Annotated in this window: 54 protein-coding genes, 1 tRNA gene and 2 pseudogenes (1 of these 57 cut by a window edge); 39 read left to right on the forward strand and 18 right to left on the reverse strand. The window is 71.0% G+C overall.

What is annotated here, in order from left to right:
- The 6 genes and pseudogenes from C5708_RS17095 to C5708_RS17120 all read left to right on the forward strand — a co-directional run.
- Positions 1-396: pseudogene (locus tag C5708_RS17095) on the forward strand (tRNA(Ile)-lysidine synthetase); the annotation flags it as partial.
- Between the two features lie 133 nt (positions 397-529).
- Positions 530-2,413 (forward strand): ATP-dependent zinc metalloprotease FtsH, encoded by a 1,884-nt coding sequence (gene ftsH / locus C5708_RS17100; protein ID WP_242922979.1) that lies wholly within the window; start codon positions 530-532, stop codon positions 2,411-2,413.
- 20 nt (positions 2,414-2,433) lie between these two features.
- A complete protein-coding gene (gene folP / locus C5708_RS17105) occupies positions 2,434-3,219 on the forward strand; it encodes a dihydropteroate synthase (protein WP_242923052.1) in 786 nt (261 codons plus the stop codon).
- A gap of 60 nt (positions 3,220-3,279) precedes the next feature.
- Positions 3,280-4,086 carry a bifunctional hydroxymethylpyrimidine kinase/phosphomethylpyrimidine kinase gene (gene thiD / locus C5708_RS17110; RefSeq protein WP_242922980.1) on the forward strand — a complete coding sequence of 269 codons (807 nt, stop codon included), beginning with the start codon at positions 3,280-3,282 and terminating at the stop codon, positions 4,084-4,086.
- 37 nt (positions 4,087-4,123) lie between these two features.
- The gene (locus tag C5708_RS17115; RefSeq protein ID WP_242922981.1) at positions 4,124-4,702 is read left to right on the forward strand and encodes a nucleotidyltransferase family protein; all 579 of its coding nucleotides are present in this window, start codon (positions 4,124-4,126) and stop codon (positions 4,700-4,702) included.
- Positions 4,703-4,720: 18 nt separating this feature from the next.
- Complete coding sequence (locus C5708_RS17120; RefSeq protein ID WP_242922982.1) at positions 4,721-5,542, forward strand: PhzF family phenazine biosynthesis protein; 822 nt, start codon at positions 4,721-4,723, stop codon at positions 5,540-5,542.
- Between the two features lie 50 nt (positions 5,543-5,592).
- On the opposite strand, the gene C5708_RS17125 is transcribed toward C5708_RS17120, so the two are convergent.
- Entirely contained in the window at positions 5,593-5,970 is a 378-nt protein-coding gene (locus C5708_RS17125) for a hypothetical protein (RefSeq protein WP_242922983.1), read from the reverse strand.
- Positions 5,971-5,998: 28 nt separating this feature from the next.
- Positions 5,999-6,343: a hypothetical protein gene (locus C5708_RS17130; RefSeq protein ID WP_242922984.1), complete on the reverse strand. Its 345-nt coding sequence runs from the start codon at positions 6,341-6,343 to the stop codon at positions 5,999-6,001.
- Between the two features lie 232 nt (positions 6,344-6,575).
- Here C5708_RS17130 and C5708_RS17135 point away from each other — a divergent pair, with 232 nt between their 5' ends.
- The 5 genes from C5708_RS17135 (at position 6,576) to C5708_RS17155 (ending at position 12,587) form a co-directional block, all read left to right on the forward strand.
- On the forward strand, positions 6,576-7,751 hold the full coding sequence (locus tag C5708_RS17135) for a phosphoserine transaminase (RefSeq protein ID WP_242922985.1): 1,176 nt from the start codon (positions 6,576-6,578) through the stop codon (positions 7,749-7,751).
- A gap of 112 nt (positions 7,752-7,863) precedes the next feature.
- Positions 7,864-9,441, forward strand: a complete 1,578-nt coding sequence (gene serA / locus C5708_RS17140) for a phosphoglycerate dehydrogenase (RefSeq protein WP_242922986.1) — start codon at positions 7,864-7,866, stop codon at positions 9,439-9,441.
- A 192-nt stretch (positions 9,442-9,633) separates the two neighbouring features.
- On the forward strand, positions 9,634-10,923 hold the full coding sequence (locus tag C5708_RS17145; protein ID WP_242922987.1) for an adenylosuccinate synthase: 1,290 nt from the start codon (positions 9,634-9,636) through the stop codon (positions 10,921-10,923).
- Positions 10,924-11,045: 122 nt separating this feature from the next.
- Positions 11,046-11,867 carry a response regulator gene (locus C5708_RS17150; protein WP_242922988.1) on the forward strand — a complete coding sequence of 274 codons (822 nt, stop codon included), beginning with the start codon at positions 11,046-11,048 and terminating at the stop codon, positions 11,865-11,867.
- Positions 11,868-11,984: 117 nt separating this feature from the next.
- A complete protein-coding gene (locus C5708_RS17155) occupies positions 11,985-12,587 on the forward strand; it encodes a hypothetical protein (protein ID WP_242922989.1) in 603 nt (200 codons plus the stop codon).
- Between the two features lie 113 nt (positions 12,588-12,700).
- Here C5708_RS17155 and rpoH read toward each other — a convergent pair whose 3' ends face one another.
- Positions 12,701-13,591, reverse strand: coding sequence for an RNA polymerase sigma factor RpoH (gene rpoH / locus C5708_RS17160; RefSeq protein ID WP_242922990.1), 891 nt, complete (start codon positions 13,589-13,591; stop codon positions 12,701-12,703).
- Positions 13,592-13,780: 189 nt separating this feature from the next.
- Positions 13,781-14,818 (reverse strand): RluA family pseudouridine synthase, encoded by a 1,038-nt coding sequence (locus C5708_RS17165; protein WP_242922991.1) that lies wholly within the window; start codon positions 14,816-14,818, stop codon positions 13,781-13,783.
- A 94-nt stretch (positions 14,819-14,912) separates the two neighbouring features.
- Between C5708_RS17165 and C5708_RS17170 the strand changes: the two genes are divergently transcribed.
- Positions 14,913-17,420, forward strand: a complete 2,508-nt coding sequence (locus C5708_RS17170) for a TonB-dependent receptor (RefSeq protein ID WP_242922993.1) — start codon at positions 14,913-14,915, stop codon at positions 17,418-17,420.
- 32 nt (positions 17,421-17,452) lie between these two features.
- Positions 17,453-19,237, forward strand: a complete 1,785-nt coding sequence (locus tag C5708_RS17175) for an alkaline phosphatase D family protein (RefSeq protein WP_242922995.1) — start codon at positions 17,453-17,455, stop codon at positions 19,235-19,237.
- On the opposite strand, the gene C5708_RS17180 is transcribed toward C5708_RS17175, so the two are convergent.
- The 3 genes from C5708_RS17180 to folE all read right to left on the reverse strand — a co-directional run bounded on the left by C5708_RS17180 (position 19,234) and on the right by folE (position 21,009).
- On the reverse strand, positions 19,234-19,869 hold the full coding sequence (locus C5708_RS17180) for a LysE family translocator (RefSeq protein WP_242922997.1): 636 nt from the start codon (positions 19,867-19,869) through the stop codon (positions 19,234-19,236). The genes C5708_RS17175 and C5708_RS17180 overlap by 4 nt on opposite strands.
- Entirely contained in the window at positions 19,866-20,264 is a 399-nt protein-coding gene (hisI, locus tag C5708_RS17185; protein WP_242922999.1) for a phosphoribosyl-AMP cyclohydrolase, read from the reverse strand. The genes C5708_RS17180 and hisI overlap by 4 nt, the downstream gene beginning before the upstream one ends.
- Positions 20,265-20,376: 112 nt before the next feature.
- The gene (gene folE, locus C5708_RS17190; protein ID WP_242923001.1) at positions 20,377-21,009 is read right to left on the reverse strand and encodes a GTP cyclohydrolase I FolE; all 633 of its coding nucleotides are present in this window, start codon (positions 21,007-21,009) and stop codon (positions 20,377-20,379) included.
- A 187-nt stretch (positions 21,010-21,196) separates the two neighbouring features.
- Between folE and cysS the strand changes: the two genes are divergently transcribed.
- The 7 genes from cysS (at position 21,197) to C5708_RS17225 (ending at position 27,372) form a co-directional block, all read left to right on the forward strand.
- Positions 21,197-22,633, forward strand: coding sequence for a cysteine--tRNA ligase (gene cysS, locus C5708_RS17195; protein ID WP_242923003.1), 1,437 nt, complete (start codon positions 21,197-21,199; stop codon positions 22,631-22,633).
- A gap of 9 nt (positions 22,634-22,642) precedes the next feature.
- Positions 22,643-23,155, forward strand: a complete 513-nt coding sequence (locus C5708_RS17200) for a DinB family protein (RefSeq protein WP_242923004.1) — start codon at positions 22,643-22,645, stop codon at positions 23,153-23,155.
- Between the two features lie 15 nt (positions 23,156-23,170).
- The gene (locus C5708_RS17205) at positions 23,171-23,632 is read left to right on the forward strand and encodes an SRPBCC domain-containing protein (protein ID WP_242923005.1); all 462 of its coding nucleotides are present in this window, start codon (positions 23,171-23,173) and stop codon (positions 23,630-23,632) included.
- Positions 23,633-23,638: 6 nt separating this feature from the next.
- Complete coding sequence (locus C5708_RS17210) at positions 23,639-24,076, forward strand: iron-sulfur cluster assembly scaffold protein (protein ID WP_242923006.1); 438 nt, start codon at positions 23,639-23,641, stop codon at positions 24,074-24,076.
- Positions 24,077-24,176: 100 nt separating this feature from the next.
- Positions 24,177-24,455: a membrane protein insertion efficiency factor YidD gene (gene yidD, locus C5708_RS17215; RefSeq protein WP_242923007.1), complete on the forward strand. Its 279-nt coding sequence runs from the start codon at positions 24,177-24,179 to the stop codon at positions 24,453-24,455.
- The gene (gene thrS, locus C5708_RS17220; protein ID WP_242923008.1) at positions 24,452-26,428 is read left to right on the forward strand and encodes a threonine--tRNA ligase; all 1,977 of its coding nucleotides are present in this window, start codon (positions 24,452-24,454) and stop codon (positions 26,426-26,428) included. The genes yidD and thrS overlap by 4 nt, the downstream gene beginning before the upstream one ends.
- Positions 26,429-26,475: 47 nt before the next feature.
- Positions 26,476-27,372 (forward strand): glycosyltransferase family 2 protein, encoded by an 897-nt coding sequence (locus C5708_RS17225; RefSeq protein ID WP_242923053.1) that lies wholly within the window; start codon positions 26,476-26,478, stop codon positions 27,370-27,372.
- 6 nt (positions 27,373-27,378) lie between these two features.
- On the opposite strand, the gene C5708_RS17230 is transcribed toward C5708_RS17225, so the two are convergent.
- Positions 27,379-28,284, reverse strand: coding sequence for a hydroxymethylglutaryl-CoA lyase (locus C5708_RS17230; RefSeq protein ID WP_242923010.1), 906 nt, complete (start codon positions 28,282-28,284; stop codon positions 27,379-27,381).
- Positions 28,281-30,005 carry a glycosyltransferase family 39 protein gene (locus C5708_RS17235; protein WP_242923012.1) on the reverse strand — a complete coding sequence of 575 codons (1,725 nt, stop codon included), beginning with the start codon at positions 30,003-30,005 and terminating at the stop codon, positions 28,281-28,283. Before C5708_RS17235 ends, C5708_RS17230 begins: the two co-directional genes overlap by 4 nt.
- 120 nt (positions 30,006-30,125) lie before the next feature.
- On the opposite strand from C5708_RS17235, the gene C5708_RS17240 reads away from it, so the two are divergent.
- The 3 genes from C5708_RS17240 (at position 30,126) to C5708_RS17250 (ending at position 31,737) form a co-directional block, all read left to right on the forward strand.
- Positions 30,126-30,845: a glycosyltransferase family 2 protein gene (locus C5708_RS17240; protein WP_242923014.1), complete on the forward strand. Its 720-nt coding sequence runs from the start codon at positions 30,126-30,128 to the stop codon at positions 30,843-30,845.
- Positions 30,846-30,857: 12 nt separating this feature from the next.
- Positions 30,858-31,262: a hypothetical protein gene (locus C5708_RS17245; protein ID WP_242923016.1), complete on the forward strand. Its 405-nt coding sequence runs from the start codon at positions 30,858-30,860 to the stop codon at positions 31,260-31,262.
- A 151-nt stretch (positions 31,263-31,413) separates the two neighbouring features.
- On the forward strand, positions 31,414-31,737 hold the full coding sequence (locus C5708_RS17250) for a helix-turn-helix transcriptional regulator (RefSeq protein ID WP_242923017.1): 324 nt from the start codon (positions 31,414-31,416) through the stop codon (positions 31,735-31,737).
- 22 nt (positions 31,738-31,759) lie between these two features.
- Here the strand turns inward: C5708_RS17250 and C5708_RS17255 are convergent, their stop codons facing one another.
- Both C5708_RS17255 and phaR read right to left on the reverse strand, forming a co-directional pair.
- Positions 31,760-32,116: a hypothetical protein gene (locus C5708_RS17255; RefSeq protein WP_242923019.1), complete on the reverse strand. Its 357-nt coding sequence runs from the start codon at positions 32,114-32,116 to the stop codon at positions 31,760-31,762.
- 73 nt (positions 32,117-32,189) lie between these two features.
- Positions 32,190-32,825 carry a polyhydroxyalkanoate synthesis repressor PhaR gene (phaR, locus tag C5708_RS17260; protein WP_242923021.1) on the reverse strand — a complete coding sequence of 212 codons (636 nt, stop codon included), beginning with the start codon at positions 32,823-32,825 and terminating at the stop codon, positions 32,190-32,192.
- 218 nt (positions 32,826-33,043) lie between these two features.
- Here phaR and C5708_RS17265 point away from each other — a divergent pair, with 218 nt between their 5' ends.
- The 3 genes from C5708_RS17265 (at position 33,044) to C5708_RS17275 (ending at position 36,147) form a co-directional block, all read left to right on the forward strand.
- Positions 33,044-34,219 carry an acetyl-CoA C-acetyltransferase gene (locus C5708_RS17265; protein ID WP_242923023.1) on the forward strand — a complete coding sequence of 392 codons (1,176 nt, stop codon included), beginning with the start codon at positions 33,044-33,046 and terminating at the stop codon, positions 34,217-34,219.
- A 66-nt stretch (positions 34,220-34,285) separates the two neighbouring features.
- The gene (phbB, locus tag C5708_RS17270; protein ID WP_242923025.1) at positions 34,286-35,011 is read left to right on the forward strand and encodes an acetoacetyl-CoA reductase; all 726 of its coding nucleotides are present in this window, start codon (positions 34,286-34,288) and stop codon (positions 35,009-35,011) included.
- 416 nt (positions 35,012-35,427) lie between these two features.
- Entirely contained in the window at positions 35,428-36,147 is a 720-nt protein-coding gene (locus C5708_RS17275; protein WP_242923056.1) for a DUF4908 domain-containing protein, read from the forward strand.
- Between the two features lie 18 nt (positions 36,148-36,165).
- Here C5708_RS17275 and gloB read toward each other — a convergent pair whose 3' ends face one another.
- Positions 36,166-36,927: a hydroxyacylglutathione hydrolase gene (gloB, locus tag C5708_RS17280; RefSeq protein ID WP_242923027.1), complete on the reverse strand. Its 762-nt coding sequence runs from the start codon at positions 36,925-36,927 to the stop codon at positions 36,166-36,168.
- Positions 36,928-37,019: 92 nt separating this feature from the next.
- Here gloB and C5708_RS17285 point away from each other — a divergent pair, with 92 nt between their 5' ends.
- The 3 genes from C5708_RS17285 to C5708_RS17295 all read left to right on the forward strand — a co-directional run bounded on the left by C5708_RS17285 (position 37,020) and on the right by C5708_RS17295 (position 41,576).
- Positions 37,020-37,865, forward strand: coding sequence for a class I SAM-dependent methyltransferase (locus C5708_RS17285; protein WP_242923029.1), 846 nt, complete (start codon positions 37,020-37,022; stop codon positions 37,863-37,865).
- A 71-nt stretch (positions 37,866-37,936) separates the two neighbouring features.
- Complete coding sequence (locus C5708_RS17290) at positions 37,937-38,281, forward strand: P-II family nitrogen regulator (RefSeq protein WP_242923031.1); 345 nt, start codon at positions 37,937-37,939, stop codon at positions 38,279-38,281.
- Between the two features lie 181 nt (positions 38,282-38,462).
- Positions 38,463-41,576 (forward strand): autotransporter outer membrane beta-barrel domain-containing protein, encoded by a 3,114-nt coding sequence (locus C5708_RS17295; RefSeq protein WP_242923033.1) that lies wholly within the window; start codon positions 38,463-38,465, stop codon positions 41,574-41,576.
- A 13-nt stretch (positions 41,577-41,589) separates the two neighbouring features.
- On the opposite strand, the gene metW is transcribed toward C5708_RS17295, so the two are convergent.
- Both metW and C5708_RS17305 read right to left on the reverse strand, forming a co-directional pair.
- Positions 41,590-42,267 (reverse strand): methionine biosynthesis protein MetW, encoded by a 678-nt coding sequence (gene metW / locus C5708_RS17300; protein WP_242923035.1) that lies wholly within the window; start codon positions 42,265-42,267, stop codon positions 41,590-41,592.
- A complete protein-coding gene (locus C5708_RS17305; RefSeq protein WP_242923036.1) occupies positions 42,264-43,436 on the reverse strand; it encodes a homoserine O-acetyltransferase in 1,173 nt (390 codons plus the stop codon). The genes metW and C5708_RS17305 overlap by 4 nt, the downstream gene beginning before the upstream one ends.
- Before the next feature lie 120 nt (positions 43,437-43,556).
- Between C5708_RS17305 and C5708_RS17310 the strand changes: the two genes are divergently transcribed.
- The 6 genes from C5708_RS17310 (at position 43,557) to C5708_RS17335 (ending at position 48,375) form a co-directional block, all read left to right on the forward strand.
- Complete coding sequence (locus tag C5708_RS17310) at positions 43,557-44,072, forward strand: histidine phosphatase family protein (RefSeq protein WP_242923037.1); 516 nt, start codon at positions 43,557-43,559, stop codon at positions 44,070-44,072.
- Positions 44,069-44,410, forward strand: coding sequence for a DUF952 domain-containing protein (locus C5708_RS17315; protein WP_242923038.1), 342 nt, complete (start codon positions 44,069-44,071; stop codon positions 44,408-44,410). The genes C5708_RS17310 and C5708_RS17315 overlap by 4 nt, the downstream gene beginning before the upstream one ends.
- 2 nt (positions 44,411-44,412) lie before the next feature.
- Positions 44,413-45,465: a quinone-dependent dihydroorotate dehydrogenase gene (locus C5708_RS17320; RefSeq protein WP_278254037.1), complete on the forward strand. Its 1,053-nt coding sequence runs from the start codon at positions 44,413-44,415 to the stop codon at positions 45,463-45,465.
- Between the two features lie 55 nt (positions 45,466-45,520).
- The gene (locus C5708_RS17325) at positions 45,521-46,234 is read left to right on the forward strand and encodes a VTT domain-containing protein (RefSeq protein WP_242923039.1); all 714 of its coding nucleotides are present in this window, start codon (positions 45,521-45,523) and stop codon (positions 46,232-46,234) included.
- A gap of 85 nt (positions 46,235-46,319) precedes the next feature.
- A complete protein-coding gene (locus C5708_RS17330; protein WP_242923040.1) occupies positions 46,320-47,834 on the forward strand; it encodes a HAMP domain-containing sensor histidine kinase in 1,515 nt (504 codons plus the stop codon).
- A 103-nt stretch (positions 47,835-47,937) separates the two neighbouring features.
- On the forward strand, positions 47,938-48,375 hold the full coding sequence (locus tag C5708_RS17335) for a hypothetical protein (protein WP_242923041.1): 438 nt from the start codon (positions 47,938-47,940) through the stop codon (positions 48,373-48,375).
- Positions 48,376-48,405: 30 nt separating this feature from the next.
- Here C5708_RS17335 and C5708_RS17340 read toward each other — a convergent pair whose 3' ends face one another.
- Positions 48,406-49,419 (reverse strand): NADP-dependent oxidoreductase, encoded by a 1,014-nt coding sequence (locus tag C5708_RS17340; protein WP_242923042.1) that lies wholly within the window; start codon positions 49,417-49,419, stop codon positions 48,406-48,408.
- Positions 49,420-49,499: 80 nt separating this feature from the next.
- Here C5708_RS17340 and C5708_RS17345 point away from each other — a divergent pair, with 80 nt between their 5' ends.
- Positions 49,500-50,162 carry a TetR/AcrR family transcriptional regulator gene (locus C5708_RS17345; RefSeq protein ID WP_242923044.1) on the forward strand — a complete coding sequence of 221 codons (663 nt, stop codon included), beginning with the start codon at positions 49,500-49,502 and terminating at the stop codon, positions 50,160-50,162.
- Between the two features lie 50 nt (positions 50,163-50,212).
- The gene (locus tag C5708_RS17350) at positions 50,213-50,470 is read left to right on the forward strand and encodes an alkylphosphonate utilization protein (protein WP_242923060.1); all 258 of its coding nucleotides are present in this window, start codon (positions 50,213-50,215) and stop codon (positions 50,468-50,470) included.
- 14 nt (positions 50,471-50,484) lie between these two features.
- Here the strand turns inward: C5708_RS17350 and ggt are convergent, their stop codons facing one another.
- Positions 50,485-52,224: a gamma-glutamyltransferase gene (gene ggt, locus C5708_RS17355; RefSeq protein WP_242923046.1), complete on the reverse strand. Its 1,740-nt coding sequence runs from the start codon at positions 52,222-52,224 to the stop codon at positions 50,485-50,487.
- Positions 52,225-52,491: 267 nt separating this feature from the next.
- Between ggt and C5708_RS17360 the strand changes: the two genes are divergently transcribed.
- Together C5708_RS17360 and C5708_RS17365 are read left to right on the forward strand one after the other, a co-directional pair.
- Positions 52,492-52,568 (forward strand) — tRNA-Arg (locus C5708_RS17360).
- Positions 52,569-52,817: 249 nt separating this feature from the next.
- Positions 52,818-53,087 (forward strand): hypothetical protein, encoded by a 270-nt coding sequence (locus C5708_RS17365; protein ID WP_241213342.1) that lies wholly within the window; start codon positions 52,818-52,820, stop codon positions 53,085-53,087.
- 9 nt (positions 53,088-53,096) lie between these two features.
- Here the strand turns inward: C5708_RS17365 and C5708_RS17370 are convergent.
- Together C5708_RS17370 and C5708_RS17375 are read right to left on the reverse strand one after the other, a co-directional pair.
- Positions 53,097-54,221: pseudogene (locus C5708_RS17370) on the reverse strand (recombinase family protein); the annotation flags it as partial.
- A gap of 394 nt (positions 54,222-54,615) precedes the next feature.
- Positions 54,616-54,661, reverse strand: the 3' portion of a protein-coding gene (locus C5708_RS17375; RefSeq protein ID WP_086129724.1) for a type II toxin-antitoxin system RelE/ParE family toxin. It continues 248 nt past the right edge of the window; 46 of the gene's 294 nt are visible here — the last part of the coding sequence; its start codon lies beyond the right edge, outside the window — the gene reads right to left on this strand; it ends in the stop codon at positions 54,616-54,618.

The raw sequence follows: 54,661 nt of genomic DNA on the forward strand, positions 1-54,661 counted from the left end.
TTCGCCGCCGCCCTGGCCGGCGCCCGCGTCATCGCCCGCGGCGAGACGGCGCTGTTCGTCCGCGACGCCGGCGAGACCGCGCGCGGCGGCCTGGCGCCCCTGTCGGCGGCGGCCGGCGAGACGGCGGTCTGGGACGGCCGCTTCGAGATCGCGGCGCCGGAGGCCGTGCGCGTCGCCCCGCTCAAGGGGCTCGCCGCCCGTCTGCCGCCGGCCGAGCGCGCGGCGCTGGCGGCTCTCCCGGCCGAGGCCCGTCCGGCCCTGCCGGCCTTCGCCGACCCCGCCGGCGGCGTCTCCTGTCCCTTGCTGCGCCCCGGCGGCGGCGCGACGGTCCGGGCCCTGGCGGGCGAGCGGCTGCGGGCGGCCTGCGGGGCGATCGACCGTGAAGCGGCGGCGTAACAACGCCGTGCGTGGCGAAAATTAACCCGGCGTCCTATGTTGTGTCGGAAAGATCTGTTGACGCGCCTTTCGGGCGGGGCTCTTCGCAGCCCGCTCCGCCGGGCGGCGCGGCGAGGCTCAAAAGGCGAATTCTATGAACCTGCGTAACCTGGCCATCTGGGGCGTCATCATCGTGGTGCTCATCGGGCTCTACAGCGTGATGAACCAGAGCGTCAAAGGCGGCTCCAGCAGCGAGATCACCTACTCGCAGCTGCTGAACAAGATCGACACCGGCCATGTGAAGAGCGCCGTGGTCAACGGCGACGTGGTCGAGGTGCGCGACGTCGACGGCAAGACCTACACCGCCGTCACCCCGCCGATCCAGGACGACCTGATCAAGCGGCTGGAGGCCAAGAACTCCGACATCCAGGTCAAGCGCCCGGCCGGCATCACCCCGCTCGGCCTGTTCCTGCAGGCCCTGCCGATCCTGCTGCTGATCGGCGTGTGGATATTTTTCATGCGCCAGATGCAGGGCGGCGCGCGGGGGGCCATGGGCTTCGGCAAGTCCAAGGCCCGGCTGCTGACCGAGAACAAGAACCGCGTCACCTTCGAGGACGTCGCCGGCGTCGATGAGGCCAAGGACGAGCTGCAGGAGATCGTCGATTTCCTGAAGGACCCGGGCAAGTTCCAGAAGCTGGGCGGCAAGATCCCCAAGGGCGCGCTGCTGATCGGCCCGCCCGGCACGGGTAAGACCCTGCTGGCTCGCGCCATCGCCGGCGAGGCGGGCGTGCCGTTCTTCACCATCTCCGGTTCGGACTTCGTCGAGATGTTCGTCGGCGTCGGCGCCAGCCGCGTACGCGACATGTTCGAGCAGGCCAAGAAGAACGCCCCCTGCATCATCTTCATCGACGAAATCGACGCCGTCGGCCGCCATCGCGGCGCCGGCCTCGGCGGCGGCAACGACGAGCGCGAGCAGACCCTGAACCAGCTGCTGGTCGAGATGGACGGCTTCGAGGCCAACGAGGGCATCATCCTGGTGGCCGCCACCAACCGGCCCGACGTGCTCGACCCGGCCCTGCTGCGTCCTGGCCGTTTCGACCGTCAGGTGGTGGTGCCGAACCCGGACGTCGGTGGCCGCGAAAAGATTCTGCGCGTGCACATGCGCAACGTGCCGCTGTCGGCCGACGTCAACGTCAAGACCCTGGCCCGCGGCACCCCCGGCTTCTCGGGCGCCGACCTCGCCAACCTGGTCAACGAGGCCGCCCTGATGGCCGCGCGCAAGAACAAGCGCATGGTCACCCACCGCGACTTCGAGGACGCCAAGGACAAGGTCATGATGGGCGCCGAGCGCAAGTCGATGGCCATGAACGACGAGGAAAAGCGCCTGACCGCCTATCACGAGGGCGGCCACGCCCTGGTGGCGCTGAACGTCCCTTCGGCCGACCCGGTGCACAAGGCGACGATCATCCCGCGCGGCCGCGCCCTGGGCATGGTCATGCAGTTGCCGGAAGGCGACCGCTACTCGATGAAGTTCCAGCAGATGACCTCGCGCCTGGCCATCATGATGGGCGGCCGGGTGGCCGAGGAGCTGATCTTCGGCAAGGACAACGTCACCTCGGGCGCCTCGTCCGACATCGAGCAGGCGACCAAGCTGGCCCGGATGATGGTCACCCGCTGGGGCTTCTCCGACGAGCTGGGCGTGGTGGCCTACGGCGAGAACCAGGACGAGGTGTTCCTCGGCCACTCGGTGTCGCGTCAGCAGAACGTCTCGGAAGAGACCGCCCGCAAGATCGATTCCGAGGTCAAGCGCATCGTCCAGACCGGCCATGACGAGGCCCGCCGCATCCTCACCGAGAAGCTCGAGGAGCTGCACATCCTGGCCAAGGGCCTGCTGGAGTACGAAACCCTGGGCGGCGACGAGATCGTCAACCTGCTCAAGGGCGTGCCGCCGACCCGCGAGGACGAGCAGGAGGTCAAGCCGACCGGCCCGTCCGTGGCCGTGCCTCTGACCCACGCCCCCGATCCCGAGCCGGCGTGAGTTCGAAGCGCCCCAAGGTCATGGGGGTGGTCAATGTCACCCCCGACAGCTTTTCGGACGGCGGCCGCTTCCTCGACGAGGCGGCCGCCGTTTCGCATGCGCGCCGCCTGATCGCCGAGGGGGCCGATCTGCTCGACCTCGGTGGGGAGTCGACGCGGCCGGGCTCCGACCCGGTTTCCGAGGCCGACGAGATCGCCCGGGTGGTCCCGGTGATCGCCGCCGTCCGCCGCGACAGCGCCATCCCCATCTCGGTCGACACCATGAAGCCGGCCGTGGCCCGCGCCGCCGTGGCGGCCGGCGCCGACATCTGGAACGACGTGACGGCGCTGCGCGGAGCGCCGGACGCCCTGGCGACCGCCGCCGAACTCGGCTGCGGCGTGGTGCTGATGCACATGCAGGGCGAGCCGCGCACCATGCAGGACGCGCCACGTTACGGCGACGTGGTCGCCGAGGTGGCGGATTTCCTGGCCGAACGCGCCGGGGCGGCGATGGCCGCTGGCGTGGCGCGGGACAGGATCACCCTCGATCCGGGGATCGGCTTCGGCAAGACCCTGGCCCACAACCTCGCCCTGCTGGCCGGCCTCGACCGCATCGTCGCCCTGGGTTTTCCAGTGCTGCTCGGCGTCAGCCGCAAGCGTTTCGTGCGCGAGCTCGACCCGACGGCGGTCGAGGCGGGCGACCGCCTCGGCGGCTCGCTGGCGGCGGCCCTGGCCGGCGCGCGGGCGGGCGTGGCCATGGTGAGGGTGCATGACGTGCGCGAGACGGTCCAGGCGCTGACGGTGTGGAGCGCCATCGATCGCAGCTGACGGTCACGGCGGCGCCGAAAGTGGCTCGGCAAGCCGCCCCGCACGCGCTATCGCCAGATGATGACTGCTGATCCCAAAGGCCGCGTCCTGATCATCGCCGGGTCCGATTCCGGCGGCGGGGCGGGCATCCAGGCCGACATCAAGACGGTGACCATGCTCGGCGGCCACGCCGCCACCGCGATCACGGCGGTGACCGTGCAGAACACCCTCGGCGTCCACGGCGTGCATCCCATCCCGCCCGCGATCATCGCCGCCCAAGCGCGGGCGGTGCTGGAGGATATCGGCGCCGACGCCATCAAGACCGGCATGCTGGGCGGGCTGGAGACGGTGGAGCTGGTCGCCGGCCTGCTCGACGAGGCGGCCGGGGTTCCGGCGGTGATCGATCCGGTGATGATCGCCAAGGGCGGCGCGCCGCTGCTGGACGAGGCGGCGATCTCGGCGGTCAAGACCCTGTTGATCCCGCGCGCGGCGCTGCTGACGCCGAACGCGCCCGAGGCCGAGGCGCTGACCGGCCTCGTCTGCGCCGCCACCGACGACCTGCGCCGCGCCGGCGAGGTCCTGCTCGGCCTGGGCGCCCGGGCGGTGCTGATGAAGGGCGGCCACGTGCCGGGCGAGACCGTGACCGACGTGCTGATGACGCCGGACGGCGAGACCACCTTCGAGGGGCCCAGGCTCGACACCCGCCACACCCACGGCACCGGCTGCACCCTGGCCAGCGCCTGCGCCGCGGGCCTCGCCCAGGGCCTGCCCCTGACGCAGGCGACGGCGCGCGCCTGGGCCTATGTCGCCGAGGCCATGCGCCGCGCGCCCGGCCTGGGCGGCGGGCATGGGCCGCTGGATCACGGCTGGCCGCTGCGGGAGCGATAGCCGGGCGACGTCATCAGCCTGTAGCGGAGAATGAAGGATGAGCGAGGATCTGGAGGCGCGGCTGGCCGGGATCTTGCGGGCCAGCCCGACCCTGATGACGGTGCTGACCACGGTGCGCGACCTCGACCCGCCGGACTGGCGGATCTTTTCCGGCGCCGTCTACCAGACCGCCTGGAACGCCCTTACCGGCCGCGATCCCGACTATGGCGTCAAGGACTACGACCTCGGCTATTTCGACGACGCCGACACCTCTTACGAGGCCGAGGACGTGGTCATCCGGCGGGTCGCGGCGGCCTTCCCGCCGGGGCTCGCCGAGAAGGTGGAGGTCCGCAACCAGGCGCGGGTGGCGATCTGGTTCGAGTCTAGGTTCGGCGAGCCCTACGCGCCGCTGGCCCATACCGACGAGGCGCTCGGCCGCTTCGTCGCGCCGTGCTTCGCGGTGGGCGTCCGCCTGGAGAAGGACGACGCGCTGTCCATCGCCGCCCCGTTCGGCCTCGCCGACGTGTTCGACCTGACGATCCGGCCCAATCCCAACCGGCCGCTGGCCAAGGGCTGGGACCGGGTGGTCGCCAGCGCCAGGGCGCGCTGGCCCGAACTGACCGTGGTCCAGGCCTGATCGCCAGGGAGACCCGCCATGCGGCAATGGACCGTCGACGCCTTCGCCTCCGTCCCGTTCAAGGGCAACCCCGCCTGCGTGGTCGCGCCGTTCGCCGCCTGGCCCGACGCGGCCTGGATGCAGGCCCTGGCCGCCGAGAACAACCAGGCCGAGACCGCCTTCCTGCTGACGACCGACGACCCGGCCCGCTTCGGCCTGCGCTGGTTCACCCCGGCCATCGAGGCGCCCCTGTGCGGCCACGCCACCCTGGCCGCCGCCCACGTGCTGTTCGCCGAGCTGGGGCTGGCGGCCGGCCGCGTGCGCTTCGACACCCTGGGCGGGGCGCTGAGCGTCGTCCGCGCCGGCGACGGCTACGAGATGGATTTCCCCGCCGACCCGCCGCGCCGGATCGCCGAGCCCGAGGGACTGGCCGCCGCCCTCGGGGCCCGGCCGGTCGAGGTCTGGGGCGCGGCCTATCTGGTCGCCCTGGTCGAGGACGAGGCCGCGGTGCGGGCCCTGCGCCCTGACCTCGGCGCCTTGGCCCGGATCGGGGAGGGCGCGGCCGAGCCCGGCAATGTCGTGGTCGCCGCGCCGGCGCGGCCGGGGGCGGCCTATGACGTGGTCAGCCGCTTCTTCGCGCCCGGCTCGGGCATTCCGGAGGACCCGACGACGGGGTCGGCCCACTGCATCCTGGCGCCGCTGTTCGCCGGGCGGCTCGGCCGGACCACGCTGCGGTTCCATCAGGCCTATCCCGGACGGGGCGGCGACCTGGAGTGCGAGGTTCGCGCCGACCGGACCCTGCTGCGCGGCCGCGCCGTCACCGTCGCCGAGACGACCCTGCGCCTCCAGCCTCGGGCATGACGAAGGGGCGGCCCGCCGGGGCCGCCCCTTCTTTCCGCGCCGCGGGCGGATCAGCGATAGTACGGACCCGGACGGTAGTCGCCGTCGCGCTTTTCCCAGCGGATGCGCTGGCTCAGCGCCTCGTAGCGGCGGTCGAGGTCGGCGCGCCGCCAGCCGTTCATCCAGCCGTCGCGCATGTAGCGGTATTGCAGGGAGCGGATGTCGTTCAGTTCGGAACGCAGACGGCGGGCCTCCCAGCGGTTCAGCGATCCGTCGCGCTCGCCGCGGTCGATGCGCCAGGCCAGGCGGTCGGCGCGGTCGTAGTCCCAGCGGCCGCGATCGCCATAGTCGGCGCGGACGGGGCCGGGGTCCCAGGCCTGGGCGGCGGCGGGCAAGGCGGCGCCGGCGACGGCGGCGACGGCCAGGGCGGAGAGCAGGATCTTTTTCATGGCTGGAATTCCCTTCTGCGGGTTCGGTTTAACGGTATCGGCTGGGGCGGCCGCGATCGGCGTCGCGCTTTTCCCAGTGGATGCGGGCGCTGAGCGCGTTGAAGCGGCGGTCGAGGTCGGCGCGTTCGGCCGGGGTCAGGCCCGGCCGGCTGGCGCGGTAACGGTCCTCCAGGCGGACCAGGCCGTGCAGGTCGATGCGCAGGGACCGGGCCTCGCGATGGGTCAGGCCGCCGTTGCGCTCGCCCATGTCGATACGGCGGTCGAGGTCGGCGACGCGCTGGCCGATCGGTCGCCACGGCTGGGCGTCGGCGATGGCGGGGACCGCGACGGCCAGGGTCGAGGCGGCGAGGATCGAGAGCGTCAGGCGCTTCATGGCGTGTCCTTTCTCTAGCGGCGTCGCGGTGGCGGGGCCGGCGGCGTCATGGCGCAAGGAAAGCGGAAACGGCCTGAAGCCAGTCTGAGGGGAGCGTTGTCTCTCATTCAGCTTGCTGAACGCCGCCGGACGCAAAAATTTTGCTCGCGCGGGCGAAGCGTTCGTGTATATCCGGCGGCGGGCCACACCCTCCCAACGGGGTGCTGCCCATCTGCAAGGATGGGATACATCGATGAACCAGACTCCCGCTAAGCCGGCCATGCGCCCGGCTCGTCCCGAATTCTCGTCCGGCCCGTGCGCCAAGCGCCCTGGATGGGACCCCGGAAACCTACAGGGAGCGGTCGTCGGCCGTTCCCACCGTTCCAAGCCCGGCAAGGCGCGCCTGAAAGAGGCGATCGACCGCACCCGCGAGGTCTTGGAAGTTCCCCCCGAATTCCTGATCGGCGTCGTGCCGGGTTCGGACACCGGCGCCGTCGAGATGGCGCTGTGGTCGCTGCTCGGCGCCCGGCCGGTGCAATTGCTCGCCTTCGAAAGCTTCGGCAAGGACTGGGTCACGGACGTGACCAAGCAGCTCAAGCTCAAGGACGTCGAGGTGCTCGACGCGGCCTACGGCCACCTGCCGGACCTGGCCAAGGTGCGCAAGGACGCCGACCTGGTGTTCACCTGGAACGGCACCACCTCGGGCGTGCGCGTGCCGAACGCCGACTTCATCGCCGCCGACCGCGAAGGCTTGACCATCTGCGACGCCACCTCGGCGGCGTTCGCCCAGAAGCTGGACTGGGCCAAGCTCGACGTCGTCACCTTCTCCTGGCAGAAGGCCCTGGGCGGCGAAGGCGCGCACGGCGTGCTGATCCTGGGCCCGCGCGCGGTCGAACGGCTGGAAAACTATACGCCGGCCTGGCCGATGCCCAAGCTGTTCCGCATGACCAAGGGCGGCAAGGTCACCCTCGACCTGTTCGAGGGCGCGACCATCAACACCCCGTCGATGCTCTGCGTCGAGGACTGCCTGGACGCGCTGAAGTGGGCCTCGAACATCGGCGGCCTGGCCGGGATGCAGGGCCGCGCCGACGCCAATCTCGGCGTGCTGGAAGCCTGGGTCGAGAAGACCGCCTGGGTGGATTTCCTGCCGGTCGATCCGGCCACCCGCTCCAACACCTCGGTCTGCCTCAAGGTGGTCGACCCGCGCGTGGCCGCCCTGCCGGCCGACGCCCAGGCCGACTTCGCCAAGAGGCTGGCCTCGCTGCTGGAGAAGGAGGGCGCGGCCCTCGACATCGGCGCCTATCGCGACGCCCCTCCGGGCTTGCGCATCTGGTGCGGCGCCACCGTCGAGACGGCTGACGTCGAGGCCCTGACGCCGTGGCTCGACTGGGCCTTCGCGTCGGTCGCCGCCGAGCTGCTCGCCGCCTGAATCAAAAGCCGGTTCCTCGGCTGACCGCGCTCGCCGCCTTCGCAGGACGACAGGCCGCGCAGCGCGCGAGGGGCCGCATCCGCCTTTCACGCCTTTCGCCAGGAGAAAACCCATGGCTCCCCGCGTTCTCATCGCCGACAAGCTTTCCCCCGCCGCCATCGAGATCTTCACCGCCCGCGGCGTCCAGGCCGACGTCAAGACCGGCCTGTCCAAGGACGAGTTGCTGAAGATCATCGGCGACTATGACGGCCTGGCCGTCCGCTCGGCCACCAAGGCCGACAAGGACGTCATCGCCGCCGCCAAGACCCTCAAGGTCATCGGCCGCGCCGGCATCGGCGTCGACAATGTCGACATCCCCGCCGCCACCGCCGCCGGCGTCGTGGTCATGAACACCCCGTTCGGCAATTCGATCACCACCGCCGAGCACGCCATCGCCATGATGTTCGCCCTGGCGCGCCAGCTGCCCGCCGCCGACGCCTCGACCCAGGCCGGCAAGTGGGAGAAGAACCGCTTCATGGGGGTCGAGCTGTTCGGCAAGACCCTCGGCCTGATCGGCGCCGGCAACATCGGCGGCATCGTCGCCGACCGCGCCAACGGCCTGAAGATGAAGGTCATCGCCTACGATCCGTTCCTGTCGCCGGAACGCGCCGTCGAGATCGGCGTCGAGAAGGTCGAGCTGGAGGACCTGCTGGCCCGCGCCGAGGTCATCACCCTGCACACGCCGCTGACCGACAAGACCCGCAACATCCTCAGCCGCGAGAACCTGGCCAAGACCCGGAAGGGCGTGCTGATCGTCAACTGCGCCCGCGGCGGGCTGGTCGACGAGGTCGCCCTGCGCGAGCTGCTCGATTCGGGCCATGTCGGCGGCGCCGGCTTCGACGTCTTCGTCGAGGAGCCGGCCAAGGCCAATCCGCTGTTCGGTTCGGACAAGGTGGTGGCCACGCCGCACCTGGGCGCCTCGACCGTCGAGGCCCAAGAGAACGTCGCCCTGCAGGTCGCCGAGCAGATGAGCGACTACTTGCTGACCGGCGCGGTCTCCAACGCCCTCAACAGCCCGTCGATCACCGCCGACGAGGCGCCGAAGCTGAAGCCCTTCGTCGCCCTGGCCGAAAAGCTGGGCGCCCTGGCCGGCCAGATGGTCGATGTCGGCCTCAAGAGCATCGACATCGCCTATGAGGGCGACGTCGCCGGCCTGAACGTCAAGCCGATGACCGCGGCCGCCCTGGCCGGCGTGCTGCGGCCGATGCTGGCCGAGATCAACATGGTCTCGGCGCCGGCGGTGGCCAAGGAGCGCGGCATCACCCTGTCGGAAAGCCGCCAGGAGCAGAGCCCGGTCTACGACAACCTGATGCGCATCACCGTCACCACCCAGCTCGGCAAGCGCGCCTTCGCCGGCACGCTGGTCGGCGGCTCGCCGCGGGTGGTCGAGGTCAAGGGCATGGAGCTGGATGCGCCGTTCGCCACGGCCATGCTCTACGTCAACAACCTCGACAAGCCCGGCTTCATCGGCGCGCTCGGCATCCTGCTGGCCGAGGCCGGGGTCAACATCGCCACCTTCAACCTCGGGCGCACCGCCGCCGGCGAGGACGCCATCGCCCTGGTCGGCGTCGACCAGGCCCCGGACGAGGCCCTGCTGGCCAAGGTGCAGGCCCTGCCGCACGTCAAGGAGGCGCGCAGCCTGACCTTCTGATCCGGCTCCGCCGCCGGCCGTTCGTGCGGCTGGCGGCGGCGTTCCGCGCGAAACACTACAAATCCCCGACGCGATCCTATAAAGGTCCTGCGCCGCCGCCTTCGTCGCGGCGCGATCGCATTGCACGTCCCGCCGCCGAGTCCTGTCGAAGGGCGAACGGGATCTACCTGGGCAGGCGAGGAGTGCTATCCAATGGCCAACGTGACCGTCGTCGGCGCCCAGTGGGGCGACGAGGGCAAGGGCAAGATCGTCGACTGGCTGTCCAACCGCGCCGACGTGGTGGTGCGGTTCCAGGGCGGCCACAACGCCGGCCACACCCTGGTGGTGGACGGCAAGGTCTACAAGCTCAGCCTGCTGCCCTCGGGCGTGGTGCAGGGCAAGCTGTCGGTGATCGGCAACGGCGTCGTCGTCGACCCGTGGGCGCTGCTCGACGAGATCGGCCGCATCGCCGCCCAGGGCGTGGCGATCACGCCCGAGCTGCTGGTCCTGGCCGACAACGCCTGCCTGATCCTGCCGCTGCACCGCGACCTCGACGCCGCGCGCGAAGCGGCCGCCGGGGCCAACCGCATCGGCACCACCGGCCGCGGCATCGGCCCGGCCTATGAGGACAAGGTCGGCCGCCGCGCCATCCGCGTCGCCGACCTGGCCGACGCCGAGGCGCTGAAGCCCAAGATCGACCGCCTGCTCGCCCACCACCAGGCCCTGCGCAAGGGCCTGGACCTGCCGGAGGCCGACGCCGGCGAGATCCTTCAGCAACTGCTGGACGTGGCGCCCAAGGTGCTGCCCTTCGCCCGCCCGGCGTGGCGGACCCTCGACCAGGTGGTCAAGGCCGGCCGCCGCGTGCTGTTCGAGGGCGCGCAAGGCGCATTGCTCGACGTCGACCACGGCACCTATCCGTTCGTGACCTCGTCCAACACCGTCGCCGGCCAGGCGGCGGCCGGTTCGGGCCTGGGGCCGCGCGCGCCCGGCTTCGTGCTCGGCATCGTCAAGGCCTACACCACCCGTGTCGGCGAGGGGCCGTTCCCGACCGAGCTGACCGACGAGGTCGGCCAGCGCCTGGGCGAGCGCGGCCACGAGTTCGGCACCGTCACCGGCCGGGCCCGCCGCTGCGGCTGGTTCGACGCGGTGCTGGTGCGCCAGTCGATCGCCATCAACGGCATCCACGGCATCGCCCTGACCAAGCTCGACGTGCTCGACGGTTTCGACAAGCTCAAGGTCTGCGTCGGCTACCGCATCGGCGACCGCGCGCTCGACTACCTGCCGGCGGGCCTCAAGGACCAGGCCGGCGTCGAGCCGATCTACGAGTATCTCGACGGCTGGAGCGAGAGCACGCAGGGCGCGCGCTCGACCAAGGACCTGCCGGCCAACGCGGTGAAGTACGTGCGCCGCATCGAGGAGCTGATCGAGGCTCCGGTGGCCCTGCTGTCGACCAGCCCCGAGCGGGACGACACCATCCTGATGCGCGACCCGTTCCAGGGCTGATCCCGGCGGCGATCCCGCGGGCCCGGCGCGCCGGGTCTGGCGGGATCGCGCGTCAAGGCGGTGTTTACCCGATCCGTGCCTAATTCGGGGGACATACCCGAAGCTCCCCCGAAGAGAAGGCCGTGCTCACCGCAAGCTCCAGCGACCAGCGAAAGATCGTCCGCGCGCTCGACCGCGTGCTGGTGGTCGACCCCGCGCCGGCCGCCAGCCGGCTGTTGAGCGACCTGCTCAACCATCTGGGCGCGCGCGCCATCACGGTCGAACCGAACATGCGCCGCGCGCTCGAGGCGGCGCGCGCCGAGAACCCCAGCATCATCTTCACCGAGTTCGCGGGCCAGGCGTTCGACGGCCTGGAGCTGACGCGGATGATCCGCCGCAGCGAGATGGCCTGCCGCCAGGCGCCGGTGATCATGGTCACCAGCGAGGCCACCGCCGTCGCCATCGTCGGCGCCCGCGACGCCGGCGTGCACGAATTCCTGCGCAAGCCCTACACCATCAAGGACCTGACCAAGCGCGTCGAGGCGGTGGCCCTGCGCTCGCGCGACTGGGTCGAGGCGGTGCAGTACATCGGCCCCGACCGGCGGCGGTTCAATTCGGCCGACTACAAGGGGCCGCGCAAGCGCAAGAGCGACGCCGAGGCCACGCCCGAGGCGGCCAAGATCAACCAGGCCCTGCGCATCCTCAAGTCGGCGATCCTGGCCATCGACAGCGACCCGCGTCAGGCGCTGCGGGCCATCCACGCCCAGTCGGTCGAACTGGCGCGGGCGTCGGCGGCGACCGGCGACATGAAGCTCGCCGTCGCGGCGGGCGCGTTGCAGCGCTGCCTGGCCAAGGCGGTGGAGACCGGCGCGGCCGTGCCTCGGGGCGACCTGGAGCTCTGCGTCCGCGACCTCGTCGCGTTCCTGCCGCCGGACGCCGAGGGCAAGGCCCGCACGGCGGCCTAGCCTGGCGCGTCGCCGGCCGGCCGCGCGTTGCATTCCGTTGAAAACGGCTCATTGTTTCTCGCCCGGCCGGCCAAGACCGTCGCCCCGACGCGGTCCCCGGCCCGGTGGAGGGAAACCATGAAGGCGTTGCAGACCATCGCGGCGGTCCTCGCCGTGGGCGGCGCAGTCGCAGCTGCGCCTGGACCCGGCGTGGCGCAGCCGCAGGCCGATCCGGCCAAGCCGGCCGCCCGGCGGGACGGACAGCACGATTTCGACTTCGAGATCGGTACATGGCGAACGCATATCCGCCGCCTCGTCCATCCCCTGACGGGGTCGACGACCTGGGCCGAATACGACGGCACGTCGGTGGTGCGGAAGATCTGGGACGGCCGCGCCAACATGGTCGAGCTGGAGGTCGACGGCCCGGCCGGACACATCGAGGGGCTGTCGCTGCGGCTCTACAACCCGGTCTCGCACCAGTGGAGCCTGAACTTCGCCAACAGCGCCGTCGGGACGATGAGCACGCCGACCGTCGGCGAGTTCCGGAACGGCCGCGGCGAGTTCTACGACCAGGAAGAGCTGAACGGCCGCATGATCCTGGTGCGGGGCGTCTGGTCGGACATCACCCCGACCTCGGGCCGGTTCGAGCAGGCCTTCTCGGACGACGGCGGCCGGACCTGGGAAGTGAACTGGATCGCGATCGACACCCGCATCGGCGCCGCGCCGTCCGGGCTGGGCTAAACGCCCCGCGCGAGGAGGCCGGCCGAGCTCAAGACACAAAACCCCTCCCTCGCGCAGCGAAGGAGGGGCCTGGCGGTTCGGCGATCAGGCGATCTCGTTGGACCGCATGGTCTCTAGGCGTCGATCAGGTTGCGTTCCTCGGCGGCCGAGCGCATCGCCTTCTGCAGCTTTTCGAAGGCGCGAACCTCGATCTGGCGGACGCGTTCGCGGCTGACGCCGTACTGGGCGGCCAGCTCCTCCAGCGTGGTCGGGTCGTCCTTGAGCCGGCGCTCGGTCAGGATGTGCCGCTCGCGGTCGGTCAGCTCGGTCATGGCCTCTTCGAGCAGGCTCATGCGGATCGAGCGTTCCTCGTCCTCGGCGACCTGGGTCTCCTGCGAGACCTGGGCGTCGTCGGACAGCCAGTCCTGCCATTCGCTTTCGCTGTCCGAGCGCAGGGGCGCGTTCAGCGAGGCGTCCGGGCCGGACAGGCGCCGGTTCATCGAGATCACTTCCTCGTCGAGCACGCCGAGCTTGGTGGCGATGTGGCTGACCTGTTCGGGGCGCAGGTCGCCGTCCTCGATGGCGGAGATCTCGCTCTTGGCCTTGCGCAGGTTGAAGAACAGCTTCTTCTGGGCGGCGGTGGTGCCCATCTTCACCAGCGACCACGAGCGCAGGATGTATTCCTGGATCGAGGCGCGGATCCACCACATGGCGTAGGTGGCCAGGCGGAAGCCCTTGTCGGGCTCGAACTTCTTGACCGCCTGCATCAGGCCGACATTGCCCTCGGAGATCACCTCGCCGATCGGCAGGCCGTAGCCGCGATAGCCCATGGCGATCTTGGCGACGAGGCGCAGGTGCGAGGTGACGAGCTTGTGGGCGGCGTCGGGGTCTTCATGTTCGCGCCAACGCTTGGCGAGCATGAACTCCTCGTCCTTGCTCAGCATCGGGAACTTGCGGATTTCGGTCAGGTAGCGCGACAGGCCGCCTTCCGGCGACATCACGGCGAGTACGTTGGCTGTGGCCATAGGCCATCCCCTTAAGATCACGGTCGAGCGTCGGTGGTCGCATCCCCTGCGGCCTCGCCCGTCCCCTTGACGCCTAGATAGGATACCGATGCGTCTCCTTTAAGGCCGGTCACCCAATTGTAATGTCCGACTATGGGGCTCGGATATGACGAAATCGACGCAGGGGCCGATCCGGCGCCGACATCAGGGTCAGGACAGGGTCGAAAGGCGCCGTTCCAGGTCGGCCATGTCGGCGGGCGGCGGCGTCTCGAAGCGGAGGGCCTTGCCGGTGACCGGATGGACGAAACCCAGCACGGCGGCGTGCAGGGCCTGGCGCCGCAGCCCGGAGGCGGCCAGCGCCTCGCGAACCGGGCCGGCCGGCGCCCCCGAGCCGTAGATCGGATCGCCCAGGCAGGGCGCGCCCTTGGCGGCCAGGTGCACGCGGATCTGGTGGGTGCGCCCGGTCTCCAGCCGGCAGGCGACGCGGGCGGCCAGGGGCTTGGGCTGGGGCCCGAAGCTGCGTTCGACGGCGTAGTGGGTCACCGCCTCGCGCCCGCCCGAGCGCAGCACCGCCATCTTCTTGCGGTCGTGCTGCGAGCGGCCGATGCGGGTCTCGATGGTCCCTCGCGCCGGATGCGGCGCGCCGCGGGTCAGGGCGAGGTAGATGCGCTCGATGTCGTGGGCGGCGAACAGGGCCGACAGGCCGGCGTGGGCGCGGTCGGTCTTGGCGGCGACCATGACGCCGGAGGTGTCCTTGTCCAGGCGGTGGACGATTCCAGGCCGCGCCACGCCGCCGATCCCCGACAGGCCGCCGGCGCAATGGTGCAGCAGGGCGTTGACCAGGGTGCCGTCCTCGACGCCGGGGGCGGGGTGGACGGCCATGCCGGCCGCCTTGTCGACGACGATCAGGTCGTCGTCCTCGTAGAGCACGACCAGGGGCAGGTCCTGCGCCTCGGGCTCGGCCGGCTTTGGGGCGGGGGTCGCCAGCACGTAGAGGCCCGGCGCGGCCTTGGCCGACGGGTCGGCCGAGGGCGCGCCGTCGCGGGTCAGCGCGCCCTCGGCGATCAGGGCCTGGATGCGCGAGCGCGACAGGTCCGGCAGCCGGGCGGCCAGGGTCTTGTCCAGGCGGCCGCCGGCCTCGTCCGGGCCGAGCAGCACCGAGACCGACCCGCCGTCCGCCCCGGGGAGCCCCGTCTGCGGCGGCTCCGCCCCGAATTCCTCGATGTCGTCGTCCGCGTCTTCGGCCATGCCGGTTTCATAGCCGCGTCACGCCCGCGTCGCGAGCCCGACATCGCCGGCCGCTATCGCCAGCGGGTGCAGCGTAGAGTAGGGGCGCGTCGTCATGACCACCATTCGTCGAATCAGTTTGTTCGCCGCCGCCGGCATGGCGGCCCTCTCGGCCGCCGCCGCGTCCCACGCCCAGGACGCCGCCTCGCAGATCGACGAGATCGTCGTCACCGCCCAGAAGCGCGAGCAGAAGACGCTCGACGTGCCGATGGCCCTGACCGCCTATCGCGGCGATTTCCTTGAGAAGATCGGCGTCCAGGAGTTCGACAGGCTGTCGCTGTTCGTGCCCGGCTTCGTGGTCCAGAACCAGTCGCCGAACAATCCGGGCTTCGTGATGCGCGGCATCACCTCCGACAGCGGCGATTCGACGGTGGAGCCGCGCGTGTCGGTGTTCCAGGACGGCGTCTCGATCTCCAAGTCGCGCGGCTCCTATATCGAACTGTTCGACATCCAGCGCATCGAGGTGGCCAAGGGGCCGCAATCGACCCTGTTCGGACGCGGAGCCCTGATCGGCGCGGTCAACGTCATCCAGAACAAGGCCGATCCCTCGGCGCTCGACTGGCGGCTGCGCGCCGAGTACGGCAACGACAACTACGGCCTGTTCGAGGGCATGGCCAACGTGCCGGTCACGCCCGACCTGGCGGTGCGCTTCGCCGGGCGCTTCAAGCATCGCGACGGCCCGGTCGGCAACCTGCTGGGCGGCGAGCCGCTGGGCTCCACCGACACCGGCGCCCTGCGTCTGTCGGCGCACTGGACCCCGACCGACCGCCTGACCGTCGACCTGATCGGCAACTACGAGGCCGACCATCCGACCGGCACGGCCTTCAAGTCCAACACCTTCGACCCGACCAACCCGACCACCGGCCAGGTGCTGGGCGACCGCAGCCCCAACAGCCCGGCGGCCCTGTCCAGCGGCTACGGCTTCGAGGGCGGCGCCGACCTGGGCGTCAAGCGTTACGTCCAGGGCGTCACCGCCCTGGTCGACTATCGGATCAGCGACGCTTTCAAGCTGAGCTCGATCACCGCCGCCCGCCACTTCCAGAGCGAGGAGGTGTTCGATCCGGACGGCTTCTCCCTGCCGATGCTGACCTTCGCCGAGGACGCCCGCGGCAGCCAGTACAGCCAGGAGTTCCGCCTGAACTACGATGAGGGCGGCCGGTTCACCTGGTTCGCCGGCGTCAGCGCCTTCGGCGAGAACGGCCGCCAGCGCGTGCCGGTGCAGATCGACGAACGCTACGCCCTGGCCCTGATCGCCGGGCAGATCGCCAGGCCCGACCCGCAGCCGGCGGCGGTGCTGGCCAATCCGGCGTTCTCGGCCGCCCTGCTCAAGGGCCTGGCCGGCTCCTACGGCTACGCCCTGCCGACCCCGATCGCCCAGGGCGTCGCCGCCAACCTCAAGGCCCCGCACCTGGAGAGCTACGCCAACTTCGGCGAGACCACGGCCTATGACGTCTATGGCGACGTCACCTGGCGGGCCACCGACAAGATCGAGATCTCGGCGGGCCTGCGCTACACCACCGCCGACAAGACCAGCCGGGTGTCGTCGGCGGTGCTGAACGGCCGCTCGGTGCTGGGCGGGGTGATGGCCGCGCTCAGCCTGCCCGAGCCGAACCGCACGGCCCTGCTGGCCGCCCTGGCCGCGCCCGGCGCGGCCGCCATCCCGCAGTCGGCCGGCTATCCCGTGCCGCTGTTCGGGATCGTCGCCCAGCCCACCGCCAACAATGGCGACAAACAGAGCGCCGACCTGACCGACGACGGCCTGACCTGGCGCCTGGTCGGCCGCTACAAGCCGTCCCCGACGCTGAGCTTCTACGCCTCCTACGCCCGCGGACGCCGGCCCGAGGTGCTGACGGCGGGCGCCCCCTCCACGCCGCAGGGCGCGGCGCGTTTCATGCCGGTCTCGGCCGAGACGGTCGATTCCTACGAGATCGGGGCCAAGGCCCTGCTCGACGGCGGCCGCCTCAGCCTGGAGGGCGCGGTCTACGACTACGAGTACGACCACTTCCAGACCACGGTGCAGCAGGGCGCCCTGCTGTTCACCACCGACGCCGGCCAGGCCCAGAGCTACGGCTTCGAGGGGCAGGCGACCTGGCGGCCGGCGCCGTGGGCCGACCTGTTCGCCGCCTACGGCTACAACCACGGCCGGTTCTCGACCGGGCTCTACAAGAACAACCAGTTCCGCCTGGCTCCGGACCACAAGCTCTCGGTGGGCGCCGCGCTCAGCGTCCAGGCCCTGGCCGGCCGCTTCACCTTCACGCCGACCTACACCTGGCAGTCGAAGATCTTCTTCGACGACGACAACGACATCCCGGCCCTGCAGAAGGGCCACCTGCTGCCCGACCTCGTCCAGGACGAGTACCAGAAGCCCTACGGCCTGCTCGACCTGCGCCTGGACTACCAGCCCTCGTTCTCGTCGAACTGGTCGGTGGGCGCCTTCGTCACCAACGCCTTGGACGAGAAGTACATCAAGGACGCCGGCAACACCGGCGACGCCTTCGGCATTCCGACGTTCATCGCCGGAAGTCCGCGCTACTATGGGGTGACTGTCACAATCCGCCGCTAGACGCGGACGGACACCAAAGCGGGGAGCGCGGCATGCGGATCGATCGGCGGAAGGCTCTGGCCCTGTTCGGCCTGGGCGCGGCGGCACCGGCGGCGGCCAAGGCCAAGGCCGGCGGAACGGCGGCGGGACGGTTCGAGCACGGCGTGGCCAGCGGCGATCCGCTGCAGGACCGCGTGGTGCTGTGGACCCGGGTGTCCGGCCTTTCCGCCCCGACGGCGGTGCAGTGGACGGTGGCCGAGGACGCCGGCTTCTCGCGCGTCGTCGCCAAGGGCGTGGCCGAAGCCGCGCCGCACCGCGACTTCACCGTCAAGGTCGACGCCGCCGGCCTCAGGCCCGGCCGCGACTACTGGTACCGCTTCAACCTCGGCGGCGCCGTCTCGCCGGTCGGCCGGGCCCGCACCCTGCCGCAGGGCGCGGTGAAGGACGTGGTGCTGGCCTTCGTCACCTGCTCGCTCTATCCGAACGGCTACTTCAACGCCTATGACCACATCTCCCGGCTCGACCGCGTCGACGCCGTGGTCGAGCTCGGCGACTACATCTACGAGTACGGCGGCGACCACTCCTACGGCATGGTCAACGGCAAGAAGCTGGGCCGCGCCCACGAGCCGGCCCACGACATCGTCACCCTGGCCGACTACCGGACCCGCCACGCCCAGTACAAGCGCGACCCCGACCTGCAGGCCGCCCACGCCCGCTGCCCCTGGATCTGCGTGTGGGACGACCACGAGGTCGCCAACGACGACTGGGCCGGCGGCGCCGAGAACCATGACCCCAAGACCCAGGGCGCCTGGATCGAGCGCGAGCGCGTGGCCATGCAGGCCTATTACGAGTGGATGCCGATCCGCGAGCCGGCCCCCGGCCAGGCGTTCGAGGCCATCAACCGCAGCTTCCAGTTCGGCGACCTGGCCAGCCTGATCATGCTGGAGAGCCGGCTGCTGGCCCGCTCCTACCAGCTGGAATACGACCGGCCCGAGGACATCCCGCTGACGGCCTACGAAGTCGGCGCCGACGGCGTCCGCCGCAAGGTGGCCGATCCGACCCTGGCCCAGAAGGTCAAGGCCGAGGCCGCCGCCAACGGCGGCAAGGCGGCCGCGCCCTATGTCCTGGGCCCCGACGTCGAGGCGGTGCGCGCCTATATCGACAATCCCGAGCGCCAGATGCTGGGGCCGCGCCAGGAGCTGTGGCTGGCGCGCGAGGCCGCCGCCTCGGCCAAGGCCGGCAAGCCCTGGCAGGTGCTGGGCAACGAGGTGGTGATGGCCCGGCTGATCAATCCGGACATCAAGAAGATGTTCGGCCCGGCCGAGTTCGAACGCCGGCTGGCCATGCTGCCCGAGAAGGAACGGGCCGGCGCGGCGCGCCTGGCCGAGGCCTTCACCTATCCGACGCCGTTCGACCTCGACGGCTGGAACGGCTACACCGCCGCGCGCGAGCGGGTCTACGACGCCCTGACGGCGGCCGGGGGCGGCAACCCGATCGTGCTGTCGGGCGACAGCCACGCCTTCTGGGTCAACGAGCTGCATGACGCCAAGGGGCGGCGGGTGGCCGTCGAGTTCGGGACCAGCTCGATCACCAGCCCGTCGATGGGCGACTACGCCGGCTTCCAGATCGGCAAGGTGTTCGAGGCCCAGAACCCCGAGGTCAAGCTGAACGACCAGCTGTCGAAGGGCTATATCAAGCTGACCCTGACGCCGAGCGAGGCGCGGGCCGAGCTGACCGGCGTGACCATCGCCGCCAAGCCTTACGAGGCCAAGGTGCTGTCGACCTGGCGGGTGGCGGCGACGCCGGGCGTCGGCGTCGGGCCGGTCGAGAAGGTCTAGCGGCGATCCAGGGCCAGCCTGGCGGCGAAGCCCAGGAACACCACGCCCGTCAGTCGGTCGAGGCTGCGCACCACGGCCGGGCGCCTCAGGGCCCGGCCCAGCGGCTGGGTGGCCGCGATCAGCCCGCCGGCCCAGACCAGGCCCATCAGCACGTGCAGGCCGGCCAGCAGCATGATGAACGGCGCCGTCGGCGCGCCGGTGGGCACGAACTGCGGCAGGAACGAGACGTAGAACACGCCGATCTTGGGATTGAGCAGGTTGGTGGTCAGGCCGCGGACCAGCCAGCTTCCGCCGGCCTTCGCGGTTTCGCCGTCGGCCGCCGCCGCGCCGGCGTCGAACCGGGCGCGAGGGCGGACCAGGAGCTTGACGCCCAGATAGGCCAGATAGGCCGCGCCCGCCCATTTCAGCACGGTGTAGGCCAGGTGCGAGGCCGCCAGCAGCACGCCCAGGCCCAGCGCCGCCGCCGCGCCCCAGATCAGGCAGCCGACGGAGATGCCGATCGCCGCCCCGGCCGCCCGGCGCGGCCCCTCGACGGCGGCGGTGCGCAGGATCAGGGCGGTGTCGAGGCCGGGGGTGACGGTCAGCAGCCCCGCCGCCAGGGCGTAGGCGATCAGGGCCTGGGTCAGGGTCATGGCCGCTCCTTCAGTTCGCCGTCCTCGGCGACGCGATAGAAGCATGAGCGAAAGCCGACGTGACAGGCGCCGCCGTCGCCCTGGGGCCGGACCTTGATCCACACCGCGTCCTGGTCGCAGTCGACGCGCAGCTCGACAACCTTCTGGACCTGGCCGCTGGTCTCGCCCTTCTTCCACAGCGCCTGGCGCGAGCGGCTGAAATAGTGGGCCTCGCCGGTGTCCAGGGTCAGCCTCAGGGCCTCGGCGTTCATCCAGGCCAGCATCAGCACCTCGCCGGTTCCGGCGTCGGTGGCCACCGCGGCGATCAGCCCGTTCGCGTCGAAGCGCGGGGCGAGGACCTGGCCGCGCTCGAGCTCGGCGGTGGAGGCGGCGGTCGGGAACGGCGGCTGGGTCATGGCGGAAGTCAGGCGGCCCTCATGCGGGCCATGTCAAGCGCGCCGCTTCGCCGCCCACGAAAAAGGGCGCGGGCCAGGGCCCGCGCCCATGTTCGACCGAGGCGTGCGCCGCCTAGCGGCGGTTGACGAAGGTCAGGAAGCGTTCCTGCAGGGCCCTGTCGGTCTTGAAGACGCCGGTGAACTGGGTGGTGATCGTCGTCACGTGCTTGTGGTGCACGCCGCGGGTGGTCATGCACTGGTGCTCGGCGTCGATCAGCACGGCGACGCCGGCCGGCTTGAGGCTGTCGGTGATGGCGTCGGTGATCTGCTGGGTCAGGGTTTCCTGGGTCTGCAGGCGCTTGGAGAAGATCTCGACCACCCGCGCCAGCTTGGAGATGCCGACCACCCGGTTGGTGGGCATGTAGGCGACATAGGCCTTGCCCAGGAACGGGGCCATGTGGTGTTCGCAGTGGCTCTCCACCTCGATCTCGCGCAGCATGACGATGTCGTCGTAGCCCTGCACGTCCTCGAAGGTGCGCGACAGCTCCTTGGCCGGATCGGCGGCGTAGCCGGCGAACCATTCCTCGAAGGCGTCGACCACGCGGCCGGGAGTGTCGATGACGCCTTCGCGGCGGGGGTCGTCCCCGGCCCAGGCGATGAGGGTGCGAACCGCGGCCATCGCTTCGTCGCGCGACGGCTTCTTCACGGCTTCAAGATCAACATCGGACGCGCCGATGAGGGTTCGGTCGTGAGCCAGAGCATCCATGACGGCTAGTTTTCCCAGGGCTGAGTTGCGCCGGAACGCCTGTCGTCCCGGATTGACGCGTGCCACCCTTTTCACATCGACGAACGGCGCAAGGTTCCGGCCCCGAAAGCCCGTGGCCTGTCGTCGGACAGACAGCTATATGGGACCTGCGCCCATCCGGGCAACCGTTCACCCAGCGTCAAGGCCGATGAATCTCGTTCTCCAAGACACCATGGCCCGCGAAAAGCGGCCGTTCGTTCCCGCCGATCCCCAGCGGGTGACGATGTATGTCTGCGGACCGACGGTCTACAACTACGTGCACATCGGCAACGCCCGGCCGGTGGTGGTCTTCGACGTGCTGTTCCGCGTACTGCGCCGGATCTACGGCGCCGAGGCGGTGGTCTACGCCCGCAACATCACCGACGTGGACGACAAGATCAACGCCAAGGCCGCCGCCGAGGGGGTCGACATCTCAGTGGTCACCGAGCGCTACGCCGCCGCCTACCACGAGGACATGGCCGCGCTCGGCGCCCTGCCGCCGACCCTGGAGCCGCGCGCCACCGCCCATATCGAGGCGATGCAGGCGATGATCGCGCGGCTGATCGAGGGCGGCTCGGCCTACGCCGCCGAGGGCCACGCGCTGTTCGACACCCAGAGCTTCCCCGACTACGGAGCGCTGTCCGGCCGCGACCTCGACGACATGATCGCCGGGGCCCGGGTCGAGGTGGCGCCGTACAAGCGCCATCCCGCCGACTTCGTGCTGTGGAAGCCGTCCAAGCCGGGCGAGCCGGAATGGCCTTCGCCCTGGGGGCCGGGCCGGCCGGGCTGGCACATCGAATGCTCGGCCATGGTCGAGAAGACCCTGGGCGCGCCGATCGACATCCATGGCGGCGGCCTCGACCTGATCTTCCCGCACCACGAGAACGAGATCGCCCAGAGCCGCTGCGCCGACCACGCGCCGGTCTACGCCCGCTACTGGCTGCACAACGGTTTCCTCGACATGGCCGGCGAGAAAATGTCCAAGAGCCTGGGCAATGTCGTGCTGCCGCGCGAGTTGCTCAAGACCACGCCGGGCGAGGCGATCCGCTGGGCGCTGCTGTCGGCGCACTACCGCGCGCCGCTGGACTGGACGGCGGAGCTGATCGTCCAGGCTCGCCAGAGCCTCGACCGGCTCTATCAGGTGCTGCAGGACGCCGGCCGCGAGCTGGCCGGCTACGACGTCCGGAGCAATCCTGTGATCGAGCGGGCGGCGGCCGAGCTGGCCGCGCCGTTCGACGCCGCCCTGGCCAACGACCTCAATACGCCCCAGGCCCAGAGCGAGCTGTTCCAGCTGGCCCAGGGACTGCGCGCGGCCCTGACGGCCGGCGACAAGGAGGCCGCCTGGCTGCGCCGGGCCGCCCTGCTGCGGGCCGGAGAGCTGATCGGCTTCCTCCAGGCCGACCCGGGGTCCTGGTTCGAGGGCGGCGCCGACGAGGCGCTGAAGGCTCGCATCGACGACCTGCTGACCCGACGCCTGGCGGCGCGCCAGGCCAAGGACTGGCCGGCGGCCGACGCCATCCGCGACGAGCTCAACGCGCTCAACGTCGTGGTCATGGACGGCCCGCAGGGGGCGACCTGGCGGTTCCGGGAATCGGCGGAGGCCTGACGGGGCGCCATGCTCGAACGCTGCCGCATGTTCGCCGGCTACAACGCCTGGGCCAACGCGCTGATCTATGACGCCGCCGCCAGTTTGCCGGACGCGGCCTTCCACGCCGACCGCGGCGCGGCGTTCGGCTCGCTCGGCGGGACCTTGAACCACCTGCTGGTGGCGGACCGCGTCTGGATGGCGCGCCTTATGGGCGAGCCGCCTCCCTACGACCGCCTGGACGCGGTGGTCGCGGACAGCCTGGCGCCGTTGCGCGCCGCGCGCGAGGCCGAGGACCGGCGCATCCTCGCCTATGCCGAAAGCCTGACGGCCTACGCGCTGGAGAGCGATTTCCGCTGGACCAGCATGACCGCCGGCGTGGTGACGGTTCAGCCGCTGTGGTCGGTCCTGGACCATTTCTTCAACCACCAGGCCCACCACCGCGGCCAGGCCCACGCCCTGTTGACGGCGGCGGGCGGCGAGGGGCCGGCGCTGGACCTGCCGATCTTCCAGCGGACGGCCGGGATCGGCAGGGGTTCATAGGACAAGGATGTTGCGATGCCCGTGAAACTCGAACACCGGCTGGGCGTCCAGGCTCCGGCCGAGGTGATCTGGGAGGTGCTGTCCGACCTGGGGCGCTGGGACGAGTGGTGCCCGCTCTACGGCGCGGCGTCGGGGACGATCCGCATCGGCGAGGTGCTGACCATGACCCTCAAGCTGCCGGGACAGAAGCCCGAGGTCATCCGGCCTGTGGTGCTGGACTGGGTGCCGCACGAACAGCTGCACTGGCGGCTGTCGATGGCCAACGGGCTGGTGCGCACCGTCCGCTATTTCGAGATCGAGAAGATGAGCGAGGACGGCGCGATCTTCTCCAACGGCGAAATGTTCGGCGGCCTGCTGGGCGGCTTCGTCGCCCGACAGATGAGGACGTCGATCCGCGGCGGCTTCGAGGCCATGGGCGAGGCGCTGCGCGACCGCGCCGAGGCCCTCTGGCGCGAGCGCGGCGCAAGCGCCAAGTAAAGAGGCATGATCGACGACCTCTACTCCGCCAAGATCCTGCGCCTGGCCGCCGACATGCCGCGCGCCGGCCGGCTGGCCGCGCCGGACGCCAGCGCCGAGAAGGTCTCCAAGCTGTGCGGCAGCCGCATCGTCGTCGACGTGACGATGGATGGCGACCGGGTGGCCGACTTCGCCCAGGACGTGAAGGCCTGCGCGCTGGGCCAGGCCGCCGCCGCCGTGCTGGGCGCCCACGTGGTCGGGGCCAGCCTCGCCGAGCTGGAAGCCGCGCGCGACGCCTTGCGCGCCATGCTCAAGGCCGGCGGCCCGCCGCCGCAGGGCCGCTTCGCCGACCTCGCCGTGCTGGAGGCGGTCAGGGACTATCCGGCCCGCCACGCCTCGACGATGCTCGCCTTCGAGGCGGCGGCCGAAGCGGCCCGCGTCGCGGCGCCCGCGCCGGCGTCCTGAGTCGAAGTCGTCCGCCCAAAGATTGCTGCATTGCGACGGTCTTGTGGCGCGCACGCCTAGCGCGTGATAGGTCAAACCCTTCGTTGTCACGAGCCTCCCCATGGCCGGCGCCTACGACCGTCTTATTTGTTTCGCTTTGCGAACCTACAAGCTGACGCTGTCGCCGCTGATTGGCCGTCAATGCCGATTCTTGCCGACCTGCTCGGAGTACGCAGCTCAGGCCTTGATCGGACACGGCCCCGTCGCGGGATCATGGCTCGCGGTTCGACGGATATGCCGTTGCCGGCCGTTGGCTCCATGGGGGTACGATCCGGCGCCGCCGGGACCGCGCGCCGCCGACGTGGCGTGGGTTCCGGGCAGTTGGAAGTGTGAGGGATGATCGATCTGCAGTTTCCTGACGGCTCCATCCGTCAGTACGCCGAGGGAGCGACGGGCCGGGACGTGGCCGCGTCGATCTCCAAGTCGTTGGAAAAGAAGGCGCTGCTCGTCAAGCTCGACGGCGTGCTGCTGGACCTTGAGCGGCCCCTGACCGTCGGCGGCAGGATCGAGATCGTCACCCGCGAGGCGCCCGAGGCGCTCGAGGTCATCCGCCACGACACCGCCCACGTGCTGGCCGAGGCCGTGCAGGAGCTGTTCCCCGGCACCCAGGTGACCATCGGCCCGAATGTCGAGGACGGCTTCTACTACGACTTCGCCCGCGACGAGCCGTTCCAGCTCGACGACCTGGCCAAGATCGAGCAGCGCATGCGCGAGATCGTCGACCGCGACGAGAAGATCACGCGCGAGCTGGTCGACCGCGACGCCGCCATCGCCGACTTCGAGGCGATGGGCGAGGCCTACAAGGCCGAGATCATCCGCGACCTGCCGGCCGCCGAGCCGATCACCGTCTATCATCAGGGCGCCTGGAAGGACCTGTGCCGCGGGCCGCACCTGCCGTCGACCAGGCACGTCGGCAAGGCGTTCAAGCTGACCAAGCTGGCCGGCGCCTACTGGCGCGGCGACCAGAACAACGCCCAGTTGCAGCGCATCTACGGCACCGCCTGGGCTTCGGAAGCCGACCTCGAGGCCTATCTGAAACGCATCGAGGAGGCCGAAAAGCGCGATCACCGCCGCCTCGGCCGGCAGATGGACCTGTTCCACATCCAGGAAGAGGCCGTCGGCCAGGTGTTCTGGCATCCCAAGGGTGCGACCCTCTACCGCACCCTTGAGAACTATGTCCGCCGCAAGATCGAAAAACGCGGCTATGTCGAGGTCAAGTCCCCCTCGCTGATGGACAAGAAGCTGTGGGAGACGTCCGGTCACTGGGCGAAGTACCGCGAGAACATGTTCGTCTGCGAAGTCGAGACCGACGACAGGACCTTGGTGGTCAAGCCGATGAACTGCCCGGGCCACGTGCAGATCTTCAAGGTCGGCCAGAAGTCTTATCGGGAACTGCCGCTGCGCATGGCCGAATTCGGATCGTGCCACCGCTATGAGCCTTCGGGCGCGTTGCACGGCATCATGCGGGTGCGCGGTTTCGTCCAGGACGACGCGCATATTTTCTGCACTGCGGAACAATTGCCCGCCGAAGCCGCTTCTGCTGGCAGGCTGATTTTTGAAACCTATTCGGAATTCGGCTTCGACAGGGTCGACGTGAAGCTGTCGACGCGACCGGAACAGCGGATCGGCTCGGACGAAATCTGGGACGACGCCGAAGCGCAACTGGCCAAGGCTTGCGAATTGATGGGGGTCGATTTCCAGATCAATCCGGGGGAAGGCGCGTTCTACGGGCCCAAGCTCGAATTCACCCTCTACGACGCCATCGGCCGCGCCTGGCAGTGCGGCACGGTTCAGGTCGACTTCAACCTTCCCGAACGGTTCGGCGCGGAATACGTGGCCGAGGACGGCTCCAAGCAGCGGCCGGCCATGCTGCACCGCGCGGTGCTGGGCTCGATGGAGCGCTTCATCGGCATCCTGATCGAGCACTATGGCGGGGCGTTCCCGCTGTGGCTGGCGCCGGTGCAGGTGGTGGTGGCGACCATCACCTCGGACGCCGACGACTACGCGCAGGAGGTCGTTCGCAGGTTGACTGACGCCGGACTTCGCGTACAGGTCGATCTGCGCAATGAGAAGATCAACTACAAGATTCGCGAGCACAGCCTCGCGAAGGTTCCGGTGATCGCGGTGGTCGGACGCAAGGAAGCCGAGACCGGCGAGGTCGCCCTGCGCCGTCTGGGCTCGGACGGCCAGCAGATCGTCACGGTCGACGCGGCCGCGGCGCTGCTGGCGGCCCAGGCCCTGCCGCCCGATCTCAGCCCGCGGCCTCCTGCGGCCGCCGTCCCCCCCGCCGCCGTCGAGTACGCCGAGGCCTAGTGAACAGTCTCGCCAATCATCTCCAGGTCGAAGGCCTTCGCCGCGCGCTGCCCACGCCGCCGCCCGCGCCGCTGCGTCCGCAGATTTCGGTGGTGATGGTGGTCTACATGACCGGCCCGGCCCTGGCCGCGAGCGTCGACCACGTGCTGGCCGAATCGCTGGTCGACGAGTTCATCATCGTCGACAACGGCTCGCCGCCGGACGTGGCCGCCTGGCTGCGCGAGCTGGGCAAGGCCGAGCCGCGCGTGCGCCTGATCCAGGGCCAGGGCAATGTCGGCTTCGCGCGCGGAGCCAATCTGGGCGCCGCCGCGGCGCACGGCGCGGGCCTGGTCTTCCTCAATCCCGACGCCTTCATCCAGCCTGGATGCATCGCTGAACTGGCGGCGGCGGCGATCGGCCGCCCGGCCCCTTGCGTGGTCGGCGGTCGGGTGCTGAACGAGGACGGCAGCGAGCAGCGCGGCGGTCGGCGCGGCGAGGTCACGCCGCTCACCACCCTGCTGACCTTCAGCCAGCTCAGCCTGGCCAGCCAGGGCCTGCGGCGGTTCGAAATCCACCGCGAGGGCGAGCCGGTGCCGACCGGCCCGGTGCCGATGCCGACCATCTCGGGCGCCTGCTTCTATATGCGCGCCCTCGATTTCAAGCTGCTGCGCGGCTTCGACGAGGGCTTCTTCCTCCATGTCGAGGACATCGACCTGTGCTGGCGCGCCCGTCAGGCCGGCGGCGCGGTGGTGTTCCAGCCGCGCGCCACCGCCGTGCACCTGGGCTCGACCAGCCGCAAGCATCCGCTGGCCATCGAATGGCACAAGGGGCGCGGCCTGGTCCGCTATTTCCTCAAGCAGGCCGACAGCGCCGGCCGCTACGCCTTCGCCCTGGCGCTGTCGCCGCTGATCCTGGCGGCGGCGGTGGCGCGTCCGGCGCTGCGCACCGTCCGTCCCCGCCGCTGATCCTCCTCAGGACCTGACCGGAAAGCCGCCCGCGCGGGCCACCGCCGACGGCGGCGTCTTGCCCAGCCGCTCACAGATCCAGCGGCCGGCGGCGATCAGGCCGTCGAGGTCGAGGCCGGTCTCGAAGCCGGCCCGGTCCAGCATGTAGACCAGATCCTCGGTGCCGATGTTGCCGGTGGCCGCCGGCGCGAACGGGCAGCCGCCGATGCCGCCGCAGCTGGCGTCGAGGACGTCGACGCCGGCCTCTATGCTGGCGAAGGCGTTGGCCAGGCCGGTGTTGCGGGTGTCGTGGAAGTGCATCCGCAGGCGGACCCCGGGGGCGGCCGCGCGCACCGCCTCGATGCGCCGGCGCACCGTCCAGGGATCGGCGACGCCGATGGTGTCGGCGATGGCGATCTCGTCGACCTTCAGGGCGGCGGCCTCGCGGGCGATGGCGACCACCTGCTGTTCGGACACCTCGCCGTCGAAGGGGTCGCCGAACGCCACCGAAATGGTCGCCGACAGCCGCGGCCCGCCCTCGGCGGCCTTCTTGGCGGCGATGTCGGCCAGGGTGGCCAGCTGCTCGGCGACGGTGGCGCCCTGGTTGCGCATGCCGAAGCCGTCGGAGGCGCAGACCACGGCGTTGACCTCGTCGCAGCCGGCGGCGACCGCCCGGTCCCATCCCTTCAGGTTCAGGGCCAGGCCGATGCGCGAGCGCCCGGCGCGATGCGGCAGGGCCTCCATCACCTCCTCGGCGCCGGCCATCTGGGGCACGCGCTTGGGATTGACGAAGGACACCGCCTCGATCCGGCGCACGCCGCAGGCTTCCAGGCGGCCGATGAAGTCCAGCTTCTCGTCGACCGACAGCACGGCCTTCTCGTTCTGCAAGCCGTCGCGGGGGCCGACTTCGACGATCTCGATCACGCGGCTCATGGCTTGGCCTTCCGTTGCTGCGGCGGGGCGGGGGGCGAGGGGGCGGCGACCGGCTGGTCGTCGGCCTCGCCCGTCGCCTTATATAGGGTCAGGGTCATGGTCTGGTTGTTGGAGTAGTCCTTGCCCTTCACCACCCCGGCGGGCTGGGCCTGGACGCCCTCGGCCTTGAGCGCCGCCTGGAAGGCCGCCTCGTCGCGGGATTCGACCACCGCCGGCCGGCCGTCGGCCAGGGCGTCGACGGCTTCCTGCGCGCCGTCCAGGCCGGTGCGGGTGCCGAGCTGGAAGACCAGGCTCGGCTCGGCGTAGCCGGCCACCGCCACCGGGCCGGGCGTCAGGCCGTCGCGAGGATTGAGGTCGGCCTTGTCGAGCGCCCGCGCCACCTCCTGCGAAAGCCACAGCGGCTTGAGCCTGGGCGCCAGCCCGGCGGCCAGGGCGCCGTGCGCCGCCACGCCGACGACGCCGCCGACGAGCAGGGCCGGCCCGGCCGCCCGCCGCAGCGCCGCCGCAGCGCCGATCAGGCCGGCGGCGATGAACAGGGCCCCCGTGACGGCGGCCGGGGCGAGGTCGGCGGGGCCGCCGAACTGCGAGGTCAGCGAGAAGGTCGCCGCCCCCAGCGCCCCGCCGACCAGCAGCGACAGGGCCGCGCCGATCCAGCGGCTCCAGCGGCCCAGCGGCTGGGTCAGGGCGCCGGCCGCCAGCCAGGCCAGGGCGCCGTAGGCGGGCAGGGTGTAGTGGACGAGCTTGGTCGGCAGCGCCTCGAACACCAGCCAGGTCGGGATCAGCCAGCACAGGGCGAAGCGGACGCCGGGCGTCGCGCGCTGTCGCCAGCCGAACACCAGGGCGGCCGGCAGCAGGACGGTGGCGGGGAACAGCAGCACCGGCGACAACAGGAGGTGCAGGCCGGGCGGGGCGCCGTGGCTTTCGTGGCCGCCGGCCAGCTTGGGCGCCAGGTCGCCGCCGACCGCGCCGGTCCAGAACGCTCCGTCGGTGGCGACGGTGATCGCCGTCGCCCACGGCAGCACCACGGCCGCCACCAGGATCAGACCCCAGGACCAGCCCATCGTCCGCGCCCAGGGCGCCTTGCGGTCCCAGGCCCACAAGGCCAGCCCGGCCAGCACGACGACCATCGGCCCGACCGGGCCCTTGTCGATCATGGCCAGGGCCACGCCGGCCCAGAACAGCGCCTTGGTCCGCCAGCCGAAGGCGCCGAGGCCGGACGAGGCGGCGTACATGCGGCCGAAGGCGGCCATGGCCAGGGTCGTCGCGCCGCACAGCACGGCGTCGGTCTTGGCGATGAAGGCCTCGGTCGACAGGATGAAGCAGGCGCCGAGCACGGCCCCGGCCATGAACCCCGACCGGGCGCCGAAGAAGGCGGCCGCGCCCCAGGCGGCGGCGGCGGCGGCGAGCATGGCCCCCAGCAGCGAGGGGATGCGGTAGGCCCAGATCTGCCGCGCCTCGACCGAGGAGAAGGCCGATACGCTGGCCGCCTGCAGCCAATGGATGCCCACCGGCTTCTTGTCGCGCGGCTGGTCCTGATAGTTGATGGTGACGAAGTCGCCGGTCTCCAGCATCTGCGCCGTGGCCTGGGCGAAGCGGGATTCGTCGCGGTCGAGCGGCGGCACGGCGAACACGCCGGGCAGGCCGGCGATCAGGGCGACGAGGGCGGCGAGCAGCGGGCCGCGCCAGCCGCGGGTCCAGGCGTCGAGACGGGTGTCGGTCATCCGGCGTGCATAGCATGGCGCGCGGGCCGCCCGCATCCGCCGAGGCGCCCTGGCCGCATGGCCCCTGCCCAGGACCGCCGAAACCCGCTATGAGGCGATCAAACGCAGCGCAGGTTCTTGATGACGCCCGATTTCTCCGTGGTCGTCCCGGTGCACGACGAGGAGGGCAATGTCGGCCCGCTCGCCCGGGAGATCGCCCAGGCCTTCGCCGGCCAGTCCTACGAAATGATCTTCATCGACGACCGCAGCCGCGACGGCACGCGCGCGGCGTTGAACGCGCTGAAGTCCGAGCTGCCGGCCCTGCGCGTCCTGTCGCACGAGAAGAACTCGGGGCAGAGCCGGGCGGTGCGCACCGGCGTCCTCGCCGCCCGGGGCGACATCGTCGTCACTCTCGACGGCGACGGCCAGAACGATCCCGCCGACGCGCCGCGCCTGGCGCTGCGGCTGAAGGCGGCGCCGGCCCGTCTCGCCCTGATCGGCGGCGAGCGGATCAAGCGTCAGGACACCGCCGCCAAGCGTTTCGCCTCGCGGTTCGGCAACGGGGTGCGCAAGCGGTTGCTCAACGACGGCGCCGACGACACCGGCTGCGGCCTGAAGGCGTTCCGGCGCGAGGCGTTCCTGCGCCTGCCCTATTTCGATCACATCCACCGCTACCTGCCGGCCCTGATGATCCGCGAGGGCTACGAGGTGGCGTTCGAGCCGGTCAACCACCGGGCGCGCGGGGCGGGGGTGTCCAAATACACCAATCTCGGCCGGCTGTGGGCTTCGCTGTCCGACCTGCTGGGCGTGATGTGGCTCAACACCCGCTCGCGCCTGCCGGGCGGCGTGGCGGAAGACTGAGGCCGGGTCGCCGTGCTCGCCATCCTGCCGCTGCTGATCGCGCCCGTGGCGCTGTACAATCTGGCGGCCCTGACCTTTCCGGGCGGCCTGGACGAGGCGGGGGCCGCCGCGCGGCTGGCCGCGCCGCTCCTGACCGCCCGGCTGGCCTCCGGCGCGACCTGGAGCTTCGGCCTCGGCGACCTGCTGATCGTCCTGGCCCTGATCGCCCTGTTCGTCGAATTCGTCCGCCCGGCGGGGACGGCCCACGGCGTCATCCTGCACCGTTCGCTGTCGGTGGCCCTGCTGGTGGTCTGCCTGATGGAGTTCCTGCTGTTGCCGGCCTTCGCCACCTCGACCTTCCTGCTGATCGGGCTGATGGTGGTCCTGGACCTGCTGGCGGGGCTGGTGCTGGCCTTCGCGGGGGCGGCCCGCGACTGACCGGCCTCAGGTGAAGGCGGTCAGGATCAGGGCGACGACGGCCACGTCGAGGGCCTTGGCGGCGAAGGCGGCGAAGGATGACATGGCGCGGCTCTTTCGGTCGAAGGGGCCTCGCCGCCAAGCAAGACCCGCGCCAGGAGGCGATCACCGCATGGCCCTGTTCTTCGACGCCGCCTGGTTCGACCGACGCCTCGCCGAACGCGGCATGAGCCGCGCCGTGCTGGCGGCCGCCTCGGGGCTGAGCGAGGCGGACCTGATGCTGGTCTTCAAGGACCAGAGAGAGCTTTCCGCCGCCGAGGTGGCGCTTTTCGCCGAGCTGCTGGGCGCGAGCCCGGCGGAAATAGCCTACTGGGCCGGCGTATCCACGCCGGTCCCCGCCACGCCGGCCGAAAGCGTCGAGACGCGGCTGGCGCGCGTCGAGGCCCGTCTAGAGCGGCTGGAGGCCCTGCTCACGCGGCGAGGCCGTGACGGCTGAAGCGGCCGAGCGTCCGCCCCGATCAGACGTCGGTCTTGGTCAGGCGGCCCTTGCGGGCGCGGCGGTCGGCGGGGCCGGACCATTCGGTCTTGAGATAGCTGGAACGCGCCTGCTCCAGCGTCTCCGGCCCGCCGCGCAGGCCGCGTTTCTGCTGGCCCTGGCCGAGCAGGTGCGCGGCGAAGACGGGCGCGGCGCGGTCGGCGGCCGGCGTCGGCTCCTCGGCGCGCACGGGCGAGACCGGGATCGGCAGGCCGGAGGCGGCCTGGGGGTCGGCCTCGGCCTCGCCGGCCGGCTGCACGTCGCTCACGCGCCGGCCGCCGCGCACGCTCTTGCGACGCGGGACGGGCGAACGGGCGACGGGGCCGATCGGGTCGGTCATGGGGCGGCTATGCCTGACGAATCGAACGAACCTGCAGCCTAGCGGCTTTCGGTCGCGCCGTCGTTAAGGGGGCTCAGGTCTTGGAGGCCAGCTTCTCGATCTGGGCCTGCATCTCCTCGATGCGGCGCTTCAGGTCGTCGAGCGAGCTGTCGGCGGCCGGCGTCGCCGCCGGCTTGGGCGCCTCGGGCGCCGGCTCGTCGGCGCGGGTGAAGGCGAAGGGCGTGAACATCTTCATCGCCCGGTCGAACAGGGCCAGGTTCTGGCGCACCTGATCCTCGAGGAAGCCGGGGCCGCCGAGACCGGGGAACTGGCCGCTGGCGAACTGGCTGCGCAGGCGGTCCTGCTGGCGGGTGAAGCTGTCGAGCGACAGCTCCAGATAGCTCGGCACGAAGGCCTGCATCGAGTCGCCGTAGAAGCGGATCAGCTGACGGAGGAACTGGATCGGCAGCAGGTTCTGGCCGCGATTCTCCTCCTCGAAGATGATCTGGGTCAGGACCGTTCGGGTGATGTCCTCGTTGGTCTTGGCGTCGTAGACGACAAAATCGATCCCCTCCTTCACCATGTCGGAGAGGTGCTCCAGCGTGACGTACGAACTGGACGCCGTGTTGTAGAGGCGGCGGTTGGCGTACTTCTTGATGATCACGCGTTCGCCGGCCGCGCCGATTTTCTCGCCGGTCGTCTTTGCGCTGGATTCGGGGGTGTCGGACATTTCGTTCCCTGGGTCGCGGCGACCGTCGCTCTCCCGCGCCGCACTATCGCGGATGCTAAGGCATGAAGCCCGCCGAGCCTAGTCCGCACGCTGCGAATTGGGGCGAAGACTCCCCGTGACGAACGCGGTTCGATTATGCATGTTGCACCTGCAAAACAAATGTGGCGCGGCAGCTGCGCTTGCGAAACCGGCCGTCGCGTACGTCAGGGAATAGCGTCATGACCGATATCGTCATCGTTTCAGCCGCCCGCACGCCCGTGGGCTCGTTCAATGGCGCGTTGTCCGCCTTGCCCGCCCACGAGCTGGGCCGGGTGGCCATCCAGGCCGCCGTCGAAAGGGCCGGCGTCGCCCTGGCCGACGTGGACGAGGTGATCATGGGCCAGGTGCTGCAGGCCGCCGCCGGCCAGGGCCCGGCGCGCCAGGCCGCGGTCAACGCCGGCGTGCCGGTCGAGAGCCCGGCCTGGAGCGTCAACCAACTGTGCGGTTCGGGCCTGCGCGCGGTGGCGCTGGGCGCCCAGCAGATCGCCGCCGGCGACGCCGCCGTGGTGGTGGCGGGCGGCCAGGAGAGCATGAGCCAGGCTCCCCACGCCGCCCAGCTGCGCAACGGCCAGAAGATGGGCGACCTCGCCTTCGTCGACACCATGATCAAGGACGGCCTGTGGGACGCCTTCCACGGCTACCACATGGGCCAGACCGCCGAGAACATCGCCAATCGCTGGCAGATCACCCGCGAGGACCAGGACAGGTTCGCCGTCGCCTCGCAGAACAAGGCCGAGGCCGCCCAGAAGGCCGGCCGCTTCGACGCCGAGATCGCGCCGGTGACCATCAAGGGCCGCAAGGGCGACACCGTCGTCGACAAGGACGAATACATCCGCCACGGCGTCACCCTGGACAGCGTCTCGGGCCTGAAGCCGGCCTTCGCCAAGGAGGGCACGGTCACCGCCGCCAACGCCTCGGGCCTCAACGACGGCGCCGCCGCCGTGGTGCTGATGAGCGCCGACGAGGCGAAGAAGCGCGGCCTGACCCCGCTGGCGACGATCCGCTCGTGGGCGCACGCCGGCGTCGAGCCCGAGATCATGGGCACGGGGCCGATCCCGGCCATGCGCAAGGCGCTGGAGAAGGCCGGCTGGACGGTCGCCGACCTCGACCTGATCGAATCCAACGAGGCGTTCGCCGCCCAGTCGCTGTCGGTGGTGCGCGAGCTCGGCCTCGACCCGGCCAAGGTCAACGTCAACGGCGGCGCCATCGCCATCGGCCACCCGATCGGCGCCTCCGGCGCGCGCGTCCTGACCACCCTGCTGCACGAGATGCAGCGGTCGGGCGCCAAGAAGGGCGCCGCCACGCTGTGCGTCGGCGGCGGCATGGGCGTGGCCATGTGCGTCGAGCGGGCCTGACCGGGGCCGAGCCATAACGAAATCGAAGGTCCGGGCGCACGGGCCCGGCCGCCGAAGGGAAGCCAAATGTCCAGAACTGCGTTCGTCACCGGGGGAACCCGCGGGATCGGCCGGGCCATCACCGAGCGTCTGGTCGCCGACGGCTACAAGGTCGCGGCCGGCTACGCCGGCAACGAGGCGGCGGCGGAGGCCTGCGCCAAGGACCTCGGCGTCCTGATCATCAAGGGCAACGTCGGCGACTTCGAGGCCTGCGCCGCCGCGGTCAGGAAGGCCGAGGAGGCGCTGGGGCCGATCGACGTCCTGGTCAACAACGCCGGCATCACCCGCGACGCCATGCTGCACAAGATGCAGCTCCAGCAATGGAACGAAGTGATCCAGGCCAACCTGACCAGCCTGTTCAACATGACGCGGCAGGTGATCGACGGCATGCGCGAACGCGGCTTCGGCCGCATCGTCAACATCAGCTCGATCAACGGCCAGAAGGGCCAGATGGGGCAGACCAACTATTCCGCCGCCAAGGCCGGACTGATCGGCTTCACCAAGGCCCTGGCCCAGGAAAACGCCAAGAAGGGCATCACCGTCAACGCCATCGCGCCGGGCTATATCGACACCGAAATGGTTCAGGCGGTGCCGCAGAACGTCCTGGAGGGCATCATCTCCAGCATTCCCGTCGGACGGCTGGGTTCGGCCTCGGAAATCGCCCGCTGCGTGGCCTTCCTGGCGGCCGACGACGCGGGCTTCATCACCGGCGCCACCTTGACGGTCAACGGAGGACAATACATCGCTACCTGAATGGGTAGGGATTCCACGTCCAAAATCCGCCAGAGTCTCATCGCATCTCGTCGGACATGCGAGGACTAGAGCGCGTTCAGCAAAAGTGGCCGCCGGTTTTGCGTCCGAACGCGCTCCTTGGGAAAGAGGCGCGCCTTCCGGGCGGCGAAGCGTGCGCCGCTTCGCCTGAAGGCGCGGGGCGCGTTCAGCAAAAGTGGCCGCCGGTTTTGCGTCCGAACGCGCTCCTTGGGAAAGAGGCGCGCCTTCCGGGCGGCGAAGCGTTCGCCGCTTCGCCCGGAGGCGCGCAGCGCGTTCGGCAAGAGCCGTCTCCGGTTCCGCGCCGGTCGCCGGCGCGGCGGGGCCTGAGCCTGGTCGCGGCGTGCGGCGGATTGTCGCGGACGGGGCGGCTGATTTCGGCGACGGCGCTGGGCTTGGCCATGATGGTCTTCGGGCCGTCGGCGTCGGCCTGGGCGGCCCAGCCGACCCTCCGCGACGTGCTGTTCGGCTCGCACGGCGAGGACAGCCGCCGGTCGCCGCCGCCGCCGGTGGCGCGCTACATGGTCGGCGACAGTGCGGGCTTCATCCTCGACCGGTCGAGCCCCACGGTGCTGATCAAGTTCGACGACAGCTCGGAAGTCTGGGCCCTGGAGCCGCAGACGGTTTCGCGGGGCGACGTCATCTATCGCAACGACGCCGGCGAGGCGGTGCTGCGCGCGACGCGGCTGGGCGGGCTCACCCTGTTCACGCCCAAGCTGCCGGGCGGCGCGGCGGCGGCCCTGGCCGGCCAGGCCGGGTCGATCCGCCCGCCGCTGGTGATTCCGCCCAACGCGCTGTTCCAGCGGTTGAAACAGGCCAGCGCCCGCGCCAGCCGGGCCGCCCAGCACCTGATCTCGTTCGAGACGGTGGACGACGCCACGCCCGACACCTCGGTGCTGATCGCCGACGCCGCCTATGTCACCGCCGAGGCCTTCGAGCGGATCGCCCACGACGGCGAGGACCGCTCGCTGCTGGCGCGGATCGGCCGGGTGCTGCTGGCCGAGGGGCACAAGCCCAACGCCGCCCTGTCCGGCTCGTCCCTGGTCATCACCTACGCGCCCGGCAAGGGCGTGGCCGGCCGGCCGTCGTCCGAGCGCATCGTCAAGATCATCGCCAAATAGCCGGCGCCGGAGAGGCGCTCAGCCCTTGAAGGCGTCCTTGGCGGCCCGCATGGCGGCGAACGCCTCGTGGTCGGCGACGCCGTGCAGGTTCAGCCGGCCGGCCAGCGCGGGCGCCCGCAGGAACGGATTGGCCGCCTTCTCGGCGGCGATGGTGGTGGGCACCGTCGGCTCGCCCCGCGCCCGGGCGGCGAACACCGCCTCGGCCCGCGCCTTCAGGGCCGGGTCGTCGTCGACCGACAGGGCGAAGCGGGCGTTGGAGGCGGTGTATTCGTGCGCGCAATAGACGGTGGTGTCTTCGGGCAGGGCGGCCAGGCGCGACAGGCTGGCCCACATCTGCTCGGGCGTGCCCTCGAACAGCCGCCCGCATCCGAGGGCGAACAGGGTGTCGCCGACGAAGGCGATGCGGTCGGCCGGATCGAAATAGGCGATGTGCTGCAAGGTGTGGCCGCCGGCGTCGATGACCTGGAGCCGCGTCTCGCCCAGCTCGACCACGTCGCCATGGACCACCTTGCGGTCCAGCGGCGACAGCCGTTCGACCTCGGCCGGCCCGATCACGGTGGCGCCGGTGGCCGCCTTCAGTTCGGCGTTTCCGCCGGCGTGGTCGGGATGCCAGTGGGTGTTGAGGATCATGTCGAGCGACCAGCCCAGCGTCGCCAGCTCGCCCAGGATCGCCCCGGCGTCCGGCGTGTCGACGCAGGCCGTCAGCCCGCTCGCCTCGTCGCGGGCCAGGAAGCCGTAGTTGTCGGACAGGCAGGCGAACTGCCGGACGATCAGGGGCATGGCCTTCCTCGCTAGCTTTCCTTCGCGGCCGGGCCGCGGCGCCTATATCATCATCCGGCCCCTGTCTGACGAGCCCTGTTTTCCGGATAGCCATGCGCCGCGACGTCCTCGACCTGCGTGAATTCTACGCCACTCCGCTGGGAGCGGCCGCGCGCGAGATGATCTCGCGCAAGATCGCCGAGGCCTGGGGCGACGCGCGCGGGCTCGACGTTCTGGGCCTGGGCTACGCCACCCCGTTCCTGGAGGGCTGCCGCGCCGCCGCCCGGCGGACGGTGGCGGCCATGCCGGGCGCCCAGGGCGTCGAGGTCTGGCCGCACGGCGCCGAGGGCGAGGCCAACCTCGCCTGCCTGGTCGACGAGCGGGCCCTGCCGCTTCCCAACGCCCTGTTCGACCGCATCCTCATCGTGCACGGCCTGGAGGAGAGCGACGATCCGGCGGCGGTGCTGCGCGAGGTCTGGCGCGTGCTGGCGCCGTCGGGGCGGGTGATCATCGCCGCCGCCAACCGGCGCGGGCTGTGGTCCAACACCGAGGGCACGCCGTTCGGGCACGGACGGCCCTTCACCCGCCGGCAGCTGGAGGAGGCCACCCGCGAGGCCGAGCTCGAGCCGGTGGCCTGGTCGCGGGCGCTGTACGCGCCGCCGCTGCAATGGACCGCGCGCTGGGCCGAGAGTTTCGAGCAGGCCGGAGCCTGGCTGTGGCCGCGCCTGTCGGGCCTGATCCTGATGGAGGCGGTCAAGCAAACCTATGCGGTCAAGCCGCGCGGCCACGGGGCCCGCGCCCGGGTGTTCAACCCCGGCGCCCTGCAGCCGGCGCCGGCGGGCGTGCTCAGCGGCCGCGCGGCCGCGGCGGGCCTGGACGGGACGCAGGAGCCGGCGCGGATGCGCGCGTCCGGCGCGCCTTCGACGAAAACCGCCGTCCTGGCCGCGTCGAAGGCTTGACGGCCTTGGACGCGGCGGTCAATTCGCCCTAGCTTTCAGGAACCAGCCCGCCGCGACGAGGGAACGACGCCATGAAAATGATCACCGCGATCATCAAGCCGAGCCGCCTCGACGCCGTGCTGGAGGCGGTGACCGAGGCGGGCGCCTCGGGCCTGACGGTGACGGAGGTTCGCGGCTACGGGCGCCAGAAGGGCAAGACCGAGGTCTATCGCGGCGCCGAATACGAGGTGAAGCTGCTGCCCAAGGTCAAGCTGGAGATCGCCGTCTCCGGCGACATCGTCGACGCGGTGGTCGAGGCCATCGCCGCCACGGCCAACACCGGCAAGATCGGCGATGGCAAGGTGTTCGTCACCGACCTCGAGCAGGCTCTGCGCATCCGCACCGGCGAACGCGACGCCCAGGCCATAACCGGTTGACGAAGGACTGGCGTCGCATTTGCGTCGATTTCTGCTGACATGTGGGGTGCGGCGCCGCTATTTCGCCCCATGGGCGCCGCCTGTTCAGCGCGGCGCGCTATCGCACGGCTGCAACAAGTCGGACATGGCCGGGCGACATACATCGGCGAGAGTTCGGGCGAGTGAGTGGGGGAACCCTGGAATGAAGCGTTTTCTTGCGGCCGCTGCCATCGCGCCCCTGTGCTTTGCAGCGGTCGGCGCGCGCGCCGAGACGCAGATCACCAACGGCACCTCGAATCCGGTGGTCAGCTCCAAGGCCAACAACGGCGCGCCCGATGACGTCCACATCACCACCAGCGGCTCGGTGACCCCGTCCGGCGGCGTCGCCGTGACGATGGACAGCAGCAACAACCTGAACAACGAAGGCGTCATCCGCATCCAGAACGTCGACAACGCCACCGGCGTTCAGGTCAACGGCGGACAGACCGGCTCGGTGACGACCACCGGCACCATCCAGATCGACGACACCAAGGGCTATTCCGACAGCAACGGCGACGGCATCAACGACGGTCCCTGGGCGAACCAGTCCAAGCTGTTCGGCATCCGCGTCGTCGGCCCGGGGACCATGAACGGCTCGATCACCCAGAGCAGCGGGTCGATCATCGTCAAGGGCAACGATTCGGCGGGCGTCTCGGTGGAGACCGGGCTCAACGGCTCGATCACCCTCAACGGCTCGACCACCATCTCCGGCGACCGCAGCTTCGGCCTGCACGCCCTGGGCTCGATCTCGGGCTCGGTGGGCGTCGGCGGCACCATCAGCGCGTCGGGGACCAACGTCGTCGGCGTGGCCCTCGACGGCCCGGTCGCCGGCGGCCTGACCATCGGCGGATCGGTGATCTCGACCGGCTATCGCCTGACCACGCGCCCGATCGACGCGGTCATCGCCAAGATGACCCCGGACGAGATGCTGCAGGGCGGTCCGGCCGTGCGCATCCAGGGCGACGTGCTCGGCGGGATCCTGGTCAACGCCACGCCGGCGGTGACCGACAGCAAGGGCAATGTGACGACGGCGGCCACCACGGCCACCGTGACCAGCTACGGCCAGGCCCCGGCCATGGTCGTCGGCGGGCCCGGCTCGGTCCATATCGGCCTGGCCGGCACGGGCGCCGACGCCTACGGCCTGCTGATCCGCGGCAACGTCCAGGGCTTCGGCATCTATGACAACATCACCGCCACCGGCGTTCAGATCGGCGGCCAGGGCGGAACGGTCCAGGTCGACGGCGGCGTCAAGATCGGCGGCATCGTCAACGCCGCCAGCTACCAGGCCAACTCCACCGGCCTGAAGATCGGCGCCGGCGCGACCGCGCCCACGGTCCGCGTCGACGGTTCGCTGACGGCCACCACCACGGCCAGCGGCGCGGTCAACGTGCGGGCGCTGCAGATCGACGCGGGCGGTTCGGTTTCGACCCTGACCAACACCGGAGCGGTGGTCGCCACCGTGAACGGCGCGGCCGGCAACGCCACGGCGGTGCTGGACAGCGCCGGCTCGCTGTCGCTGATCCAGAACACCAAGACCATCGCGGCGGTGATCGCCCCGACCTCGACCACCGACGTCGTCACCGGCAGGAGCATCGCCCTCGACCTGCGCGCCAACACCGCCGGCGTGACGGTGCAGCAGACGGCCAACAGCGATTCGACCGTCACGCCCGCCATCATCGGCGACGTGCTGTTCGGCTCCGGCGCGGCGAACCTGCAGCTGATGGCCGGCACCCTGACCGGCGCGGTGTCGTTCGGCTCCAACGCCGACAGCCTGACCATCGGCGGCAACGCGGTGATGAAGGGGGCCCTGACCGACGCCGGCGGCGGCCTGAACGTCAACGTCGCCCAGGGCACGCTGAACATGACCAACGCGGCGACGCTGAACCTCAGCGCGCTGAACGTCGGTACCGGCAGCTCGCTGATCTTCACCGCCGACCCGGCCGCCGGCCAGTCGGGCAAGTTCGTCGTCTCCGGCGCGGCCACCCTGGCCGACGGCGCCAAGATCGGCATGAACTTCGCCTCGAAGCTGACCGCCCCGGCCACCTTCACGGTGATCAAGGCCGGCTCGCTGACCGTGGGCTCCCTCGATCAAAGCCTGATCGGCGCGACGCCGTGGTTCTACACCGCCAACGTCACCACCAACGCCGGCGCCGGCACGGTCGACGTCAACGTCCGCCGCCGCACCGCCGCCGAGGCGGGGCTGAGCGGCGCGCGGGCCGCAGCCTTCGATTCGATCTTCGGCCAGTTCGACAGTGATCCGACGGTGCGCGACGCCCTGTTGTCCAAGACCGATCAGGCCGGCTTCAACCGGCTCTACAACCAGTTCCTGCCCGATTATGCCGGCGGGCCGTTCGACGGCCTGGCCCAGGGCGCGCGGGCGATCATGCGCACCCAGGCCGAGGATTCGCGCGGCCTGAAGACCGACGAGAACCGCGCCTGGGTCCAGGAGATCTCGTTCGCCTCGCACCGCAACGCCAGCTCGGCCGGCGATCCGGGCTACGACGTCAACGGCTTCGGTTTCGCCGGCGGCGTCGAATCGGCGGACACCGCCGTCGGCACCTTGGGCGCGACGATGGCCTTCCTGACCACCGACGTCGACGAACAGAGCCAGCTTCCCGACGCCTCGCTCAACGCCTCCATGCTGATGGGCGGCGTCTACTGGCGCGGCCAGCGCGGCGGTCTGCACATGGACGCCAGCCTGATGGGCGGCTTCACCTGGCTGACCAGCACCCGCTACCTGATCGACTACAACGTCGCCGGCGCCCAGACCCTGCGCCGCCAGGCCAAGGCCGACTGGCTGGGCGGCATGGCCGCCGCCCGCTTCGGCGTCCACTACGAGGCCGAGTTCGGCCGCTACTACGTGCGGCCGGCGGCGGTGGTCGACTACATCATGCTGTACGAAGGCTCCTCCACCGAGAAGGGCGGCGGCACGGCGATGAACCTCGCCGTCGATTCGCGGACGACCCAGCAGCTCGGCGCCGAGGCGACCATCGCCTTCGGGGCCCGCTTCGGCGGCCCGGACCTGCGCTGGGGTCCGGAGATCCAGGTCGGCTATCGCGCCGTGGTCGGCGATCCCGGCGACACCACCGCCCGCTTTGTCAGCGGCGGCAACGCCTTCACCCTGTCGCCGTCGGGCTACGACCAGGGCGGCCTGCTGCTGCGGGCGGCGCTGCGCGGCGGCGGCGCCTACGCCTACTTCTCGGTCGAGGCGGGCGGCGAGATCCGCAACGACTACCAGAACTACGAAGGCCGCTTCGTGGCCCGGTTCCTGTTCTAGCGAAGACGGGGCCTCAGGCCCCGAACAGATCGTCCGAAGGGGCGGGGGCGGCGGGAGCCGGCTCCGCCCTTTTCGCGTTCGCGTCTCGCCGGCTGAGCATGAAGATCGCCGCCTCGGCCCGCCAGTTCTCGACGGCGCGGTCCGGGTCGATCGGCCGGGCGGCCTTGCCGTCGGCCAGGGCGGCGCAGGCGTCGACGCGCAGGCCGAGCCCGGCGCACAGGTCGGTGAAGTCGCGCAGCGTGCACAGATGGATGTTGGCCGTCGCCCACCAGGGGTCGGGCAGGGCGCCGGTGTTGGGCATGCGGCCGGTGGCCATCAACGACATGCGCACCCGCCAATGGCCGAAATTGGGGAACGAGACGATGGCCCGGTCGGCGATGCGCAGCAGCTCCTGAAGCACCGTCCGGGGCTCGCGCACGGCCTGCAGCGTCTGGGACAGCACGGCGTAGTCGAAGGCCCGCGACGGATAGGCGGCCAGGTCGCGGTCGGCGTCGCCCTGCACCACCGCCAGCCCGCGCGCCAGGCAGGCGGCGACGCCCTCGGGGCTGATCTCCAGGCCGCGGCCGTCGACATGCTTCTCGCGGGTCAGCAGGTCGAGCAGGGCCCCCTCGCCGCAGCCGATGTCGAGCACGCGGGCGCCGGGGCGGACCAGCCGCAGGATCTCGCGGAAGTCGGGACGGATGTCGGTCAAGCCGGGCTCCCGGCCGTCAGGCCCCGCGCCTCGCCGGCCGCGTCCAGGAAGCCGCGCAGCGCCGCGTCCATCACCGGCTCGTCGAGCAGGAAGGCGTCGTGGCCCTTGTCGCTGTCGATCTCGACGAAGCTGGCGCGCGCGCCGGCGGCGTTGAGGGCCCCGACGATCGCCCGGCTCTCCGAGGTCGGGTAGAGCCAGTCCGAGGTGAAGGACAACACGCAGAACCGCACGTCGCGGGCCTTGCGGAAGGCTTCGGCCAGCACGCCGCCATGGGCCTCGGCCAGGTCGAAATAGTCCATGGCGCGGGTGATGTAGAGGTAGGAATTGGCGTCGAAGCGGTCGACGAAGCTGGCACCCTGGTGGCGCAGGTAGCTCTCGACCTGGAAATCGGCGTCGAAGCCCCAGGACAGGCCGTCGCGCTGCAGCTCGCGGCCGAACTTGCGCTGCAGCGCCGCCTCGGACAGGTAGGTGATGTGCGCGGCCATCCGCGCCACCGCCAGCCCCTTCTCAGGGCGCTTGCCCTGCCGGGCGTAATCGCCCGCCGCCCATTCCGGGTCGGCCATGATCGCCTGCCGGCCGACCTCGTGGAAGGCGATGTTCTGCGCCGAGTGGCGGGCCGCCGAGGCGACGCACACCGCCGAGAACATCATTTCCGGATAGTCGGCCGCCCATTGCAGCACCTGCATGCCGCCCATCGAGCCGCCGACCACGGCGAACAGGGTCTCGACGCCGAGGGCCTCGACCAGCATGCGCTGGGCGCGCACCATGTCGGCGATGGTGATGACCGGGAAGGACAGGCCGTAGATCCGCCCGGCCGCGGCGTCCTCCGACGACGGCCCCGTGGTGCCCATGCAGCCGCCGACGACGTTGGAGCAGATGATGAAGTGGCGGGCCGGGTCGAGCGGCCGGCCCGGCCCGATCAGCCGCGTCCACCATCCCGGCTTGCCGGTGATCGGGTGGGGCGAGGCGACGTGCTGGTCGCCGGTCAGGGCGTGGCAGATCAGCACCGCGTTCGAGCGGTCGGCGTTCAGGCGGCCATAGGTCTTGTAGGCGATCTCCAGGCCGTTCAGGCGCGCGCCGGAGTCCAGGCGCAGCGGCCGGTCCTCGCCGAAGCGGTGGACGCCGCCGCCGATCTCCAGGGTCTGCAACAGGGATCCGTCTTCGCCCATCAGCGCCTTGGAGCCCCAGCGCCGGGCCCTGTCAAGCGCGACGGCTTTCACCGGCGGCGGTTCGCGGCTATGAACGCCGCTCCGTGCGCGCCCAGGCGCGCGCCGACGCGGGAAGACGCCATGCAACGCCTGATCCTGATGCGCCACGGCAAGGCCGAACGGGCGACGGCCGGCGGCGAGGATTTCGAGCGGGCGCTGGAGCCGCGCGGCCGTCGCGACGCCGCCCTGGTGGCCGAGGCCCTGCGCGTGGCCGGGGCGGTTCCCGACACCGTGCTGGTGTCGCCGGCGCTGCGCACCGCCCAGACCTGGGAGGCGGTCTCGGCGATCTTTCCCGAGGCGCGCGGCCGGCGCATCCCGGCGCTCTACCATGCGCCCGCCGAACGGATCGCCGAGCTGGTCGAACAGGAGACCGCCGCCGGCGCCGGGACGCTGATGGTGATCGGCCACAATCCCGGCCTGCACATGCTGACGCTGGACCTGTTGCGCCAGGGCGCGGCCCCGCCGTCGCTGATGGCGGCGGTCGGCGCGCGCTTCCCGACCTCGACGGCGGCGGTGTTCGGCGTCGACGCCGCCGGCCGGCCGGCCTACGAAGGCCTGTTCCTGGCCAAGGACCACGGCGGAGGCGGCGGCGAATGACCCTGATCTACAAGATCCTGCCCTCCGTGGAATGGGAGGCCGCCCGGATCGCCGGCCGGTTCGACGGCTCGGCGATCGACCTTGCCGACGGCTACATCCACCTGTCGGCCGGCCCTCAGGCCCAGGAGACGGCGCGCAAGTACTTCTCCGGACGCGGCGATCTCGTCCTGCTGACCGTCGAGGCCGACGCCCTCGGCGAGGCCCTGAAATGGGAGCCTTCGCGCGGCGGCGACCTTTTCCCGCACCTCTACGCCGCGCTGGATGTCGGGCAGGTCCTGGCCGCGCGTCCGCTCGAGCTGGACGCCGAGGGCGTCCCGGTCCTGGGCGCGCTGGCGTGAGCCTGCTGCACGATCTCGGCGCCCGGGCCATGCGGGCCTGGGACCCGGAGGACGCCCACGGCCTGGCCGTGCGGGCGCTGAAGGCCGGGCTCGGCCCCCGCGACCGCCAACTCGACGATCCGGCCCTCAGCGTGCAGCTGGCCGGCCTGCTGCTGCGCAACTGCGTCGGTCTGGCGGCGGGGTTCGACAAGAACGCCGAGGTTCCCGACGCCATGCTGGCCGCCGGCTTCGGCTTCGTCGAGTGCGGCACCGTCACCCCCCTGCCGCAGCAGGGCAATCCGCGCCCGCGGCTGTTCCGCCTGACCGAGGACCGGGCGGTGATCAACCGCATGGGCTTCAACAACGAGGGCCTGGAGGCGTTCGCCGCCCGTCTGGCCGCCCGCCGCGCCCGCTCGGGCGTGGTCGGCGCCAACATCGGCGCCAACAAGGACTCCGACGACCGGGTGGGGGACTATGTCGCCGGCCTGCGGCGGCTGTGGGGGAGCGCCGACTATTTCACGGTGAACATCTCCTCGCCCAACACGCCCGGCCTGCGCGCCCTGCAGACCCGCTCCGCCCTGGAGGAGCTGCTCGGCCGCCTGGCCGAGGCCAGGCGGGCCCTGGTGGCCGCCAACCGCGACCGGCCGATCTTCCTCAAGGTCGCGCCCGACCTGGACGACGACGAGATCGAGGCCATCGTCGACACGGTCTGCGCCCACGGCCTGAACGGGATCGTCGTCTCCAACACCACGATCGAGCGCCCGGCCAGCCTGGCCTCGGCGGCCCGCGACGAGGCCGGCGGGCTTTCCGGCGCGCCGCTGATGGCGCGTTCGACCGAGGTGCTGCGGCGGTTCCATCAGGCCCATACCGGGCGGCTGGCCCTGATCGGGGTCGGCGGCGTGGCCTCCGGCGCCGACGCCTACGCCAAGATCCGCGCCGGCGCCTGCGTGGTCCAGCTCTACTCGGCCATGGTCTATGAGGGGCCGGGCCTGGTGGCGCGGATCAAGCGCGACCTCGCCGCGCGCCTGCGCGCCGACGGCTTCAACGCCGTCACCGAGGCGCTGGGCGTCGATTGAGGAGGCGTCTTGCCGCGCGGCCTGGGTCGGCCCAGGGTGAGGCTCGGGTGAATCCATGTCCTATCTGAAGCGTTTCGGGCCGCTGGCCCTGGTCGCCGCCGTCCTGATCTGGGCCTTCGCCAGCGGCGTGGCCCAGCGGCTGGCCCCCCACAACGCCCTGCACGAGCTGGAGGCGCGCCGCCATGTGCTGGAGGCGATGGCGTCGGGGCATCCGGCGGCGGCGGTGGCGGGCTATGTCTGCGCCTACGCCCTGCTGGTCGGCTGTTCGGTGCCGGCCTCGCTGTTCATGACCCTGCTGGGCGGCTTCCTGTTCGGTCCTTGGCTGGGCGGGGCGGCGGCGACCGTCGGCTGCGCGGCCGGATCGGTGCTGATCTTCGCGGTCGGCCGCACCGCCCTGGGCGACCTCCTGCGCGGCCGCGCCGGCGGGGCGATCGCGCGGATGGAGGCGGGGGTGCGCGACAACGCCTTCCTGTTCCTGATCTCGGCGCGGCTCTTGCCGGTGCTGCCGTTCTGGCTGACCAACCTGGCCTCGGCCTTCGTGGCGATCCCGCTGCGCACCTACGCCCTGGCCACGCTGATCGGCGTGCTGCCGGGTTCCTTCATCTACGCCGGCCTCGGCGCGGGCCTCAAGCGGGCCATAGACGCCGGCGGCCGGCCCAGCCTGGCCCTGCTGGCCGATCCCCGCATCCTGGCCCCGCTGTGCGCCCTGGCCGTGCTGTCGCTGGCCCCGATGCTGCTGCGTCGCCGCCGTCGCGACGGAACGATTTGATCCTAATGCCGATTGCCGCGTTTTCGAGGCTGGCGCGCATTCCGGCTTGATTGCTCAAACCGCCGCCGTGAGGTACCGGGAAGGCATGGCGGACCCCGTCGCCGACGACTCCCCTCCGCTGGCGGAGGAACCGGACAAGGCCGGTCAGCGCGCGCGCCGCTTGTTCTGGCCGGGCGGCCTGTCCTCGCGCCTGCTGATCCTGACGGTGCTGTTCGTCGCCCTGGCCGAGCTGCTGATCCTGCCGCCGGCCCTGGCCCAGTTCGAGGAGGGCTGGCTGCTGGAGCGGGTGCGCACGGCCGAGGTGGCCTCGGTCGGCGTCGAGCTCGCCCCCGACCAGGTGGTCAGCTCCAGCCAGGCCAGCAAGCTGCTCAACGGCGCCGGGGTGGTGCTGGTGGCGGTGCAGAGCGACGGGGTGCGGCGGTTGCTGCTGGCCTCGCCGCTCGACCAGACGCCCTATCTGGTCGACCTGCGCGAGAACAACCTGGCCTCGGTGTGGAGCGCGCCGTTCCAGACCCTGTTCGGCGGCGAGGGGCGCATGGTCCGGGTGGTGGCCAAGCCGCGCTATCGCGACGGCGACTTCATCGAGATCGTCGCCCCCGACGCCCCGCTGAGGAAGGAGCTGGTCGGCTACCTGATCCGCCTCCTGACCCTGACGGCCCTGACCACGGCGGTGGCGGGGGCGGTGGTCTACCTGTCGCTCAACGCCTTCCTGGTGCGGCCCATGCAGCGCATCACCCGCGCCATGGAGCGGTTCCGCGCCGACCCCGACGATCCCCGCGCCCACATCCAGCCCTCGAACCGCCGCGACGAGATCGGCCGCGCTGAGGCCGAGCTGGACCGCATGCAGGCCGACCTGCGCGCGGCGCTGAACTCGCGCGCCCGGCTGGCCGCCCTCGGCGAGGCGGTGGCCAAGATCAACCACGACCTGCGCAACATGCTGACCAGCGCCCAGATCGCCTCCGAGCGGCTGGCCCTGTCGGGCGATCCGCGCGTCGCCCAGGCCCTGCCGCGGCTGGAGCGCGCCCTGGACCGGGCCGTCACCCTGGCCTCCGACGTGCTGGCCTATGGCCGCAGCCAGGAAACCGCCCCCAATCCCGGCCCGGTCGCCCTGCTGGCCGCCGTCGACGCCGCGGCCGAGGACGCCGGCCTTTCCGACGAAGGCGTGCGGCTGTGGACCGACATCGACCCCGGCGAGGCCGTCAGCGCCGATTCCGAACAGCTGCACCGCATCCTGGTCAATCTGCTGCGCAACGCCCGCGAGGCCATCGAGGGCGTCGAGGGCAGGGCCGGCAAGGGCGAGGTGCGCGTCAGCCTGGACCAGGACGACGGCCACAGCCTGGTCCGCCTGGCCGACAACGGCCCCGGCGTGCCCGAGCGGGCGATCGAGCGCCTGTTCTTGCCGTTCGGCGGTTCGGCCAAGTCGGGGGGCACGGGTCTTGGCCTGGCCATCGCCCGCGAGCTGGCCCAGGGCCACGGCGGCGACCTGACCCTGGCCGAGAACGGCCCCTCGGGCGCGGTGTTCCTGCTGCGCCTGCCCGGCGTGATCGAGCCGGAGACGCCGCCGAGGACGGGCCGGCGGCCGAGGACCCGCACAGCCTGACGCGCCGGGCGCGGGCCCGGTTGACAACGCCAACCCCAGGGCGAAAAGTCCGCTCGCGCAACTGTTCGCGCGCCTTCGTCCGCATCACCTGGGGAGACGATCGATGGCGAGCTGCGGAGCCTGGTACTACAAGGACGTCCCGTGGAAGAAGGACAGCCTGGTGTGGGTCAAGGCCCACAGCCGGTCGGGCAAGACCACCCGCAGGGAGCTGGGCAACCTGGCCATGCGCAACGGCGACGCCCAGGAGTTCGCCCTGGCCCTCGACTACGTCAAGATATCCAACGGCGAGGGGCGCAACCCCTTCGGCTGCGCCGAGCCGCGCGGGGTCTACGAGATGCTGCACCGGGGCGCCGCCATCAATCAGATCTTCATCGGCCTGACCTACGAGCTGCGCGGCGAGGGCGACAACGAACAGGCCCGCTATCTCAAGCCGTGCCCGTGCTGCTCGCAGTGGCTGACGCCCCAGGACCGCCAGGGCGTCTATCAGGTGGACATCAAGCGGCTGGCCGCCCTGCGCGACCTGCGCCTGGCCAGCATGTAGCCCGCGCCGTCTTACCGCCGCCGGCCGCGTCTAGGGCCTGACCAGCACCACGCCGAAATGCCGCCCGCGCGAGGCGGCCTCCAGCGCGGCCGGGGCCTGTTCGATCCCTTCGACCACCACGTGCGGAAAGCCGATCTCCCCGCGTTCGAGCCATTCGCCGAACCGCCGCGTCCATTCGGCGCGGGCCTCGGGATCGTCGTCGGCGCTGTAGCCGCGGATCGACAGCCGCTTCAGCAGCAGCGGGAAGGAATCGATCATGGCCGGGGCCGTGCGGCCGGTCCCCGACGCCGCCAACTGGCCGGACAGGGCGCCCAGCACCAGTATCCGCCCGCCCGGCCGGACGCTGTCAACCGCGGCCGAGAACTGGTCGCCGCCCACCAGATCCAGCCACAGGTCGATCCCGTCGGGCGCGGCGACGGCCAGTTGCGCGATCAGCGGCCCGGCCTCGCGCGCCAGCCCGACGTCGTAGCCCAGCTCGTCGACCAGGCGGCGGGCCTTGGCCGGGCTGCTGGTGGCGCCGATCACCCGGCCGGCGCCCAGCAGGCGGGCGATCCGCCCGGCCATCGAGCCGATGGCGCCGGCGGCGCTGGAGACGAACACCGTCCCGCCCTGGGGAACGGCGGCCCCGCGCGTCAGGGCCGCATAGGCGGTCCAGCCGTGCGACAGGTGCGCGGCCCGGTCGGCCAGATCGTCGGCGACCTTCAGGCAGGCCGCCGCCGGGACGCAGGCGTACTCCCGCCAGCCCGCCCGATGCAGCACCAGGTCGCCGGGCGCCAGGTCCGCGCCGGGCCCGGCGGCGACCACCTCGCCCAGCGCCTCGCCGGCCAGGGGCGCGCCCTCGGCGATCGGCGGGAACGGCGCGTCCGGCGAGGCCTCGGCGCCGGCGCCGATCGCCATCCGGATCGAGGCGTCGACACGGAAATAGAGGTTGCGCGCCAGCACCTCGCCGGGGCCGGCGACCGGGATCGGCGCGGCCGCGACCGTCAGGTGCCGGGCCTCGGGCAGGCCCTCGGGCCGCCTCGCCAGACGAACTTCCCGATGCATGCAATGGCCTCCGGTTGCGCGCTCCGGGGGATGGAGCGCAATATGAGCGAAACGCTCACATTCTTGCCAAGGCGGCCCGGATGGCTACTCGCGTTCGCGAAATGCGCAAAAGCCCGCGACAGCAAAGGTCTCGGGCCACCGCCGAGGTGATCGTGACGGCGGCGGCTCGCGTCCTGGCCGGCGGCGGCTGGGGCGGCTTCACCACCAACGCCGTGGCGGCGGCGGCGGGCGTCAGCATCGGCTCGGTCTATCAGTATTTCGCCGACAAGGCGGCGTTGCTGGAGGCCGTCCGCCGGCGCCATCACGAACAGGTCCTGGCCGTGCTGGCCGAGGCGGCGGCGCGGCCGCCGGCCGAGCGCGCGCAAGCCCTGATCGACGGCATGATCGTCGCCCACGGTCCCGCGCCCGGTCTCCATCACGCCCTCCTCCAGCAGCGCCCCGCCTCGGACGGCGCGCTGGACCGCGAGTTCGAGGCCGAATACCTGCGCCTCTACGCCGCCCTGTTCCCGGACGGCGGGGACGCCGCGTTGGCCGCCCGCGTGCTGGCCTCGGCCGTCGAGGGCGTCATCCACGACGCCGCCTGCGCCGGCGGGCTGGAGGGGGCCGTCCTGCGGCGCGAGCTGACGACGCTGGCGAGCGCCTACATGGCCGCCCGCGTCGCGGGCGGTCCCTGGCCGGAAGGCGCGACGCGGCCTATCACCGCCGGAACGGCGCTGGACGCCCAGGCTTGCGAGGACCAATGAGCGACCCTTCCGATTCCGACTACGTCTATGACGAGGCCTCGGGCGAATGGATCACGGCCGGCGAGGCGGCGGCGAAATCCGCCGCCGCCGGGCGGGTCGAGGTGCGCGACGCCGTCGGCAACCTGCTGGCCGACGGCGACAGCGTCGCGCTGGTCAAGGACCTCAAGGTCAAGGGCGCTGGCCAGACCCTCAAGCGCGGCGTGGTGATCCGGTCGATCCGCCTGACCGGCGACGACCAGGAGATCGACTGCCGCTACGAGGGGATCAAGGGCCTGGTCCTGCGGGCCGAGTTCGTCAGGAAGCTCTGAGCGCGAAGCGGGGCTCAGTAACCCCGCGCCACGCCTTCGCGGCGGGGATCGGCGCCGCCCTCGTAGCCGCCGGGGCGCTTGACGATCCCGTGCAGGCCCGAGGCCTCGTTGGGGTTGGGCTTCAGGTTGACGCCGCGCTCGGCCAGGCCCTTGGCCACCTCGGGCGGGAACTGGGTGGAATCGCCGACGAACCAGTCGCCCTTGGCGATCAGGTTGGGCAGGGCCAGCGCGTCCTGCATCGACATCTTCCAGTCCAGCGTCGCCACCAGCGCCTTGAGGTTGTAGGCGATGATCGAGGTGCCGCCGGGCGAGCCGACCGCCTCGACGAAATCGCCCTTGCGGTCGAAGACGATGGTCGGGGCCATGGTCGAGCGCGGGCGCTTGCCGCCGGCCACGGCGTTGGCGGCGGGCTGGCCGTCCGCCTCGGTCGGGCTGAACGAGAAGTCGGTCAGCTGGTTGTTGAGGAAGAAGCCGCCGACCATGCGGCCCGAGCCGAAGATGCTCTCCACCGTGGTGGTCATCGAGGCGACATCGCCTTGCGCGTCGACGATGACGAAGTGGGTGGTGCCGCCCGGCTCCTTGGTGGCGTCCTTGCCGACCGCCGGCGCGCCCTTGGGCCGGCCGGGCGCGGGGGCGGGGCCGGCCGTCTCGCCGATCAGCTTGGCGCGGGAGGCGACATAGGCCGGGTCGAGCAGGCCGTCGACGGGCACGGCGACGAAGGCCGGGTCGCCGACATAGTGGTCGCGGTCGGCGTAGGCCAGGCGGCTGGCCTGGGCGAACTGGAACCAGGCCTGCGGATCGGCGGCGTTGCGCTTGTCGATGTCGGTGTGTTCGAGGACGCCCAGCGCCTCCAGGAGGCCCACCCCGCCCGACGGCGGCTGCGGCGCGCACACCACATAGACGCGGTAGGGCCGGCACAGGGCCTCGGTCTTGCGCGGCTGGTAGCCCTTGAGGTCGGCCAGGGTCATGGCGCTGGAAAGGTCGCCCTGACGCACGCGCTCGACGATGGCCTGGGCGATCGGGCCGTCGAGCAGGGCGGCCGGCCCCTCGGCGGCGATCTTGCGCAGGGTGGCGGCGTAGGCGGGGTTCTTCAGGGTGTCGCCGGCGGCGTACTTGCTCCCGTCCGGCTTGGTGAAATAGGCGACCGCGTCGGGGGCCGAGGCCTGGGGCGCGGCGCTGCGGATCATGCCGGCCAGCCGGGGGCTGACCTTGAAGCCGTCGTCGGCCAGGCGCACGCCCTCGTCGAACAGCGAGGCCCACGGCCGCGCGCCGTGCTCCTTCTGCGCCATCGACAGCATGGCCACCGCTCCGGGCACGCCGGTGGAGCGGCCGCTGAGCACGGCCGCGAAGAAGGGCAGGGGCTTGCCGTCCTTGCCCAGGAACAGGTCCGGCCCGGCCGCCGCGGGGGCGACCTCGCGCCCGTCATAGGCGCTGACCTTCTTGGTCTTGGCGTCGTAATAGACCAGGAAGGCGCCGCCGCCGACGCCGCTGCTCTGCGGCTCGACCAGGCCCAGCACCGTCTGCACCGCCACCGCCGCGTCGGCCGCCGTGCCGCCGGCGCGCAGCACCTTCAGGCCGGCCTCGACGGCCAGCGGGTTGGCGGCGGCCACCATGGCGTGCGGGGCCAGGGCGGCGGGCTTGGCGGCGGGGGCGGGTTTGGCGGCGGCTGGGCGCCCGGCCGGACGGGCCTGCGCCGCCAGGGGCGCCGCCGCGCAGGCGGCCAGCAGGACGAGGGAAAGGGCGAGGCGGCGCATGGGCATGCTTTCCTGTGGACGCGGCTGCGGATGCGCGCCTTTAGACGAAGACGACTGCAACATAGCGAGCAGGGCCGGCCATGAAAGGCTTGGCCGCGCCGTCGCCGCCCATTTTCCGCGTAACGCCGCCGCCGATATCGCCAAGGCCCGGTCCTCCGCCGACGTCGATTTGGCGGTCGCGCCGGGGCGTGCGAAAAAACCTCAGAACCCCGCTTGCATCCTCCAACAACCGAGGCTAGGTTCCGCGCCCTCGCCGTAAGGCAATGCGCGCCCGTAGCTCAGCTGGATAGAGCATCAGACTACGAATCTGAGGGTCGGACGTTCGAATCGTTCCGGGCGCGCCATTTCGGTTCAAAGGCGCGAACGCCTAGCACCGCCGCCTCTACGCCAGAGGCGGCGGTTAGGGTTCGGAGCAACTCACTGCGCAGGCCGCGAATCCGAACCTCCGTCTTGCTGACCACCTCGACGCGCTGCGCGACCGCCCGGATATGATCGCGGGCAAATGAGCCATCGCCCTGACGCAGCTTCTTGCGCGCCGCCATCGCAAAGGCACGCAGGCTCTCTGGCGTGATCGCAGGACCGATCTTCTCGATATGCGCCACCGCCCGCTCGGCATCGCCCCTGGCTTGATCGCGGGTTGCCGTCAGTTCGGCGATCCGATCCTTGAGCGACGAATCGCTCACGTCGATCACACCATTCTCGATCGCGTCATAGAGTCGCTTGAGCTTCGCTTCGGCCTCGGTCGCGCGGCGCTCCAGATCGGCGACATGGAGCCGCCGCTGATCCACCCATTCGTCGCGGCGTTCGAGAATCTGATCCATCATCTCTTCAAGCCGCTTCGGATCGAGCAGTCGCCACTCTAGATGCCCGACTACGGCTTCGTTCAGCCGATCCATCGGGACCGTGATGCCAGGGCAGCCCTTCGCGCCCTGCCGCGCCTTCGTGGAGCAAGTGTAATAGCGATACTCGCGGCCGACGCTGCTGGTGCCGGTGCGCAGCGTCATTGCGCCGCCGCAGCACGCGCAGAAGCAGATACCCGTGAGCAGCGTTGGGCCGCCCACGGCCATCGGCGGCATCATCTTCGGGCTGCGTGCCTTGAGCGACCGCTGCACGGCCTCGAACTCCGCCTCCGAGACGATGGCGGGCACTTCCATGATCGCGTGCTCGCTCTCGGGCTTGGGGGCTTTGGTGCGATAATCCCGATAGTTGAACTTGTGCTGGCCGATATAGGTCGTGCGGGTGAGCACCTGATGCACGGCTCCAAGCCCCCAGCGCCCGCCGTCGCGGGTGCGGATATTGTTGTCGTTGAGCCAGGTCGCGATTGCCTTGAGGCCCATCGGCCCGTTGTCATCAACGCCGTTCAGCGCCATCCGGTAGATGCGCCGCACCGTCTCGGCCTGGATCGGGTCGATCTCCAGCTTCTTCTTGATCTTCGCGCCGCGGTGGCCAGCCTCGACGATCCGATAGCCGATGGGTGGCCGCGCGCCGTTCCAGAAGCCTTGCCGCGCATTCTCCTTCATCGATCGCAGCGTGTGCTTGCCGTTCTCTTTCGACTGATATTCGTCGAACAGCGTCATGATCTGGCGCATCATCACGCTCATCGGATCGTCGCCCAAATCTTGCGTAATCGAGATCAGCCGCACGCCATTCTTCGCCAGCTTGCGGACGTAGAACTCGAACTGAAACTGGTCGCGGAAGAAGCGCGAGAAGCTGTGGACCAGGATCACGTTGAACGGCGACGGCTTCTGCATCGCTGCGTCGATCATCGCCTGAAATGCCGGCCGACGATCATCGGTCGCGGTGTTGCCCGGTTCGACGAACTCGGCCGCGACCTCCCAGCCGCGCGACAGGCAATAGCCTTCGATCTGGCGGCGCTGGTCGGGGATCGACAGGTCGCTCTCGGCCTGGCGGCCGGTGGAAACGCGCAGATAGAGCGCGGCGCGAGCTATTGCCATGACCGGCGGGGTGTCCTCGACGCGAAGGGCGGCGTCGGTCATGGCCTTATCCTCCTTAGTTCACGGCAGGGGGCCGAACAGGTCGTCCAGCTCCTTGCGCAAATGGCCTTCGATGACGCGCAACTCGGCGTCGCCGATCGGCACCCGCTCGGGCCAATCGTCCGTGACCGCGAATGGCCCGCAATCTTTGATGGCGCGAGCGCGGGACGGCGCGCGCTTCGCTGGCGCCTGCATATAGTCGTGCAGGTCGTCGAGACCGTCCGACCAGCCGCGCGGCGCGCGACGACGACGTTTGCGAGACAGGGCCATGCGCCGATGCTGATGCCCGGCTGGGCTGGGTGCAAACGGTCCGGCCCGGCGTAGCGCAGATAAGTGTTCAGGGCGGCTTTGCCGCCGAACGCCGCGTCGCGGCCCGTGGTCGCCAGCGCCATCGCCGTTACTCCTCCGACTCGAAGCTGCGGTTTTCGCGGCAATGCCAGAGG

This window comes from Caulobacter sp. CCUG 60055 (assembly GCF_022750545.1).
In the GTDB taxonomy this organism is placed as follows: Bacteria; Pseudomonadota; Alphaproteobacteria; order Caulobacterales; family Caulobacteraceae; genus PUIC01.

Bases quoted from the DNA above. Each gene is read 5' to 3' on its own strand.
- ftsH (WP_242922979.1), top strand. From the start codon at position 530: ATGAACCTGCGTAACCTGGCCATCTGGGGCGTCATCATCGTGGTGCTC.
- folP (WP_242923052.1), top strand. From the start codon at position 2,434: ATGGGGGTGGTCAATGTCACCCCCGACAGCTTTTCGGACGGCGGCCGC.
- thiD (WP_242922980.1), top strand. From the start codon at position 3,280: ATGACTGCTGATCCCAAAGGCCGCGTCCTGATCATCGCCGGGTCCGAT.
- C5708_RS17115 (WP_242922981.1), top strand. From the start codon at position 4,124: ATGAGCGAGGATCTGGAGGCGCGGCTGGCCGGGATCTTGCGGGCCAGC.
- C5708_RS17120 (WP_242922982.1), top strand. From the start codon at position 4,721: ATGCGGCAATGGACCGTCGACGCCTTCGCCTCCGTCCCGTTCAAGGGC.
- C5708_RS17125 (WP_242922983.1), bottom strand. From the start codon at position 5,970: ATGAAAAAGATCCTGCTCTCCGCCCTGGCCGTCGCCGCCGTCGCCGGC.
- C5708_RS17130 (WP_242922984.1), bottom strand. From the start codon at position 6,343: ATGAAGCGCCTGACGCTCTCGATCCTCGCCGCCTCGACCCTGGCCGTC.
- C5708_RS17135 (WP_242922985.1), top strand. From the start codon at position 6,576: ATGAACCAGACTCCCGCTAAGCCGGCCATGCGCCCGGCTCGTCCCGAA.
- serA (WP_242922986.1), top strand. From the start codon at position 7,864: ATGGCTCCCCGCGTTCTCATCGCCGACAAGCTTTCCCCCGCCGCCATC.
- C5708_RS17145 (WP_242922987.1), top strand. From the start codon at position 9,634: ATGGCCAACGTGACCGTCGTCGGCGCCCAGTGGGGCGACGAGGGCAAG.
- C5708_RS17155 (WP_242922989.1), top strand. From the start codon at position 11,985: ATGAAGGCGTTGCAGACCATCGCGGCGGTCCTCGCCGTGGGCGGCGCA.
- rpoH (WP_242922990.1), bottom strand. From the start codon at position 13,591: ATGGCCACAGCCAACGTACTCGCCGTGATGTCGCCGGAAGGCGGCCTG.
- C5708_RS17165 (WP_242922991.1), bottom strand. From the start codon at position 14,818: ATGGCCGAAGACGCGGACGACGACATCGAGGAATTCGGGGCGGAGCCG.
- C5708_RS17170 (WP_242922993.1), top strand. From the start codon at position 14,913: ATGACCACCATTCGTCGAATCAGTTTGTTCGCCGCCGCCGGCATGGCG.
- C5708_RS17175 (WP_242922995.1), top strand. From the start codon at position 17,453: ATGCGGATCGATCGGCGGAAGGCTCTGGCCCTGTTCGGCCTGGGCGCG.
- C5708_RS17180 (WP_242922997.1), bottom strand. From the start codon at position 19,869: ATGACCCTGACCCAGGCCCTGATCGCCTACGCCCTGGCGGCGGGGCTG.
- hisI (WP_242922999.1), bottom strand. From the start codon at position 20,264: ATGACCCAGCCGCCGTTCCCGACCGCCGCCTCCACCGCCGAGCTCGAG.
- folE (WP_242923001.1), bottom strand. From the start codon at position 21,009: ATGGATGCTCTGGCTCACGACCGAACCCTCATCGGCGCGTCCGATGTT.
- cysS (WP_242923003.1), top strand. From the start codon at position 21,197: ATGAATCTCGTTCTCCAAGACACCATGGCCCGCGAAAAGCGGCCGTTC.
- C5708_RS17200 (WP_242923004.1), top strand. From the start codon at position 22,643: ATGCTCGAACGCTGCCGCATGTTCGCCGGCTACAACGCCTGGGCCAAC.
- C5708_RS17205 (WP_242923005.1), top strand. From the start codon at position 23,171: ATGCCCGTGAAACTCGAACACCGGCTGGGCGTCCAGGCTCCGGCCGAG.
- C5708_RS17210 (WP_242923006.1), top strand. From the start codon at position 23,639: ATGATCGACGACCTCTACTCCGCCAAGATCCTGCGCCTGGCCGCCGAC.
- yidD (WP_242923007.1), top strand. From the start codon at position 24,177: ATGGCCGGCGCCTACGACCGTCTTATTTGTTTCGCTTTGCGAACCTAC.
- thrS (WP_242923008.1), top strand. From the start codon at position 24,452: ATGATCGATCTGCAGTTTCCTGACGGCTCCATCCGTCAGTACGCCGAG.
- C5708_RS17230 (WP_242923010.1), bottom strand. From the start codon at position 28,284: ATGAGCCGCGTGATCGAGATCGTCGAAGTCGGCCCCCGCGACGGCTTG.
- C5708_RS17235 (WP_242923012.1), bottom strand. From the start codon at position 30,005: ATGACCGACACCCGTCTCGACGCCTGGACCCGCGGCTGGCGCGGCCCG.
- C5708_RS17240 (WP_242923014.1), top strand. From the start codon at position 30,126: ATGACGCCCGATTTCTCCGTGGTCGTCCCGGTGCACGACGAGGAGGGC.
- C5708_RS17250 (WP_242923017.1), top strand. From the start codon at position 31,414: ATGGCCCTGTTCTTCGACGCCGCCTGGTTCGACCGACGCCTCGCCGAA.
- C5708_RS17255 (WP_242923019.1), bottom strand. From the start codon at position 32,116: ATGACCGACCCGATCGGCCCCGTCGCCCGTTCGCCCGTCCCGCGTCGC.
- phaR (WP_242923021.1), bottom strand. From the start codon at position 32,825: ATGTCCGACACCCCCGAATCCAGCGCAAAGACGACCGGCGAGAAAATC.
- C5708_RS17265 (WP_242923023.1), top strand. From the start codon at position 33,044: ATGACCGATATCGTCATCGTTTCAGCCGCCCGCACGCCCGTGGGCTCG.
- phbB (WP_242923025.1), top strand. From the start codon at position 34,286: ATGTCCAGAACTGCGTTCGTCACCGGGGGAACCCGCGGGATCGGCCGG.
- C5708_RS17275 (WP_242923056.1), top strand. From the start codon at position 35,428: ATGATGGTCTTCGGGCCGTCGGCGTCGGCCTGGGCGGCCCAGCCGACC.
- gloB (WP_242923027.1), bottom strand. From the start codon at position 36,927: ATGCCCCTGATCGTCCGGCAGTTCGCCTGCCTGTCCGACAACTACGGC.
- C5708_RS17285 (WP_242923029.1), top strand. From the start codon at position 37,020: ATGCGCCGCGACGTCCTCGACCTGCGTGAATTCTACGCCACTCCGCTG.
- C5708_RS17290 (WP_242923031.1), top strand. From the start codon at position 37,937: ATGAAAATGATCACCGCGATCATCAAGCCGAGCCGCCTCGACGCCGTG.
- C5708_RS17295 (WP_242923033.1), top strand. From the start codon at position 38,463: ATGAAGCGTTTTCTTGCGGCCGCTGCCATCGCGCCCCTGTGCTTTGCA.
- C5708_RS17305 (WP_242923036.1), bottom strand. From the start codon at position 43,436: ATGGGCGAAGACGGATCCCTGTTGCAGACCCTGGAGATCGGCGGCGGC.
- C5708_RS17310 (WP_242923037.1), top strand. From the start codon at position 43,557: ATGCAACGCCTGATCCTGATGCGCCACGGCAAGGCCGAACGGGCGACG.
- C5708_RS17315 (WP_242923038.1), top strand. From the start codon at position 44,069: ATGACCCTGATCTACAAGATCCTGCCCTCCGTGGAATGGGAGGCCGCC.
- C5708_RS17325 (WP_242923039.1), top strand. From the start codon at position 45,521: ATGTCCTATCTGAAGCGTTTCGGGCCGCTGGCCCTGGTCGCCGCCGTC.
- C5708_RS17330 (WP_242923040.1), top strand. From the start codon at position 46,320: ATGGCGGACCCCGTCGCCGACGACTCCCCTCCGCTGGCGGAGGAACCG.
- C5708_RS17335 (WP_242923041.1), top strand. From the start codon at position 47,938: ATGGCGAGCTGCGGAGCCTGGTACTACAAGGACGTCCCGTGGAAGAAG.
- C5708_RS17340 (WP_242923042.1), bottom strand. From the start codon at position 49,419: ATGCATCGGGAAGTTCGTCTGGCGAGGCGGCCCGAGGGCCTGCCCGAG.
- C5708_RS17345 (WP_242923044.1), top strand. From the start codon at position 49,500: ATGGCTACTCGCGTTCGCGAAATGCGCAAAAGCCCGCGACAGCAAAGG.
- ggt (WP_242923046.1), bottom strand. From the start codon at position 52,224: ATGCGCCGCCTCGCCCTTTCCCTCGTCCTGCTGGCCGCCTGCGCGGCG.
- C5708_RS17365 (WP_241213342.1), top strand. From the start codon at position 52,818: ATGCGCCACCGCCCGCTCGGCATCGCCCCTGGCTTGATCGCGGGTTGC.